The organism is uncultured Oscillibacter sp., assembly GCF_900546705.1.
Classification (GTDB): domain Bacteria; phylum Bacillota; class Clostridia; order Oscillospirales; family Oscillospiraceae; genus Oscillibacter.
The window spans coordinates 1-42,730 of record NZ_URDP01000017.1; the positions used below are offsets into that span (position 1 = coordinate 1).

Annotated in this window: 47 protein-coding genes, 2 tRNA genes and 1 pseudogene; 8 read left to right on the forward strand and 42 right to left on the reverse strand. The window is 62.2% G+C overall.

From position 1 onward, the window contains the following. The 3 genes from QZS13_RS05230 to QZS13_RS05240 all read right to left on the reverse strand — a co-directional run bounded on the left by QZS13_RS05230 (window position 1) and on the right by QZS13_RS05240 (window position 793). Window positions 1–93 (reverse strand) — tRNA-Ser (locus tag QZS13_RS05230). A gap of 21 nt (window positions 94–114) precedes the next feature. Beyond that, window positions 115–202 (reverse strand) — tRNA-Ser (locus QZS13_RS05235). A 138-nt stretch (window positions 203–340) separates the two neighbouring features. Next, window positions 341–793, reverse strand: a complete 453-nt coding sequence (locus QZS13_RS05240; protein WP_295586444.1) for a YjbQ family protein — start codon at window positions 791–793, stop codon at window positions 341–343. Window positions 794–886: 93 nt separating this feature from the next. On the opposite strand from QZS13_RS05240, the gene QZS13_RS05245 reads away from it, so the two are divergent. Next, a complete protein-coding gene (locus QZS13_RS05245) occupies window positions 887–1,192 on the forward strand; it encodes an MGMT family protein (RefSeq protein ID WP_295586446.1) in 306 nt (101 codons plus the stop codon). A gap of 114 nt (window positions 1,193–1,306) precedes the next feature. Here the strand turns inward: QZS13_RS05245 and QZS13_RS05250 are convergent, their stop codons facing one another. The 11 genes from QZS13_RS05250 to QZS13_RS05300 all read right to left on the reverse strand — a co-directional run bounded on the left by QZS13_RS05250 (window position 1,307) and on the right by QZS13_RS05300 (window position 9,878). Beyond that, a complete protein-coding gene (locus QZS13_RS05250; protein WP_295586449.1) occupies window positions 1,307–2,239 on the reverse strand; it encodes a thiamine pyrophosphate-dependent enzyme in 933 nt (310 codons plus the stop codon). 15 nt (window positions 2,240–2,254) lie between these two features. Next, window positions 2,255–3,433, reverse strand: coding sequence for a pyruvate ferredoxin oxidoreductase (gene porA / locus QZS13_RS05255; protein WP_295586451.1), 1,179 nt, complete (start codon window positions 3,431–3,433; stop codon window positions 2,255–2,257). A 13-nt stretch (window positions 3,434–3,446) separates the two neighbouring features. Further along, a complete protein-coding gene (locus QZS13_RS05260; RefSeq protein ID WP_295586454.1) occupies window positions 3,447–3,755 on the reverse strand; it encodes a 4Fe-4S binding protein in 309 nt (102 codons plus the stop codon). Beyond that, window positions 3,752–4,330: a 2-oxoacid:acceptor oxidoreductase family protein gene (locus tag QZS13_RS05265; RefSeq protein WP_295586456.1), complete on the reverse strand. Its 579-nt coding sequence runs from the start codon at window positions 4,328–4,330 to the stop codon at window positions 3,752–3,754. The genes QZS13_RS05260 and QZS13_RS05265 overlap by 4 nt, the downstream gene beginning before the upstream one ends. A 60-nt stretch (window positions 4,331–4,390) precedes the next feature. Continuing rightward, window positions 4,391–4,645, reverse strand: a complete 255-nt coding sequence (locus QZS13_RS10195; RefSeq protein ID WP_307986755.1) for a hypothetical protein — start codon at window positions 4,643–4,645, stop codon at window positions 4,391–4,393. Window positions 4,646–4,688: 43 nt separating this feature from the next. After that, window positions 4,689–5,825 carry a 5-bromo-4-chloroindolyl phosphate hydrolysis family protein gene (locus QZS13_RS05275; RefSeq protein WP_295586462.1) on the reverse strand — a complete coding sequence of 379 codons (1,137 nt, stop codon included), beginning with the start codon at window positions 5,823–5,825 and terminating at the stop codon, window positions 4,689–4,691. A 2-nt stretch (window positions 5,826–5,827) separates the two neighbouring features. Continuing rightward, a complete protein-coding gene (locus QZS13_RS05280; protein ID WP_295586464.1) occupies window positions 5,828–6,037 on the reverse strand; it encodes a DUF896 domain-containing protein in 210 nt (69 codons plus the stop codon). Window positions 6,038–6,047: 10 nt separating this feature from the next. Beyond that, the gene (locus QZS13_RS05285; RefSeq protein WP_295586467.1) at window positions 6,048–6,272 is read right to left on the reverse strand and encodes a DUF4177 domain-containing protein; all 225 of its coding nucleotides are present in this window, start codon (window positions 6,270–6,272) and stop codon (window positions 6,048–6,050) included. Between the two features lie 17 nt (window positions 6,273–6,289). After that, window positions 6,290–7,087, reverse strand: coding sequence for an RNA-binding protein (locus QZS13_RS05290; protein WP_295586469.1), 798 nt, complete (start codon window positions 7,085–7,087; stop codon window positions 6,290–6,292). Further along, complete coding sequence (locus tag QZS13_RS05295; RefSeq protein WP_295586472.1) at window positions 7,080–8,831, reverse strand: ABC transporter ATP-binding protein; 1,752 nt, start codon at window positions 8,829–8,831, stop codon at window positions 7,080–7,082. The genes QZS13_RS05290 and QZS13_RS05295 overlap by 8 nt, the downstream gene beginning before the upstream one ends. 108 nt (window positions 8,832–8,939) lie before the next feature. Continuing rightward, complete coding sequence (locus QZS13_RS05300) at window positions 8,940–9,878, reverse strand: SH3 domain-containing protein (RefSeq protein WP_295586475.1); 939 nt, start codon at window positions 9,876–9,878, stop codon at window positions 8,940–8,942. Between the two features lie 231 nt (window positions 9,879–10,109). Between QZS13_RS05300 and udk the strand changes: the two genes are divergently transcribed. Next, entirely contained in the window at window positions 10,110–10,727 is a 618-nt protein-coding gene (gene udk / locus QZS13_RS05305; RefSeq protein WP_295586477.1) for a uridine kinase, read from the forward strand. Window positions 10,728–10,770: 43 nt separating this feature from the next. Here udk and QZS13_RS05310 read toward each other — a convergent pair whose 3' ends face one another. The 9 genes from QZS13_RS05310 to QZS13_RS05350 all read right to left on the reverse strand — a co-directional run bounded on the left by QZS13_RS05310 (window position 10,771) and on the right by QZS13_RS05350 (window position 17,795). After that, entirely contained in the window at window positions 10,771–11,772 is a 1,002-nt protein-coding gene (locus QZS13_RS05310) for a biotin--[acetyl-CoA-carboxylase] ligase (protein ID WP_295586481.1), read from the reverse strand. 72 nt (window positions 11,773–11,844) lie between these two features. Beyond that, complete coding sequence (srtB, locus tag QZS13_RS05315) at window positions 11,845–12,897, reverse strand: class B sortase (protein WP_295586483.1); 1,053 nt, start codon at window positions 12,895–12,897, stop codon at window positions 11,845–11,847. Window positions 12,898–12,903: 6 nt separating this feature from the next. Continuing rightward, window positions 12,904–13,962: a type IV pilus twitching motility protein PilT gene (locus QZS13_RS05320; RefSeq protein WP_295586486.1), complete on the reverse strand. Its 1,059-nt coding sequence runs from the start codon at window positions 13,960–13,962 to the stop codon at window positions 12,904–12,906. Between the two features lie 18 nt (window positions 13,963–13,980). Further along, window positions 13,981–14,391 (reverse strand): hypothetical protein, encoded by a 411-nt coding sequence (locus QZS13_RS05325; protein WP_295586488.1) that lies wholly within the window; start codon window positions 14,389–14,391, stop codon window positions 13,981–13,983. Continuing rightward, window positions 14,384–14,812, reverse strand: coding sequence for a hypothetical protein (locus QZS13_RS05330; protein WP_295586490.1), 429 nt, complete (start codon window positions 14,810–14,812; stop codon window positions 14,384–14,386). Before QZS13_RS05330 ends, QZS13_RS05325 begins: the two co-directional genes overlap by 8 nt. Continuing rightward, entirely contained in the window at window positions 14,809–15,312 is a 504-nt protein-coding gene (locus tag QZS13_RS05335; RefSeq protein ID WP_295586493.1) for a DUF4860 domain-containing protein, read from the reverse strand. The genes QZS13_RS05330 and QZS13_RS05335 overlap by 4 nt, the downstream gene beginning before the upstream one ends. After that, a complete protein-coding gene (locus QZS13_RS05340) occupies window positions 15,309–15,629 on the reverse strand; it encodes a hypothetical protein (RefSeq protein WP_295586495.1) in 321 nt (106 codons plus the stop codon). The genes QZS13_RS05335 and QZS13_RS05340 overlap by 4 nt, the downstream gene beginning before the upstream one ends. Window positions 15,630–15,633: 4 nt before the next feature. After that, window positions 15,634–16,662: a type II secretion system F family protein gene (locus tag QZS13_RS05345; protein WP_295586498.1), complete on the reverse strand. Its 1,029-nt coding sequence runs from the start codon at window positions 16,660–16,662 to the stop codon at window positions 15,634–15,636. A 107-nt stretch (window positions 16,663–16,769) separates the two neighbouring features. Further along, window positions 16,770–17,795 (reverse strand): transglutaminase family protein, encoded by a 1,026-nt coding sequence (locus tag QZS13_RS05350; protein ID WP_295586500.1) that lies wholly within the window; start codon window positions 17,793–17,795, stop codon window positions 16,770–16,772. 259 nt (window positions 17,796–18,054) lie between these two features. On the opposite strand from QZS13_RS05350, the gene QZS13_RS05355 reads away from it, so the two are divergent. Further along, window positions 18,055–19,227 carry a BTAD domain-containing putative transcriptional regulator gene (locus QZS13_RS05355; RefSeq protein WP_295586503.1) on the forward strand — a complete coding sequence of 391 codons (1,173 nt, stop codon included), beginning with the start codon at window positions 18,055–18,057 and terminating at the stop codon, window positions 19,225–19,227. A gap of 131 nt (window positions 19,228–19,358) precedes the next feature. Here QZS13_RS05355 and QZS13_RS05360 read toward each other — a convergent pair whose 3' ends face one another. From QZS13_RS05360 to QZS13_RS05380, 5 genes are all read right to left on the reverse strand, one after another. Further along, complete coding sequence (locus QZS13_RS05360) at window positions 19,359–19,730, reverse strand: DUF2085 domain-containing protein (RefSeq protein WP_295586506.1); 372 nt, start codon at window positions 19,728–19,730, stop codon at window positions 19,359–19,361. Window position 19,731: 1 nt separating this feature from the next. Further along, window positions 19,732–20,028 (reverse strand): zinc ribbon domain-containing protein, encoded by a 297-nt coding sequence (locus QZS13_RS05365; RefSeq protein WP_295586508.1) that lies wholly within the window; start codon window positions 20,026–20,028, stop codon window positions 19,732–19,734. 162 nt (window positions 20,029–20,190) lie between these two features. After that, the gene (gene gltA, locus QZS13_RS05370; protein WP_295586511.1) at window positions 20,191–21,585 is read right to left on the reverse strand and encodes an NADPH-dependent glutamate synthase; all 1,395 of its coding nucleotides are present in this window, start codon (window positions 21,583–21,585) and stop codon (window positions 20,191–20,193) included. Window positions 21,586–21,587: 2 nt separating this feature from the next. After that, window positions 21,588–22,430 carry a sulfide/dihydroorotate dehydrogenase-like FAD/NAD-binding protein gene (locus QZS13_RS05375; protein WP_295586513.1) on the reverse strand — a complete coding sequence of 281 codons (843 nt, stop codon included), beginning with the start codon at window positions 22,428–22,430 and terminating at the stop codon, window positions 21,588–21,590. Window positions 22,431–22,604: 174 nt separating this feature from the next. Further along, on the reverse strand, window positions 22,605–23,267 hold the full coding sequence (locus QZS13_RS05380) for a Crp/Fnr family transcriptional regulator (RefSeq protein ID WP_295586516.1): 663 nt from the start codon (window positions 23,265–23,267) through the stop codon (window positions 22,605–22,607). A gap of 187 nt (window positions 23,268–23,454) precedes the next feature. Between QZS13_RS05380 and QZS13_RS05385 the strand changes: the two genes are divergently transcribed. After that, the gene (locus tag QZS13_RS05385; protein WP_295586518.1) at window positions 23,455–23,904 is read left to right on the forward strand and encodes a CBS domain-containing protein; all 450 of its coding nucleotides are present in this window, start codon (window positions 23,455–23,457) and stop codon (window positions 23,902–23,904) included. 46 nt (window positions 23,905–23,950) lie between these two features. Here QZS13_RS05385 and QZS13_RS05390 read toward each other — a convergent pair whose 3' ends face one another. Further along, a complete protein-coding gene (locus QZS13_RS05390) occupies window positions 23,951–24,541 on the reverse strand; it encodes a 4'-phosphopantetheinyl transferase superfamily protein (RefSeq protein WP_295586521.1) in 591 nt (196 codons plus the stop codon). A gap of 205 nt (window positions 24,542–24,746) precedes the next feature. Here QZS13_RS05390 and dnaG point away from each other — a divergent pair, with 205 nt between their 5' ends. From dnaG to QZS13_RS05405, 3 genes are all read left to right on the forward strand, one after another. Continuing rightward, on the forward strand, window positions 24,747–26,534 hold the full coding sequence (gene dnaG / locus QZS13_RS05395; RefSeq protein ID WP_295586523.1) for a DNA primase: 1,788 nt from the start codon (window positions 24,747–24,749) through the stop codon (window positions 26,532–26,534). Between the two features lie 232 nt (window positions 26,535–26,766). After that, window positions 26,767–27,972: an RNA polymerase sigma factor RpoD gene (gene rpoD / locus QZS13_RS05400; protein WP_366557940.1), complete on the forward strand. Its 1,206-nt coding sequence runs from the start codon at window positions 26,767–26,769 to the stop codon at window positions 27,970–27,972. A 108-nt stretch (window positions 27,973–28,080) separates the two neighbouring features. Then, a complete protein-coding gene (locus tag QZS13_RS05405; protein ID WP_295586529.1) occupies window positions 28,081–29,358 on the forward strand; it encodes a serine dehydratase subunit alpha family protein in 1,278 nt (425 codons plus the stop codon). Between the two features lie 42 nt (window positions 29,359–29,400). Here the strand turns inward: QZS13_RS05405 and QZS13_RS05410 are convergent, their stop codons facing one another. Next, on the reverse strand, window positions 29,401–30,471 hold the full coding sequence (locus QZS13_RS05410) for a hypothetical protein (RefSeq protein ID WP_295586533.1): 1,071 nt from the start codon (window positions 30,469–30,471) through the stop codon (window positions 29,401–29,403). 190 nt (window positions 30,472–30,661) lie between these two features. Here QZS13_RS05410 and QZS13_RS05415 point away from each other — a divergent pair, with 190 nt between their 5' ends. Beyond that, complete coding sequence (locus QZS13_RS05415) at window positions 30,662–31,780, forward strand: D-alanyl-D-alanine carboxypeptidase family protein (protein WP_295586536.1); 1,119 nt, start codon at window positions 30,662–30,664, stop codon at window positions 31,778–31,780. A gap of 75 nt (window positions 31,781–31,855) precedes the next feature. Here the strand turns inward: QZS13_RS05415 and QZS13_RS05420 are convergent, their stop codons facing one another. The 12 genes and pseudogenes from QZS13_RS05420 to QZS13_RS05475 form a co-directional block, all read right to left on the reverse strand. Next, window positions 31,856–32,677 carry a 4Fe-4S binding protein gene (locus tag QZS13_RS05420; RefSeq protein WP_295586539.1) on the reverse strand — a complete coding sequence of 274 codons (822 nt, stop codon included), beginning with the start codon at window positions 32,675–32,677 and terminating at the stop codon, window positions 31,856–31,858. Between the two features lie 58 nt (window positions 32,678–32,735). Further along, the gene (locus QZS13_RS05425; protein ID WP_295586542.1) at window positions 32,736–32,945 is read right to left on the reverse strand and encodes a hypothetical protein; all 210 of its coding nucleotides are present in this window, start codon (window positions 32,943–32,945) and stop codon (window positions 32,736–32,738) included. A 14-nt stretch (window positions 32,946–32,959) separates the two neighbouring features. Next, window positions 32,960–35,281, reverse strand: a complete 2,322-nt coding sequence (locus tag QZS13_RS05430) for an ATP-dependent Clp protease ATP-binding subunit (protein ID WP_295586545.1) — start codon at window positions 35,279–35,281, stop codon at window positions 32,960–32,962. A gap of 15 nt (window positions 35,282–35,296) precedes the next feature. Beyond that, complete coding sequence (locus QZS13_RS05435; RefSeq protein ID WP_295586548.1) at window positions 35,297–35,995, reverse strand: CvpA family protein; 699 nt, start codon at window positions 35,993–35,995, stop codon at window positions 35,297–35,299. 57 nt (window positions 35,996–36,052) lie between these two features. Continuing rightward, the gene (locus QZS13_RS05440; RefSeq protein WP_295586551.1) at window positions 36,053–37,240 is read right to left on the reverse strand and encodes a DUF5711 family protein; all 1,188 of its coding nucleotides are present in this window, start codon (window positions 37,238–37,240) and stop codon (window positions 36,053–36,055) included. Next, entirely contained in the window at window positions 37,233–37,988 is a 756-nt protein-coding gene (gene truA / locus QZS13_RS05445) for a tRNA pseudouridine(38-40) synthase TruA (RefSeq protein WP_295586554.1), read from the reverse strand. Before truA ends, QZS13_RS05440 begins: the two co-directional genes overlap by 8 nt. A 44-nt stretch (window positions 37,989–38,032) precedes the next feature. After that, window positions 38,033–38,839 (reverse strand): energy-coupling factor transporter transmembrane protein EcfT, encoded by an 807-nt coding sequence (locus QZS13_RS05450; protein WP_295586557.1) that lies wholly within the window; start codon window positions 38,837–38,839, stop codon window positions 38,033–38,035. Continuing rightward, window positions 38,833–39,699: an energy-coupling factor transporter ATPase gene (locus QZS13_RS05455; protein WP_295586559.1), complete on the reverse strand. Its 867-nt coding sequence runs from the start codon at window positions 39,697–39,699 to the stop codon at window positions 38,833–38,835. Before QZS13_RS05455 ends, QZS13_RS05450 begins: the two co-directional genes overlap by 7 nt. A gap of 20 nt (window positions 39,700–39,719) precedes the next feature. After that, a complete protein-coding gene (locus tag QZS13_RS05460; RefSeq protein WP_295586562.1) occupies window positions 39,720–40,571 on the reverse strand; it encodes an energy-coupling factor transporter ATPase in 852 nt (283 codons plus the stop codon). A gap of 6 nt (window positions 40,572–40,577) precedes the next feature. Continuing rightward, window positions 40,578–41,441, reverse strand: a complete 864-nt coding sequence (locus QZS13_RS05465; protein ID WP_295586564.1) for a class I SAM-dependent methyltransferase — start codon at window positions 41,439–41,441, stop codon at window positions 40,578–40,580. 137 nt (window positions 41,442–41,578) lie between these two features. Then, window positions 41,579–42,157 (reverse strand): flavodoxin family protein, encoded by a 579-nt coding sequence (locus QZS13_RS05470; RefSeq protein WP_295586567.1) that lies wholly within the window; start codon window positions 42,155–42,157, stop codon window positions 41,579–41,581. Next, window positions 42,154–42,730, reverse strand: a pseudogene (locus QZS13_RS05475) (2-hydroxyglutaryl-CoA dehydratase); the annotation flags it as partial. The pseudogene QZS13_RS05475 and the gene QZS13_RS05470, both read right to left, overlap by 4 nt.

Consider the following 42,730-nt stretch of genomic DNA (forward strand, 5'->3'; position numbering starts at 1 on the left):
TGGCGCAGAAGGAGGGATTTGAACCCTCGCGCCGGTTTTATCCAGCCTACTCCCTTAGCAGGGGAGCCCCTTCGGCCTCTTGGGTACTTCTGCAACTATAATGATTGAAAGATGTGGCGGAGAGAGTGGGATTCGAACCCACGGACGCTTGCGCGTCGCCGGTTTTCAAGACCGGTTCCTTCAACCGCTCGGACATCTCTCCACGATGAAAGCTGTCCGCTGCCCGAACACTTGTAGTATGATACCATACCATTGGATGGTTGTCAACAGGATTTGAAAATTATCCTGAAAATTTCCAGGGTCTGCCGGAGAGACTCCGGCAGACCTCCGCTCACTCGACTCACTCGCCCATGACCTGGAACACGATGTCCCGCACCCGGTCCCGGGTGTCGCACTCCACCAGCGTCAGGTTCTGCCAGGGGCCCACGGTGATGCGTCCGTTCACGAAGGGAACCGTGATAAACGGGGACAGCAGTGCCGCCTTGATATGGGACGAGCCGTTGTCGTCGTGCCACGTCTCATGGTGCCAGTAGGGCACTACACGGCCCTTTTCGTCCAGGTACGGGGAAAACACGTCCAGCGCCGCCTTCAGGTCATGGTTCACCATGCCCGGCTCAAACTCCAGGGTCGTCAGGCCCGCCACGCCGCCGGTGGTAAAGCCCGTAATGGTGCCCGCGGAGATGCCGTGGGTCCGGCATGCCTCCGTCACCGCGTGCTGGAAGTCCTCCGTCACGTCGATCATGCCCATATGGGCTTTGGTGTGATAGGTCTTGGTTTCCGTATAAACGGCCATCGCAATTCCCTCCCGTTCTTTTTCTGCATTGTACCACAGTCCGTGGCGTGATACAATATTTCGCAGTAAATCGGAAGCAGGGAGGGAACAATTATGGGTGCAGTATTTGCCCGATTCTATGCCATTGTGGGGCAGATCCCGCCGGGGAAGGTATCCACCTACGGACAGGTGGCCCGGTTGGCGGGAATGCCCCGCTGCGCCCGGACAGTGGGCTACGCCATGGCGGGCTGCACGGACCCGTCCGTCCCCTGCCACCGGGTGGTGGACCGCTTGGGCGGGACCAAGACGTGCTTTGATACCTTCGCCCCCGGCACCCAGCGTGCGCTGCTGGAAGCGGAGGGCGTAATATTCCGGCCCGACGGCACCGTGGACCTTGAACAATGCCTGTGGAAGCCCTGAGCGCGTGCCCGGCTGCCGCTGGGCACGCAGCTTTTCCTCTCGGCACACAAAAACCCCGGACGTCCATAAGGACGTCCGGGGTTCTTCTTTCAGATGGTGACCATCCGGGTGAGATTACATCTCGCAGAGCTTGAGGAGCTCCTCCCAGTTGCGGTCCACTTCCTTCTGGACCTCTTCGATCATCCACTCGTTGCCGGGCTTGAACATGTGGGCGAAACGGCCCTGCATCTTCAGGTACTCCTCAACGGGCTTCTTCTCCTTCGGCTTGTAGCTGAGGATGTACTTGCCCTCGATGACCTCATACAGGGGCCACACGCAGGTCTCAACAGCAGCCTTGGTGATCTCCATCATCTTCTCAGAGGGATAGCGCCAGCCGCGGGGGCAGGGAGCCATCACGTTCAGGAAGGCGGCACCGGGGGTGTAGATAGCCTTGTGGGCCTTCTCGGAGATGTCCTTGAAGTTGCCGATGAAGGTGGTCTGGCCAACATAGGGGATACCGTGGGCCACCATGATCTTGGTCAGGTTCTTCTTCTGCTGCATCTTGCCGGGGATCACCTTGCCCTGGGGGGTAGTGGTGGTATCGGCGAAGTGAGGCGTGGAGGAAGAACGCTGGATACCGGTGTTCATGTAAGCCTCGTTATCATAGCAGACATACACCATGTCGTGGCCGCGCTCCATGGCGCCGGACAGGGACTGGAAGCCGATATCATAGGTACCGCCGTCGCCGCCGAAGGCGATGAACTTCCAGGTCTCATCCAGCTTGCCGCGCTTTTTCATGGCCTTATAGGCAGTCTCCACGCCGGAGATGGTGGCGCCGGCGTTCTCGAAGGCGTTGTGGATGAAGCTGTCCTTCCAGGAGGTGTAGGGATACATGAAGGTGGAAACCTCCAGGCAGCTGGTGGCAGAGCACACAACCGCGTGATCCTCAGGGTTCAGGGCGCGCAGCACCGTCCGCACAGCGATGGGAGAGCCGCAGCCCGCGCACATTCTGTGACCGCCTGCAAGACGGTCTTCCTTCATAACGTTTTCTTTCAGATTGTAGCTCATGACTTGACTCCCTCCTTATTCCCGGACGTCCAGGTAGCGATAGGTCTCGCCCACCTCGCCGGTAGCAATGACCTTCTCCAGCTCGGCAACCACGTGCTCGATGCTCTCCACCCGCACGTCGCGGCCGCCCAGGCCGTAGATGTAGTTGATGCCCTTGGGGGCGCTGATGCCGGCAGCATACAGTCCGGCGGCCACTTCGGCGTAGATGGGGCCGCAGTGGGCGTTGAAGCTGTCGTCCTTATCCATGGCGGCGAAGGCCTTCACGTTCTTCAGAGCCTCGGCGATCTCCTCGGCGGGGAAGGGACGGAACGCACGGATCTTGATGAGACCCACCTTCTTGCCCTGGGCACGCATCTCCTGGATGGCTTCCTTGGCGGTACCGGCGGAGGAGCCGATCATGATCAGAGCCATCTCGGCATCGTCCATCATGTACTTTTCGATCAGGCCATAAGTACGGCCGGTCATCTCGCCGAACTCGGCGCCGACCTTCTTGATGACTTCCTTGGCGTCGATCATGGCCTGAGCCTGCTGACGCTTGGCCTCCATGTAGTACACGGGGGTGGCGTAGGCGCCCACGGCCATGGGCTCATCCTTGTTGAGCAGGAAGTGCTGGGGCTTGTACTCGCCCACGAACTCCTTGACCTTCTCCGTCTCCACCAGCTCGATGTTCTCGATGGCGTGAGAGGTGATGAAGCCGTCCTGGCAGATCATGATGGGCAGGCTGACAGCCTCAGCGATGCGCATGGCCTGCAGGTAGTTATCGTAAGCCTCCTGGTTGGTCTCGGCAAACAGCATCAGCCAGCCGGCATCCCGCACGCCCATGGCGTCGGAGTGGTCGTTGTTGATGTTGATGGGGCCGGACAGGGCACGGCAGGAAACCGCCAGGGTGATGGGCAGACGGTCGGAAGCAGCCACATACAGCATCTCGGTCATGTAGCACAGACCGCAGGAAGAAGTGGCGGAAATAGCACGGCAGCCGGCAGCCTCGGCGCCGATGCAGGTGGACATGGCGGAGTGCTCGGACTCCACAGCGATGAACTCGGTGTCCACTTCCCCGTTATCCACGTAGGTGGAGAAATACTGGGGGATTTCGGTGGACGGGGTGATGGGGAATGCGCCCATCACGTCCGGGTTGATCTGCTTCATTGCGTAGGCAATGGCCTCATTGCCGGAAAGTCTTTCTCTGATTCCCATAGTGATCCCCTCCTTATTTCTCGTCCTTGACCATGGTGATGGCGCCGAAGGGGCAGGCGTTTGCGCAGATGCCGCAGCCCTTGCAGAAGAAGTAGTCGAAATCGGCGCGCTTGCCGTCGGCACCCACGGGGATGGACATGTCGGGGCACACGGGAACGCACAGCAGGCACTGCTTGCACTTGTCCCAGTCGATGACGGGCTTCATGGTGCGCCAGTCGCCGGTTTCCACGGTGACAGAGGTGCCGCCTTCAAAAATGTTGCAGCCGGGGGTAATATCCTTCCAAGTGACGTCGGGCGTCATATCCTTAGCCAAATGACTCATCCTACCTGTACCTCCTCCATAGAACGCTTCAGGGCACGCATGTTGCCCTCGATGACCTGGGGCTTGGAGGCGAACTTATGCTTGAAGGAAGCCTCCATATCCTTGACGAATTCCTCGGGCTCCACAACGCCGGAAACTTTCACGATGGCAGCCAGCATGGGGGTGTTGGGGAAGTTGCGGCCCAGCTCCTCCTCGGAGATCTTGCCTGCGTCGATGGTGCACACCTTGCCCTCGTAGCCCTTGAGCATGGGACGCAGCTCGTCGGGGCTCTTGCTGGAGTTGATGACGATGGCGCCTTCCTTTTTCAGACCGGCGGTCACGTCAACGGCGGAGAGCAGCGTCTCGTCCACCACGACCACATAGTCGGGGAAATAAATATTGGAGTGGACAGTGCTGCGCTCAGAGCTGATCCGGTTGTACGCCGTGATGGGCGCGCCCATACGCTCCGGGCCGTACTCCGGGAAACCCTGGACATACTTGCCCGTGTTGAAGGCGGCGTCCGCCAGCAGCAGGGACGCGGTCTTTGCGCCCTGGCCGCCACGGCCGTGCCAGCGGATCTCTACGATGTCTTTCATGTCTGATCCTCCTCGTTCAAATGTTTCACAGTGTTCGAAAATCGGCGAATTAACACCTTTTTAGGGACGCTTGTCAGCATAACCAGTATATCCTTTTCGGACACGCCATGTCAATTGAACTGGGGGCGTTGACGGTGGAGAAATCCCGCTTCCCATTTTGGTGATTTTGTTGGCTTTTGCCGCTGAAATTTCGGCTTCTTCTAAATTTCCGCTGCTTCTTTCAACAAATTTTTCGTTTATGTATTGTGCAGAATTGCTATTTTCTTTTGGGTGTTTTTCCTGTGCGGTCAATTGTGTTTTATGCATTTTTGACAAACGGGACGGCACCGTCCCCGGTACCGCCCCGTCTTTGTCCGATTCATGTTTGTTCCTGCCGGTGCTCCGCCGCCGTCCCCAGGCCGAAGTCCTCCTCCACACTGGCCGTGTCCCGCCGGAGCATGGTCTCCATGACCCGGATGTCGCTGTCCACATCCATGGCGTCCGCCTTGTACAGCTCGTCGAGCTGGTGCTCGAAGCCCCGGACAATGGCGTCCATGGTGGAGGCGATGCGCCCTTTCGCCTGGCGCAGGTTTTCCCCCTCCACCCCGGCGGCCTCAAATTCCGCATAGGAGTCCAGCAATTTCTGGGTGGTGGGCAGGTAGTAGTTGAGGAAGGTGTCGATTCGCCCGGCCTTTTTCGGGTCCTCCTCTACCGCCCGGAAGATGCGGGCGGTGATTTCCTCCAGCCGATCGATTTTGGCCGAGAGCACCGGGTCGGCAATGGCGTCGTTGGCCCGGCGGATATTCCGCAGGATACCGGAGTAGCCCTCCTCCGCCTCCTTGGGCGTCTGGGCAGCCTGGGCAGCCGCCTGCTTTTCCCGCAGCTCGTCCATGGCCTTGTCGCTGCGGAAGAGATACCCCAGCTCCATATTCAGGTAGGCCGTGGGGCCGAAGTAGCCCTGGTCCAGCATCCGCTCCAGATCCCGCTGCACCCGTCCGGCAGGATAGCCCAGGGTGCGGCCCAGCTGGTCCAGGCTCATGGCCTCCCGGTCTCCCACCACCGCCAGGTACTTGGCGTACCGCCGGAGCCGGCGGTCCATGGTGATGCCCGCGCACAGCATGGCCACACCGCCGGCGGACACGGCCAGGGCCTGGAGCAGGTCCTCCAGATACCACGACTCGATGCCGCCCACGAAGATCATCATATCAATGGGGTCCCAGCAGGCCAGAAGCCCCGCCGCAGCCGCCGCAGCGCCGATGATCTTGAGCCACCGGGCGCTGGACCGCTTTTCCGCCGGGGACCGGGTCACACCGGCCGCTTTCCGCGCCTTGGGCGCCGTCTCCTTCTTTTCCGGGATGCTCCCGGACAGGGGCGGCGCCTGGACGCACTGCTTTTTCCCGTCGCTTTTGAAGAGCTTGACCAGCAGCAGCACCAAGGCAATGGGCCAGACACCGACCGCAAACAGCACCACGATCAGCGGCCAGCCCCAGTCAGCCTTTTTCTTCCGGGATGCCACCCTTATTCCCCCTTCTTTTTGAGCTTGTGCTTATTGCCCTGCTGGTCCACGATATAGGTCCGGTCCAGCTGCCCCTTCAGGCTGCCCAGCACCGCGTCCACATACTCCCGGCGCAGCGCGGCCCGCTCCTGCTGCTCCCACTCGGTGAGTCCCTCCGGGCTCTTGGCCTTCCGGGCCAGCTCGTTGATCCGGTCAATCTGCTTTTGATCCATATGCTCCTCCTTATTCCGCGGCCGCTGGCCGTTCAAATACCAAATCCACTGTCTCGATAAATCCCCCGGCCCGCTGGCTTCTGGGGATGCATCCGGCATACCGCCAGCCCTCCGACGCCCTCCGGGCGATGATCTCCCGGTGTCCGTCGGTGGTCAGCCCCACGCCGCCCAAGAAGCTGAAGCCCGAGGCGCAGTCGCAGTCCACCGTCTCAAATTCGTATTCGTACTCCGTCATGGTGTCCGCTCCTTTCCTTACACATACCGCAGCAGCGTCACGGAGATGCGGCCCTTTTTCGTGGTGCCGCCCACCTCCACCAACCGGAATTTTCCAAAGCCCCGGGCGGAGACGGTGTCCCCTGCCGTCAGGAGCTTGTCCGCCTTGGTGCACTCCATCCAGTTCACCTGCACCCGGCCGGAGGCCACTACTTCCGCCGCTTTGCCCCGGGACATCCGCAGCCCTGACGCGATCACCGCGTCCAGCCGCAGGGAGGACACCGTGTCGTGCACCTCCTCCGTGGACGCCTGGGGCACGTGGACACAGCTGCGCTCCACCTCCTCCAATCGCAGGTGGGTCCGGCCGGCGCTCTCCCAGCTTTGCAGCAGGAAGTCCGCCACCGTGTCCAGCACCAGTACGTCCGCGCTCTCGTCCGTCACCAGGATGTCGCCCACCTTTTCCCGGGCAACGCCCATGCCCATGAGGCTGCCCAGAAAGTCCCGGTGGCTCAGGGTTTTTTCCGCCCGGAAGGACGCCCGCAGGCAACGGATGGGACTGACCGTCTCCGCCGTCTCCGCATCCAGCCAGTCCGGCAGAAACAAGATCACCTGCCGCTCCGCGTCCGGATAGCCGCCGGTACACACATAGCTTCCCTCTCCGGCCCCCGCCAGGCGCAGCAGCTCCATCGACCGCAGCCGCTGCTGGGGGGTGAGGAAGTCCGTGGCCGCGGCGCTTCCCCGGCGGCTGCTCTGGGCATAGCGGTCCAGCACCCGGGAAAGGGCCAGCCGCTCCTCCCCGGCCGCCCCCAGCCGGTCCAGCAGTACGCCCTTATCCATGGCGCAGCTCCTGGGTCCGCACCAGGGCGGCGTAGGCCCCGTTTTTGGCCATGAGCTCTTCATGGGTGCCAAGCTCCGCGATGCGGCCCTCCTCCACCACGGCAATGCGGTCGGCGTTGCGGACAGTGGAGAGGCGATGGGCGATGATGATGGTGGTCCGGCCCTGGGAGAGCTTTTCAAAGGTCTCCTGGAGCTTGGCCTCCGTCACGCTGTCCAGCGCGGAGGTAGCCTCGTCCAGAATGAGGATGGGCGGGTCCTTGAGGAAGATCCGGGCAATGGAGATGCGCTGCTTCTGTCCGCCGGAGAGCAGGGCGCCCCGCTCGCCCACGTAGGTGTTGAAGCCGTCGGGCATGGCAATGATGTCATCGTAGATCTCCGCCAGCTTCGCCGCATGGGCCACCTCTTCCTCCGTGGCACCGGGGCGGCCGTAGCGGATGTTCTCCAGAATGCTGGCCGCGAACAGGAATACCTCCTGCTGCACCACGCCCACGTTCTGGCGCAGGGACTCCTGGGTCACGGAGCGCACGTCCTGGCCGTCGATGCGGACGGCGCCGTCGGTCACGTCGTAGAACCGGGGGATCAGCTGGCACAGCGTGGACTTTCCGCCGCCGGAAGGACCCACCACCGCCACCGTCTCACCGGGTCGGATGTGCAGGTCCACGTCGTGGAGCACGTCCAGATCGTCCTGGTAGGCAAAGCTCACGTGGTCCACGTCCACCTGGCCCCGGACGCCGGTGAGCACCTTGGCGTCCGGCGCGTCCTGCATGGCGGGCTCCTCCCGCATCAGCTCGATGAACCGGCCCAGGCCCGCCGTGCCGTTGGCAAAGAGCTCGGCGAAGTTGGAGAGCTTGCGGACGGGGTTGACGAAGGTGGTGATATACAGGCTGAAGGTAATGAGGTCCACCGTGTCCATGCTGCCCTGCATGATGAGCAATCCGCCCACGGCGATGACCGCCACAGACAGCAGCGTCAAAAAGAATTCCATGGTGGCGTTGAACCGGCCCATGGCCTTGTGGAACGCCCGCTTGGACGTCTTGAAGCTGTCGTTGGAGGAGTCGAACTTCTTTAACTCCGCCTCCTCGTTAGCAAAGGCCTTGGCAGTGCGGATGCCGGACAGGCCCGACTCGATGTCGGCGTTGATGACGGCGGTGCGCTGCTTGACGCGGCGGGAGGCCTCGTTCATGGATGCCCGGCACTTCCACACCACGGCGAAAAACACCGGGAGAATCAGGGCGATTACCAGGGCCAGACGCCACTGGATGGTAAACATGATGACAAGAGAGCCCACGATGGTCACACCGGAGATGAAGATGTCCTCCGGCCCGTGGTGGGCCAGCTCCGTGATATCGAAGAGGTCCGCAGTCAGGCGGCTCATCAGCTGGCCGGTGCGGTTGCGGTCATAGTAGTCAAAGCTCAGCTCCTGCATGTGGCGGAACAGGTCCCGGCGGATGTCCGCCTCCACCAGGATACCGAAGGTGTGGCCCCAGTAGCAGATGATATACTGGAACACCGCCCGCAGGGCGAATGCCGCCAGCACCACCGCCATCACCGCGAAGAACGTGCGGTAGGCGCTTTGGGGCAGCAGCTCGTACATGCACCAGCGGGAGACGTAGGGAAACGCCAGGTCGATCAGGGAGATCACCAGCGCGCAGGAAAGATCCATGATGAACAGCTTCCGGTGGGGCCGGAAATAGGTGAGGAAGATCGCCAGGGGCGATTTGCGCTGAAATTCACGAGTGGTCATAGCTGTGCTCCTTGTTTTTTCATACTGATACAGTTTAGTATGATATCACATTTTCCGGCCATACGCAACGAAAGATCCCCGGATGCATAGCACCCGGGGATCTTTTTCTCATTGATTGGCCAGGAACTCACTCTTCATGTAGCCGGTGGTGTCCGCGCCGCCGTTTCCGGCGAAGGTGATCTTGTACCAGCCGCCGCCGGCGCTCTCCACCACCTTCACCTCCGCGCCGTTGGACACGGTGGCCAGGGCCTCATAACTGGTGCCGGGGCCAGAGCGGACAAACACACCGTTGCCGGCATTGACCACCACAGCGGAGCCCGCCTTCAGTCCGGAAGCAGAGGACGTCGTGCCGCTGCCAGGATTGGAGGTCGCCGTGGAGGCGGCGGCACTGACGTTGCACCGGACGATGCAGGTGCCCTTCTTCGTCCCGTCGGTCACCACCACGTTCACCGTTCCGTTGGAGACGGCGGTCACCTTGCCGCTGGAGTCCACGGAGGCGATGCCGCTGTCCTCACTGATCCAGGTGTAGCTGCCGCTGCCGCCGGAGACGGTGATGGTGTGGCTCTCGCCCACGCTCTTGAGGGTGAAGTCCGTGGTGCTCAGCGTCAGTCCGTCAGGCAGCGCCGCGACCTGCTCGTAGGTCATCTCGCCGGTGGTGGGCGTGGTGTCGTCCTCTTCGCCGGTGGACGGGGTGGCATCATCGGTTACGGACGGGTCCTCCGGCATGCCGGTTTCACCCTCCCCGCTCTCCTCGCCGGTACTGTCGTCGGGCGGAACCACTTCCTCCACCTGGCTGCCTGCCAGACTCTCCGCCCGCTTCCGGAACTCGTCGCCGAACAGCAGATACACCAACAGCGCCAGCATGATGATAATCAGCACCACCAGCGTGGGCGTGAGCAGATTGGGCTGGTTCCTGGACGAGGACCGCTTGCCGCCCCGCCGGATCTTGGTTCCGTTGCGGGCGGCTGCCTCTTCCTCGCAGAAAGGACAGGTCTTATATGTATCGGAATATTTTTCCCCGCAGACGGGGCAGCGTTTCATAGCCATAGGGGCACTCCTTCCGAATGTTTCGATGCTTTACATAACATAATATCGGCTTTCCCCTCTGCCGTCAAGTACGACGGGGCGGAATTTTCGCTTTTTCGCCGTTTTCCGTACACCGGAAAAAATCCGTGCGCCGCCCGAGGGGGCCGCTTGCGGTTTCACGCCGCAGGCTGTATAATAAGACGAATTACGCGGTCATTTTGTTGCATGGTGCCGCGGAAGGGAGAAGATTGCATGGATACGATCCTCATCGGCATTGCGGGGGGTACCGGCTCCGGAAAGACCACCCTGACCCGCCACCTGAAAGAGCACTTCGGCGACGCCGTCACCGTCATCGGCCACGACAGCTACTACAAGCGCCAGGTCGGTAAGACCTACGCCGAACGGGCGGCGGTCAACTACGACCACCCCTCTGCCTTCGACACGGAGCTTCTGGTGGAGCACCTTCGGCAGCTCAAGGCCGGCCACAGCGTCCAGTGCCCCGTCTACTCCTATGTGGAGCACAACCGCACCGATGAGACGGTCACCGTGGTACCCAACAAGGTCATCATCGTCGAGGGCATCCTCATCTTCCAGAACCCCACTCTGCGGGACATGTTCGACATCAAAATCTTCGTGGAGACCGATGCGGACGTGCGGATCCTGCGCCGGTGCCTGCGGGACGTGGAGGAGCGGGGCCGCACCCTCCAGTCGGTGGTCACCCAGTACCTGACCACCGTCAAGCCCATGCACGAGCAGTACGTGGAGCCCTCCCGGAAGTACGCGGACATCGTGGTACTGGAGGGCGGCCACAACCTGGTGGCCCTGGAGATGATCATGCAGCGCATCCAAAACCACATCGACCAGCAATGACCCGCACAAAAGCAGGCGGCGCCTTTCGGTGCCGCCTGCTTCCTTATTCCACGTAGCCGCTCATGCCCCGGACGGAGACCTCGCCGGAGCGGATGACCTGCTCGGCCCCGCTCTCCAGCCGCACCACCAGGCCGAACTGGTCGTCCACGTCCAGCGCCAGGGCCCGGGTACGGCCCTGGGGACCGATGAGCTGCACCTGCCGGCCCAGGTTCACGCACCGGCTGCGGTAATCGGCAAGATACGCCGCCGTGTCCCCTGCCGCCAGAGCTCCGTAGAGCCGGTCCAGGGCCCGGATCTCCGCCGCCGCCAGATCGCAGCGGCCCACCGGGCGCCCCAGCTCCTGGGTCAGGGAGGTGGCGATCTCACGGACCTGGGGGGAGAAGTCCTCCGGCATCTGGCTCACATTGACGCCAATGCCCACCACCAGGTATTGAAGATGCCCGCTCTCCGCCTCCAATGACAGCTCCGTCAAAATACCGCTGAGCTTCTTGCCGTTCAAAATGGGGTCGTTGGGCCACTTGAGTCCCGGCCGCACGCCGCATACCTCTTCCACCGCCTGGCACACCGCCACCCCCGCCATCGCCGTGACGGACATCAGCCGCTCCGGCGGAAGCTCCGGCCGCAGCAGGGCCGTGAGATAAATGCCCTTTCCCTTCGGGGAGAGGAACGCCCGGTCCATGCGCCCCCGGCCCGCTGTCTGGCCGTCCGCCACCACCACGGTGCCGTCGGGGGCACCGGAGGCGGCCAGAGTCTTGGCATAATTGTTGGTGGAGTCCACCTCCTCCAGGCACACCAGGTTCCGCCCCACCCGGGCCACGCTGCCCAGGCGGCTGCGGATCTCTGGCTCCGTCAGCACGTCCGGCGCGGCGGCAAGCCGGTAGCCAAGACCCGTCCGGGCCTCAATATCGTATCCTGCCCGCCGCAGGGCGTCCACCGCCTTCCACACGGCGGTGCGGCTCAGTCCCAGCTGCCGGCTGAGCTCCTCCCCGGACAAAAAGGTACCGCCGCTGCGGCGCAGGGCCTCCAAAACCGTCTCCCGGCTCATAGTCTCCTCCTTTTGATCTTCCGAATAAGAACGGGCGCCCCGGATCATCCGGAGCGCCCGCGCGCTTTTGGGTCACTGCGCAGGCGGCGTCTGGCCGTCCCCGTCCGCTTGGGATGCATCGCCGCCGGTGACGCTGCCCAGGGCAATGTCCAGCAGGGACGAGGCATCCGTCTCCTGGTCCTCTCCGGATGCGGAAGGCTCCTGCGTCTGATCCGGTACCGTCTCCGGTGTCTGGGAACCGGCCTCCTCCGGTGCGGACTCCGGTGCGTCCGTCTGCGGCGTCTGCTCCGGCTGCGCCGGCTCCTGTTCCACCGCGTCCGACGGGGCCTCACCCCGCAGCACCGCCTGCACCACCCAGCGGGTGGCGTGGCCGTTGCCGGTGCAGGTGGACAGGGTCAAAATCCGGTCGTAGGTATTGGGCACCACGCCGGTATCGATGACGGACTGATCCAGACAGTAGTCGATGAAGTCCTGCCGGGCCTGGGTATCCGGAAACTGAAGGCGGTACGTCTGGCCCTGGGTGCTGACCTCATAGGCCGCGAAGATCTCATACTGGTGGCTCCCGGCGTCGTTGGTGATGTAGACACAGGGGTGGGAGGTCCAGTAGCTGAGGCTCTTGTAGTACTTGAGGGAGGCAAACATGGAGCCGTTGTTCATCCGGTGGCCGTAGATAATGGTATTGAAGTTGTCAAGATCCGGGCTGTTGGCGCTCTCCATGAAAATGGCCCCCACCACGCTGGTCCACTTCTTCCAGGTGTGGTTGAGGTAGTAGTCGTTGTCGTCCCCCTGCACCAGCGGGTAGGAGAGGACGGTGTTGGGAATGAGAATCCAGCCCAGCACGTCGTCGTTGACTTCCCGCAGTGCGGTAAAGTCCATGTTCCGCAGGGCGTCGGCGTAGGGGTCCACATAGACGGGCTTTTCCTCCGCCTCCGTTTCCTCCTCCGGCGCCTCGGGCTCCGGCTCGGGAAGTTCGCTCAGGTCCGGCAGCTCCACCAGCGCCTCCGCCTCCTCGTACATCTCCTCGCCCCGGCGGTACTCCAGCTGCTGGCGCACCAGCAGCACCACGCTGACCACCAGCACCGCCGCCAGCAGCAGGGAAATCCCCAGCCTCACACGCTTTTTCATAGGCGCTTATCCCATGCGGCGGAGCATCTGCTCAGGGTTGTCGGCATAGTCCAGAGCCGTCTGACGGGTGATGAACTCCTTCCGGTACAGCTCCAGAATGGACTGATCCATGGTGCACATGCCCTCTGATGCCCCGGCAGAGATGACGTTATCGATCTGATGGCTCTTGCAGTCCCGGATCATACTGCGGATGGCGGGCGTCATGTGCATGATCTCGAAGGCTGGGATCATGCCCCCCCGCATATCCGGCAGCAGCCGCTGGGAAACCACCGTGTGCAGCACCATGCTCAGCTGCACACGGATCTGGGACTGCTGGGTGCTGGGGAAGGAGTCAATGATGCGGTCGATGGTGTTCACCGCCCCGTTGGTATGCAGCGTGGCAATGAGCAGATGGCCCGTCTCCGCCGCCGTCATGGCGGTGCGGATGGTCTCGTGGTCCCGCATCTCCCCCAGCAAAATCACGTCCGGCGCCTGGCGCAGGCACGCGCGCAGGGCGGAGAGATAGTCGGTGGTGTCGATGGCGATTTCCCGCTGGCTGACGATGCTCTTCTGGTCCCGGTGCAGGTACTCGATGGGGTCCTCCAGCGTGATGATGTGGCCCTCCCGGGTGCGGTTGATCCGGTCAATGATGCACGCCTGGGTGGTGGACTTTCCGCTGCCGGCGGTGCCGGTGACCAGCACCATGCCGTGGGCCACGTCCGCCAGCTCCATGACGGACTCGGGGATGTGCAGCGTCTGATAATCCGGGATCTCAAAGGCCACCACCCGCACCACGGCGGCCAGGGAACCCCGCTGCTGGTAGGCGTTGACCCGGAACCGGGCCAGGCCCGACACCGCAAAGGAGAAGTCGTCGTCCCCGGTCTGGCGGTAGTGCTCCATGGACCGGTCCGCCATGTCGTAGAGCCCGGCGATCAGCCGCTCCGTCTCGCCGGGAAACACCTTCTCCCCGCTGATGGGGATAATGCGCCCGTCCCGCTTTTCGCTGACAGGGCCGCCGGCCACGATAAAGAGGTCCGACGCCCGGTCCTGTACCGCCTGTTCCAAATAATCCAGTAACTCACGCATGGATATCGCTCCTTTGTCTCAATTGGTGGGGACGCTGCCGTCCCACAGATCCAGGCTCTCATCCGCCTCCCACTGGGCGGTGGACACCGCCTGCCAGCGCAGCACCGTCCAGGTGCCGCCGCGCTCTTCCACCTGTACCTCCAGGGCCTGGGTATCAGAGATGGGGCAGGTGTAGGCGTACACGCCCTCCGCCTCCGTCACACCCTCCGGCATTTGGCCGCTGCGCAGCCGGGCGAGGATCTCCTCGGCCCGGCAGTCCGCCTGGTAGTAGCCCGCCACGGCCTGGGCCGAGGCGTCCGACAGCCGCCCGTCCGCCTGCACGGTGGCAAGGCCCAGCAGGGCAAACACCGTCAGGCACAGTACGGCGAAGATCACCAAAAGCGAGCTGCCGCCCACCGCCGGCGGGGAAAACCGCTCCTTGTCATGCATGTCCCGTCACCTCCTGCCAGGCCACGGGAATGGAGAAGAGCATCTCTCCAGACGCCGTGTACACCGCCGCCTGGGCACATCCCAGCAGCGGCTGGTCACTTTCCGCCGGTGTCACCAGCACATGGTAGGCCGCCCGGGACTGCTCCTGACAGGGCTGCCAGTCCCCGTCGTAGGAAATGCCCCACACGGCGCCGTTCCAGTCTCCGCCGTACTGCCCCGCCGCTTCGGCAAAGTCGCCGCCGCAGCCCTTGAGCACCTCGGCGGCGTTCTGTGCCGCCGCCACCGCCCGGTCCTGATCGGCGTAGTGCCGGGACGCCCGGTCGGAAAAGGCGAACACCTGCACGCACAGTGCCGCTGCCAGGGCGAACACCAGCACCATCACCAGCTGCTCCATCAGCACCAGGGGCGCTCTGCTTCTCATGGCGCCGCCCCCTCTCCGCTGCGGAGGGTCCAGTTCAGGTCGGTGATCTCCCCGTCCGTGCCGGTGAGGGAGGCGCCGATGCCCCCGTCCGTCTCAAAAAAGCGGACGCCGCCGGCAGGGACCACCGCCTCTCCGGCATCCTTGTCCAGCTGTGCGCCCTCTTCGGCGAACAGCTCCCGCACATATCCGTCGTACCAGTAGACCCGGGTCGTGTAGGCGGCGCCGTCAATCTGCTCGGTGAGGAAGAGGGTATCCTCTCCGTCGCCGCCGTCAAAGGCACCCACCCGCACGCCCCCCGCTGTGTCCGCCTGGCGGATGCGGGTGGTCAGGTACTGGGCGGCAGTGCGCCAGCCGCAGGACGCGTCGTCCCGCTGCGTCAGGGCACGGTATCGCTCCGCCCCTGTCAGCAGCACGGACAGCACGCACACGGCGAACACGCCGAATACCAGCAGCACCGCCAGCCCTTCCATATGATGTTTCAATGGCTTGTTGTTGATCATTTCTCGTTTTCCAGCACCGTGATGTCCGGCATCAGATTGGAGGCAAACACCCGGTAGTCCACCGTGTAACGTTTGTCATCCACCTGCACGCCGTAGTGCTCCTCCAGATATGCAAGGTCCGGCGGGTAGATCCCCTCCGCAGCGTAGCAGGCCGCCGACGCCTGGCGCAGCGATTGCTCCAGCCGATCCCGGCCCTCCGCCTGACGGCCGCTTTCCAGATGGTTCAATGCCGTGAAAAATACCAGCATGCCGGCGGCGAGCACCACCGGTGCCAGCAGCCCGGCCACCATGGCGGGCCAGCGTCTCGTCCGTCTCATACGCTCACCCGATGGCCGTCATGATGTTCATAAGAGGCAGCATCACCGAAAGCAGAATAACCCCCACCAGCAGCGATGTCACCAGTACCAGCGACGGCTCCACCTGGCCCACCCGGGCCTCCAGGGCGTACTCGCTCTCCTCGCCCAGACGGCGGGCCACCTCTTCCATGACTGCGTCGCCGGTGCCGCTGCGCTGACCCAGTGCCACCAGGCGGCAGCTGGCCGCCGGCAGCACGCCGGATGCTCTCAGCGCCTCGGACAGCTCCTCGCCCCGCTCCAGCCGGTCCAGGCAGTCCCAGCACCGGGCCTGGGCGGCGGGGATATCCGATTGGAGCTGGCCGGCCAGGTTCAGTGCCTCCTCCAGGGGAAGGCCGCTGCCAAGGCCCATGGCCAGTGCCTGAGCAAACTGGGCCGTGTGCATCATCCGGGAGAGGCCCTTGTCCCCCCGTGCGCGCCGCCACAGTCCCATGACGCCCTGCCGGACGGCAGGCACCGCCGCAAAGGCCCCCAGAAATACCGCGATCACACCCAGCAGCACACACAGCACCGGCAGTGCCCCGTCCAGAGCCCGGCCCAGGGACAAAAGCCCGCCGGCCACGCCGGTGAGCTGCCCGCCCAGCGAGGCATACACCTCATTGAATACCGGCAGCACCTTGGCAAGCAGAATCACGATGACCGCCAGCATCAGCACCAGCATCACTGACGGATACAAAAGGGCGCTGCGCAGCCGCCGGTCCATCCGGCTGCGGCCATCGTAGTACACGGACAGCGACCGCAGTGCCTCCTCCGTCCGGCCGGACCGCTCCCCCATCTCCAGAAGTCCGGAGACGTAGGCGGGAAAGCGGCCGGAAGAACCCAGAGCCGCGGCCAGGGACGCCCCGTCATCCACCTGACGGGCCATCTCCTCCAGCCAGGCGCGGTCGCCTCCGGCGGCCTCCTGGGCCAGCAGCGCCAGGCCGTCCCCCGCCCGCACGCCCGCGTGGAGCAGCAGGGAAAGCTCCATGCACAGGCCGGAAATCTGTTCGTTTGTCAATGTTTCACACTTCATGGCAGATCCTCAATATCCAAAAAATGGGCTTGCAGATAAACCGCAAGCCCATTTTAAACCAATCCCGTCCGTTCGTAAAGACAAAATCCGTTTTAATAGAAGTATTTGGCCGTATAGTTCTTGCCGTCGCCGATGTACTGCATAATGGCCGCGCTCTGGCGTCCGCTGGATGCGAAAGTGGGGTCCATCCGCTGCCAGGAGGTGCCGTCAAAATAAATGGCACCGTTGATCCATCCTGTCTCGTCGGACCAGACGCTGATCCAGGCGTGGTAGGCGCTGCCGGCGTAGCCCACCACCAGCTTGCAGGGGACGCCCTGGCTGCGGAGCATGCCGGTCATCAAGGAGGCGTAGTCAAAGCAGATGCCTTTCCTGCTGGCCAGAACAGAATCCAGCACCGGCAGGTAGCCGCTTTGCACCGTGGCCGCCAGCTGCTTGTCGTAGGTCAGGTTTTTGACCACGTAGTCGTACACCGCCTGCACCTTCTGCAGCGGGTCCGTCATCCCGGCGGTGAGCTCCTTGGCCTTGGCTACCGTTTTGGGGGCGTTTTCATAGTCCACGTACTGGTTGGGCCGCAGGAACGGGGCAAATTCATCCGTCATAGACGCGGTAAAACTTGCAGAGAGCACCGTGGCGTACTTGGAGCCGGAGGTGTTCTCATAGACGATCACCTGGTAGCTGCCGTTTCCGTCGGACAGGGGGAAAGTCTCCCAGGTGCCGGCATCAATATTATAGGTATAGGTGGTGGTGGGGCCCTTCACCTGGGCCTTGAGGCGCTTGGCCGTGGAGGCCGTATACTTGACCATCACATAGCCGTCTTTCGTGTTGGAGTAGTCAATGACCGCCTTGCTGTTTTCCTTGGCGGCGGTACCGGATGCCTCGGGCACCAGCATGGTATCCAGTGCGGGAGCCCCGGCCAGGGCCACCGCCTCGTCGGCCAGTTCCACCTCTTCCAGAGGCGTCACATCCACGTAGGCCTCCTCCGGCGCCACTTCCTCGGTCTGGACCTCCTCCAGCTCGGTGCCCTGGGAATCCTCCTGGGGCTCCGTCGTCCCGCTCTGGCCGCAGCCGCTGAGCAGGCACGCCGCCAGCAACAGCGGCAGCATATGCTTCAAAATCATCCGCAAATCGGATCTTCCTTTCTTCATGCACTCGCGGGAATATACTTCCGCAGTTTCAGTATAGCAGGTTTTCCGTAATTTTGGAAGTATTTTTTTGTAAAACGCTTTCTTTTTGTATAAAATTATGTATCTATCCACTTTTGCTTGCAATGTTTTGGCAAGTGTGCTATGTTGTACATATATAGTGGCTATTTTCTGCGCAGGAAGGACAAAGGAAGGGGGGTGCTGTCAAATGTCGGAAAATGTCCTTGAAGTACGGATGTTTGGCAATTTTTCTGTCCGCAAGGGAGAACAAGAAATCAACGACAGCGACAATCGCTCCCGGAAAGTATGGCTGCTGCTGGCCTACATGATCTACTGCCGGAGCCGCTCCATCACCCAGGACGAGCTGGTGGGCCTCTTGTGGAGTGACGGCGAGAGCAGCTCCAATCCCCTCAATGCCCTCAAGACCATGTTTCATCGGGTGCGAACCTCCCTCAACCAACTGGATGGTGCCGCCGGGCACACGCTGATTATCCGCCGGGAGGGAAACTACGCCTGGAATCCGGACGTGCCCTTTTTCTTCGACGTTGACGAGTTCGAGCGGCTGTGCCGGGCCGGTGCCGTGGCAGAGGACGAAAAACAGCGCCTGACAGCCTACCAGCAGGCACTGGCTCTCTACAACGGAGACTTTCTGCAAAAGCTCTCCGGTGAGGCATGGGTCATCCCCATTTCCGCCTATTTCCACAATCTCTATATCCACACCCTGCTGGAGACGCTGGCGCTTCTGGAAGCCCGGGAGCAGATGGAGCCCGCCGTGGAACTGTGCCGCAGCGCCGTCGTCATTGAACCCTATAACGAGCTGATCTACCAGCACCTGATGCGGGATCTGCTGGCCCTGGGAGAGCAGCGGGAAGCCATCTCCATTTACGAGGAGATGAGTCAGCTGCTGTTCGACAACTTCGGCATCATGCCCGCCGACGAATCCCGGGCACTGTACCGGGAGGCCGTCCGCACCGTCAATGACCGGGCCGTTTCCATGGGCACACTGCGGGAACAGCTGCGGGAGCCCGACGGAGCCAGCGGCGCCCTCTTCTGCGACTACGACTTTTTCAAGGTCATCTACCACGCTGAGGCCCGGGCCGTGGCCCGCAGCGGAGACGCGGTGCACATCTGCCTGCTCTCCGTCACCGACGATGCCGGCGAAGAGCTGGCAAAGCGCAGCCTGGACCGGTGCATGGAAAACCTTCAGGAGCTCATCCGCAGCAGCCTCCGTCGGGGGGACATCGCCGCCCGGTGCAGCGTGTCCCAGTACATCCTGATGCTGCCGCAGGCCAACTACGAAAACAGCTGCAAAGTCTGCGAGCGCATCGTTCGGGCTTTCTTCCGCCAGTATCCCCACTCCCCCGCCAAGCTCCACTACACCGTGCAGCCGCTGGAACCAAATGTATAATAAAAACCCCCGGCCAGGCCGGGGGTTTTTTATTATAGGTCCGCAAAGCTTTTTACTGCCAGTCTTCCCGTTGTACAAGGCAGGTCCGCCTGCCGCAAATGCTCTCGCCGCCAACACGGGGCGAACACAATTCAAGCCCCGGCCCTCCACGCCAGGCCCAGATCCCGTCCCTGTCGGAACACCCAGGCCGTGGACAGGAAGAACAAGGCCGTCAGGCCGTAGCCAAACAGGATTCCCGTCCAGAGGCGCCGGAGGTTGCGGCTTTCATAGGTAGTGCAAAGCTGCACCAGCCCGTCTGCAATCAGCGGCACCAACATGCTGCCCGCCAGCGCCGCAGACGGATGCCACAGCCACCAGCTGCCCACTGCCGTCAAAATCCCCACCAGCTCGCCGGTACAGCGGGCGCACAACGGCAACTGTTTTCCGTGCAGGAAAAACGACCGCTCCGGCCTGCAGTGGCAGCCGAAGATGATCGGCAGCCATTTGTATGCCCAGTCCCGCACCTCAGCTGATCACCGCCGAGCTGATGCCGATAGCAAAAGCCAGCACATAGAACAAAACATACAACCCCACGGATACCAGCGCGCCGATGCCCGCCGCCTTGGCCGTCCGGGGTTTGGTGTCCTTCCACACCAGGAACAAAATAAGCCCCGCCAGAGGGATGCAGCAGCCCAGAAGTCCCCACAAAAAACCGCCCTCATCCGGCGGGGCCGTGGGCTCCGTTCTCTGCTGTGCGCCGCACTTGGGACAAGTGAGTGCATACTCATTGATCTCCGCTCCGCAGTTTCTGCAATAGGCCATCGCTCTCAGCCTCCCTTTTCTTGTTTCTATGTAATCCGGTCCACCGTCAATCTTGCAGGTTTGCCAATCCAATTGCCGAACATCCGTCCGGCCACTGATTTCCGGTGAACAAACGGCCCCCGGCGGGATTGCGCCGGGGGCCGTTGATACGATCCTGTTTGCTTATTCCTTCTTGCTCAGCGCCTCGTCAATGGCACGGGCAGCCGTCTTGCCGGCGCCCATGGCCAGGATGACAGTAGCAGCGCCGGTGACGGCGTCGCCGCCGGCATACACGTGGTCCTTGGAGGTCAGGCCATCCTCGTTGACCACGATGCCGCCCTTCTTGTTGATCTCCAGGCCGCGGGTGGTGGACTTGATCAGGGGGTTGGGGCTGGTGCCCAGGGCCATGATGACGCAGTCCACATCCAGATCAAACTCGCTGCCGGGAATCTCGATGGGCCGCCGACGGCCGGAGGCGTCGGGCTCGCCCAGCTCCATTCTGATGCAACGGATCTTGTTGACGTTGTCGTCCTCGTCGGCGAAGATCTCCACGGGGTTGTTGAGGGTCTTGAAGATGATGCCCTCTTCCTCCGCGTGCTCCACTTCCTCGCGGCGGGCGGGAAGCTCCTCCATGCCGCGGCGGTAAACAATGTAGACCTCCGCGCCCAGACGCTTGGCGCAGCGGGCCGCATCCATGGCCACGTTGCCGCCGCCCACGACAGCCACCTTCTTGGGATGGATGATGGGGGTATCGGAGTCGGGCTTATAGGCCTTCATCAGGTTGATTCGGGTGAGGAACTCGTTGGCGGAAAGCACGCCCTTGTAGTTGACGCCGGGGATGTTCATGAACATGGGAAGGCCCGCACCGGAGCCGATAAACACCGCCTCGAAGCCCATCTCGTCCATCAGCTCATCCACCGTGATGGTGCGGCCCACCACCGTGTCGGTCATGATCTTCACGCCGAAGTACTCCAGACGGGACACTTCCTTCTGCACGATGGCCTTGGGCAGACGGAACTCGGGAATGCCGTACACCAGCACGCCGCCGGCCAGGTGCAGCGCCTCGAACACGGTGACGTCGTATCCCTTACGGGCCAGGTCGCCGGCGCAGGTCAGACCCGCAGGGCCGGAGCCAACCACCGCCACGCGGTGGCCGTTCTTCTCGGGCAGAGCGGGCGCGCCGCCCTGGTGACCGTGGGCGTTGTGATAGTCCGCCACAAACCGCTCCAGACGGCCGATGCCCACCGGCTCGCCCTTGATGCCCCGGACGCACTGGCCCTCGCACTGGTTCTCCTGGGGGCAGACGCGGCCGCAGATGGCAGGAAGGCTGTTGGTGGAGGTGATGATGCCGTAGGCCTCATCGAACTTCCCCTCGGCCACCTTGGAGATGAACTGGGGGATATGTACATTCACCGGGCAGCCGCCCACGCACTTGGGATTCTTGCAGTTGAGGCAGCGCTTGGCCTCGTCAATAGCCATCTCCGCGGTGTAGCCCAGCGCCACCTCGTCAAAGTTCTTGTTGCGGACATTGGGCTCCTGAGAGGGCATGGGATTTTTCACTAAAGACATATTGGCCATGATTACTGGGCCTCCTTCTTGAACAGGTTGCAGGTCTCCTCGTGCTTGTGCATCTCGAACTCGTGATACATCTGGTTGCGCTTGACCGCCAGATCCCAGTCCACCTTGTGGCCGTCAAAGTCAGGGCCGTCCACGCAGGCGAACTTCATCTCGCCGCCCACACTCAGACGGCAGCCGCCGCACATGCCGGTGCCGTCGATCATGATGGGGCTCATGGACACAGTGGTGGGAATGCCGTAGGGCTCGGTGGTCTTGGAGACAAACTTCATCATGACCATGGGGCCGATGGCGAACACCTCATCATACTGGTTGCCCGCCTCAATCAGCTCCTTGAGGGCGTCGGTAACCAGGCCCTTCTGGCCGTAGGAACCGTCGTCGGTGCACACCTTCAGCACGCTGCTGGCAGCGCGGAACTGATCTTCCAGGATCACCAGATCCTTGTTCTTGAAGCCGATGACCGCGTGGACCTCGGCGCCGGAGTCGTGGAACTTCTTGAGCACGGGATAGGCAATAGCACAGCCCACGCCGCCGCCGACCACGCACACCTTCTTCTTGCCCTCGGTCTCGGTGGCCTTGCCCAGGGGGCCCACAAAGTCCTGCAGGCAGTCGCCCTCGTTGAGGTGGCTGAGCTTTTCCGTGGTGGCACCCACGGTCTGGACAATAATGGTCACCGTGCCCTTTTCGGGATTGTAATCATTGATGGTAATGGGAATCCGCTCGCCGTTTTCGTCCACCCGCAGAATAATGAACTGGCCGGGCTGCGCCTTCTTGGCAATCAGAGGGGCCTCGATCTCATACCGGGTAACAGTGGGGCGGAGTGCCTCTTTTCTCACGATACGATACATATTGTTCCTTCTTTCCCTTATGTCTGAATTTTAGACGCCGGCATGTGCCGGGTCTTCGATGCGACACATTGTTTACATTTTAACATATGCGTCTGAGCCAGTCAACGAGTTTTCACGGTTATTTTGCCAAAATTTTAACGTTCTTTTTGGGGATTTTCGCCTAGTCGCCATGTCTCACGTACACAAGGTCACTTTTCGTCCTTCCGTCTGGATGACACCCTCCGTGCGCAGCCGCTTGAGCTCCCGCATCATGGCGCTGCGGTCCGTGGCGATGTAGTCCGCCAGGACGCTCAGGGAAAACGGCAGAGTAAATGTGGGGCCGCCCGCCTTTTCCGACAGCTGCCGGAAGTAGCAAAGGAGCTTTTCCCGGATGGAACGCCGGGACAGCACATCCACCCGCTCGCTCAGCCGCTGGGCCTTGTCTGCGATCAGCCGCAGCATATTCTGCACCAGCAGGCTGTGATGGGTGCAGGCCCGCTCGCAGCGCTTGAGGATGTGGAAATAGTCGATGAAAATCACATCGCAGTCCGTCCGGCAGACCACCTCCAGACTGTCTCCCCCGGTGGCGGAAAAGGCCAGGTTCTTCCCGAACACGCCGCCGGGACCCAGCTCCTCCAGAACGGTGGCCACACCGTCCTCGTCAATGCGGATCAGCGACGCCTGGCCCCGCTCCACAATGCCCACCGTGGTGCCGCCGGGCGCTGAGAAATCGTACATCAGCTCATCGGCCCGGAAGGAACGCTGCACTGCCTGAAAGCAGTCCATCATCCGCCGGTACTGGTCATAGGTAATGTCCTGAAACAGAGGGCTTTGTTCCATCTCTTTTTGTGTCAGCACGTATACCGCCCCTTTTGTTGCAAATATCACTGTTGGATATCATAGCAGTCCCACACCGGGTTGTAAAGCCTCCCGGCGGCAAATTTCATAAATTATTAACCATTTTCAGGGCAGTTCCCTGTATACTGTTACTAGAGCCTGAGGGCTGAATACGGGCGGCTCCCGCCCTGAGAAAAGAGGCATCGCAGTGAACATAGCGTATTTTCTGATCCCCAAGAACAGTGTCGCCTATCTGTACGATGACTTCACCTTCCGCCAGGGACTGGAAAAGATGCGGTACCACGGCTATACAGCCATCCCTGTGATCTCCCGGGACGGCCGGTATGTGGGCACCGCCAGCGAAGGCGATTTCCTCTGGCGTCTTCTCTCGGAAGACGCGGAACGTCCCCGCCCCTGTTCCATGCGGGATATGGAGCAGCTTCGGGTAGGGGACATCCTGCAAAGCAACAACTATCCTCCCGTCCGCATCACCGTAAGCATGGAGCAGCTGCTGCACAGTGCCATGAACCAGAACTTCATTCCCGTGGTGGACGACTACGACTCGTTCATCGGCATTGTAACACGCAAGGACATCATCCGCTATTTCGCAGGGGAGTCCCGCCAGGAAACGCCAAACCTTCTTCGCAAGATCGTATAAACAACCCGGAGCCGGCAGGAATTCTGCCGGCTTTTCTTTTTATCATTTAATTAAATGTATCCGTCAGGCGCAGACAGGTTATGCAGAGCCTGCCCGGCTCCGTATAGCTGGCGCAGGCCCGGTACCCCGGAAAGACCGCCGCCTGCCACAGCCGCTCACCCGGCGCCAGCGGCGTCTCCGCCCCCAGCGGCACGGCGGCGGCCAGCCGCTTGGCCCGAGCCTCCCGCCGGACCCAGCTCTCCAAAAATGACTCCTGATTGCTGCAGCCCAGCCGGGCAAGCAATCGGGGATGGACCCGACGCGCCCGTTCAATATCCACGCCGATCTCCTCCCCTGACAATCCCACCAGCACACCGCCGTCGGTGTGGCTGATGCTGAAATGCACGGAGGGCAGCCCCGGAAAGAAGGGCTTCCCCTCTCCCCGCCGCTCCATGGGCGGCAGTGCATCCATGGAACTGTACTGTTCTTGCAGTGCCCTGCGTAGAATCCAATAGGCGGCCAGCGCCTGCGTTTCCTGCTTTGTTCCCGCCAGACGCTCCAGCCGGGCCCGCCGCTGGGGCGGCAGGTTTTCCCGCATTCGCTGCCGCTGCTCCTGCGTCGGCGCCGCGTCGATCCGCGCTGCCCACAGCTGCACCATGCACATCCCTCCCTTTTTTGCCATTTTACCCGGGCAGGAAACGCTCTGTAAACCCATCCGCGAAAAAAAAGAAAAATTTTTTCAAAAAAAAGAGGAAATTCAGGCAGCAGAGGGTATATAATAAGTGTTCCGCCAAAATCATGGCGTCATTTTCCGTATGATTTCCCAAAACCGTGGCAAAACTGACCGAAAGGAGGAGCTTTCCGTGGCGTTTCCCCAGAATTTTCTGGACGAGCTCATTGCCCGCAGCGACATCGTGGACGTGGTGGGCAGCTACGTGCAGCTGACGCGGAAGGGCTCCAACCTCTTTGGCCTTTGCCCGTTCCACAGCGAAAAGACCGGCTCCTTTTCCGTCTCTCCGGATAAGCAGATCTACTACTGCTTCGGCTGCAAGCGGGGCGGCGGCGTAATCAACTTCATCATGGAGGAGGAGAACCTCACCTTCCCCGACGCTGTGCGGTTTCTGGCCAAGCGCGCCGGCCTGGAGGTTCCGGAGGAGGATGGTGACCGGGAGGCAGGCCGCCGCCGGCAGCGGCTGCTGGACCTGAACCGGGAGGCCGCCCGTTTCTATTACCAGACTCTCCAGGGTCCTCAGGGCGCGGCCGTCCGGGACTACCTTCAAAAGCGGCGCATCACCCGCCCCACGGCGGTGAAGTTCGGCATGGGCGCCTCTCCGGACGCGTGGGACGCGCTGCTGCTGGCTATGACCAAAAAGGGCTACACCAAGTCCGAGCTGCTGGAGGCAGGACTGGTGGTGCAGAACAAAAACGGCGGACTCTACGACAAGTTCCGCAATCGGCTCATGCTCCCCGTCATCGACACCCGGGGGGACGTAGTGGCCTTCGGCAGCCGGGTGCTGGACAAGTCCGAGCCCAAGTATATGAACTCCTCGGAGACGCCGGTATACAGCAAGCGCCGGGTGCTCTACGGACTGAACCTGGCAAAAAAAACCAAGCGTCCCAATATTATTCTCTGCGAGGGCAACCTGGACATCGTCACGCTGCACCAGGCGGGCTTCGACAACGCCGTGGCCTCCATGGGCACGGCGCTCACCGTGGAACAGACCCGTCTTCTCTCCCGGTTCACCAAGGAGCTGGTGCTCTGCTACGACAACGACAACGCCGGCAAGATCGCCACGGAGCGTGCCTTGCAGATTCTCAACAACTCTGAGTTCACCGTCCGGGTGCTTCAGCTGCCCCGCCGTCTGGTGGACGGGGAATACGTCAAGCAGGACGCGGACGACTTCATCAAGTTCCAGGGTGCCGACGCCTTTGAGCGCCTGCTCTCCGGCAGCGAAAACGGCACGGAGTTCCGCATGGCCCAGATTGCCGGGAAGTATGACCTGGGAGACGACCAGTCCCGGGTGGCCTACTGCGAGGAGGTCAGCCGCCTGCTGGCAACGCTCACCAACCCCGTGGAGCGGGAGATTTACACCGTCCGGGCGGCGGAGAGCGCCAAGATCACGCCGGAGGCCATGAAGCTGGAGGTCCAGCACGCCCTCCGGCGGCGGCAGTCCCAGGAAAACCGGGCGGCACTGCGCAAGGAACTCAATCCCGCTGCCCAGCTCCAGCCCAAGGAGCGGGCCTTCCACTATGAAAACATGCGCTCGGCCCGGGCCGAGGAGGGAATCCTCCGGCTTTTGATTCTGGACCCGGCGCTCTTCGGCGATCAGCCGCCCCTCAAACAGCGGGAATTCTCCTCGCCGCTGCTGGGCAAGGCGTTTTCCCTCCTGTGGCAGGCCCGGGAGGATGGCCGTCCCGTCTCCGTGGCGGCCCTGGCCGGTCAGCTGGATCAGGAGGAAATGAATCACATCACTGCCGTCTGTCAGCAGCCCCAGTCCGTGTCCAACGCCCGGCAGGCTCTGGCAGATTACATAAACGTCGTCAAGACGGAAGCAGAAAAACGGGCCGGCGGCGGGGTCGCAGATCCCCTGCTGGCAGCCACAGAAAAATACAAGAACAAAAAGGGTACTGGAGGAAAGCAGCATGGCTAAGGATTTGGAGAGTATGACCCCCGCGGAGCTCAAAGCACAAGCGGACGCGATTTTGGCGGCTGCCGCGGCGGAGGAGGCTCCGGCTGCGAAGCCCGCCAGAAAGTCCGCCAAGAAAAAGCAGCAGGAGGCCCAGGAGCCTCCCCGCGTTCTGACGGACGAAGAGGCAAAAAAGGCCGGCATTGTCCGGCTGGACGATAAGCAGGTGGCAGCCCTGCCCGCCGCTGGCTGGCTCATGGGCAACGAAAAGCTGCGGGAGCTGCTGGCAAAGGGCAAGAAGAAGGGCAAGCTGGACTCCTCGGAGCTGATGGAGGCCGTGGATGACCTCAATCTGGAGAGCGATCAGATGGATCAGCTCTATGACTCCCTGGAGGCACTGAACATCGACATCAGCACCGACGAGGATCTTCTGCCGGATCTCCCCGACGACGAGCCCGCCGCCGAGGAGATTGCCGATGTGGAGGAAGAGGAGCTGGTAGACCCCAACACGCTGGTCAACAACTTCTCCATTGACGACCCCGTCCGCATGTACCTCAAGGAGATTGGTAAGGTGCCCCTGCTCTCTCCCGACGAGGAAATCAACCTGGCCCAGGCCATGTCCGCCGGCAACGAGGCCTCCCGCCGTCTGGAGGAGGTAGACGAGCAGCGCAAGGCCGGCGAGCCCGTCACCGCCACCATCGATGACATCGTGGCATGGAACAAGGACTATAAGCGGGGCGAGGCCGCCAAGCAGAAGCTGGCCGAGGCCAATTTGCGTCTGGTGGTGTCCATCGCCAAGCGGTATGTGGGCCGCGGCATGCTGTTCCTGGACCTGATCCAGGAGGGCAACCTGGGATTGATCAAGGCTGTGGAGAAGTTCGACTACACCAAGGGCTACAAGTTCTCCACCTATGCCACCTGGTGGATCCGTCAGGCCATCACCCGGGCCATTGCCGACCAGGCCCGTACCATCCGCATCCCCGTCCACATGGTGGAGACCATCAACAAGGTCATCCGGGTCAGCCGTCAGCTCCTCCAGGAGCTGGGCCACGATCCCACCCCCAACGAGATCTCCGCCGAGATGGGCATGCCCGTGGAGAAGGTCCGGGAGATTTTGAAGATTGCCCAGGAGCCCGTCTCCCTGGAGACCCCCATCGGTGAGGAGGAGGACAGCCATCTGGGCGACTTCATTCCCGACGAGGGTGCCAGCGAGCCCAGTGAGGCCGCATCCTTTACGCTGCTCAAGGAGCAGCTGATGGATGTGCTCTCCACCCTGACCCCCAGAGAGGAGAAGGTCCTCAAGCTGCGCTTCGGCATCGAAGACGGCCGCACCCGCACATTGGAGGAAGTGGGCAAGGAATTCAACGTCACCCGCGAGCGTATCCGCCAGATTGAAGCCAAGGCCCTGCGCAAGCTGCGCCATCCCAGCCGCAGCAAGAAGCTCAAGGACTTTTTGAACTGAAAGCCAGCCGCCTTTTCCGGCCTTTCCGCGCCGTCAGGCCCTCGGGTCTGGCGGCGCGTACTTTTTACTTAGGATTGAGTCCGCCATATGGCGGCAAGGAGGTATGCAATGCTGACCAAAGAAGAACTGCTGACGCTGCTGCACCAGGAGGTAGTCCCTGCCCTGGGCTGTACGGAGCCCGTGTGTGTGGCCCTGGCCGCCGCCGACGCCGCGGCCGCCGTGGGCGGCCGGGTTCGTTCCGTTTCCGTGGAGGTAAACCCCGGCATCTATAAAAACGGCATGAGCGTAGGCATCCCCGGCTTTCCCCGGGTGGGGCTCAAATACGCCGCCGCCCTGGGCGCGCTGCTGCAAAATCCCGGCAAGAAGCTCCAGCTGCTGGAGGACCTGACAGACTCCATTACCCAGCAGGCCATTTCCCTGGTGGAAGCCGGGGCCGTGTCCGTCTCCATCCGCCGGGAGGAGGCCCATCTCTACGCCCACGCGGTGGTCACCACCGACGCCGGCTGCGGCACCAGCGATATCCGGGGCACCCACTCCAACATCATCCGCACCTGCCGCAACGGGGAGACGATCAAGGAAATCCCATACAGCGACGCAGGGGACGACACCCTCCACGCCCACTTGAAGAACATGACGGTCTCCGGGCTGCGGGCCCTGGTGGACCAGTGCTCCGCAGAGGAGCTGGCCTTTATGCTGGAGGGCGCCGATATGAACGAGCAGCTGGCGGACTATGGCCTCAGCCATTCCATGGGCATCGGCCTTGCATCCGCATTGCAGAAGGCGGACGTGCTGGGCGATGGCCTTGCCGCCCGGGCCATGCTGCGGGTAGCCAGCAGCGCGGAGGGCCGCATGAGCGGCTGCCCCTACGCGGTCATGAGCAGTGCCGGCAGCGGAAACCACGGCATCACCGCCATCATTCCCGTAGTGGAGACGGCCCGCCATCTGGGCTCCTCCACGGAACAGCTGGAGCGGGCACTGGCCCTGAGCCACATCCTCAACGTATACATCAAGCTCTTCACCGGCAAGCTCTCCGCCACCTGCGGCTGCGGCGTCTCCGCGGCCACCGCGGCCGCTGTTGCCATGGTGTACCTCATGGGCGGCAGCGACACCCAGATGGGCTACGCCGTCACCAACATGAGCGGCAATCTCACCGGTATGATCTGCGACGGCGGCAAGATCGGCTGCGCCCTGAAGCTGGCCACCGCCACCAACGCCGCCATCCTATGCGCCCACCTGGCCATGTCGGACGTGGTGCTGGACGCCTCGGACGGCATCTGCGGCAAAACGCCGGAGGAGTCCATCCGCAACATGGGACGGGTCAGCACGCCCGGCATGGTGCCCACCGACGGGACGATTCTGGAGATCATGATGGAAAAGGACATCTGATTCTAAACAGAAAAAGAGCGGAGCTTTCAGCTCCGCTCTTTTTTATTTTTCCAGCCAGCTCAAAAGCCGGCCGGCCTCCAATGCCGCCTGAGCCCGTACGCCGTCAAAATCCACATAGGGGTTGTAGACCGCCTCCAGGGCGTCGTGGGATGCCTTGGCCGCCCGCAGCGCGGCCACTCCCTCGTCCCGCAGCAGTGATGTCAGCCGTACCTGCAGTCTCTGACGTCCTTTCTCCGCAGGCTCGGCCAGCGCGTCCAGGCGGATACGCCGGAAGGGCTTTCCCGGGTACTCCATGCCCGGCCGGGTGGTGACAAACGCCAGCCCAAGTCCGGGAATGAGCAGATGTTCCAGCCGCTCTGGATCCTCCGGAGCCACGCAGGAGATGGTGTCCCAGCCCTTTTCCGCCGCCATGTCCCGCAGCAGCGCCAGGCCGTCTCCCGCCAGCTCCCAGCTGTCCGCCAGGGCATAGACCTTGGGGCACAGCACATCCACGCTGTCAAAACGCCAGATGTACCCCTTGTGTGTGATGCTTCCCAGAAAGCGCAGGGCGGTCTCCCCCGCCTCATTGCCCCGGGCGTGGATTTCCCGGGCGCCGATCCGCTCCAGACGCGCCATGGCGTGACGGCGGTCAAAGGCCGCTGCGGCGCAGGCCACACTCTCCTGCTCCACCAGCCGGGCAGCCTTCAAATACCGGTAGGCCCGCTCATAGGACCGCTTGTAGGCATAAGTATGGGCCTTGACCTGCTCGGCATCCAGCTTTGCCGCGGTCAGATCATAAAAGCGGCCCAGGTCCACGTACCGCCCCACCGCCGCCGGGAACCGGGGCTCCACCACATGAGGGCTGGTACCGTCCACTACGGCGCAGCGCAATGCCGGAATCACCACACCGTCCAGGGAGTCCGGGTCGCCGGAGCACCACAGGTACTCCACCGGTGTGCCGGACTCCTCCATGGTCTTCCCGATCTGCCGCATGAACGTATTTTTTCCTACGCCCGGCCCGCCCTTGAGCACCATTACATCGTAGCTGCGCGTCTCGTCCGTCACCTGGGAAAAAAGGTTCTGAAAGCCGGAGCCGCTGTTGGCGCCTACAAAGAAGTTCGTAACTTGTGCCATAAACTCTCCTCCAAGTTCCATTCTCACCCCAGATTATGCCGCGAGGCACCGCTTTGACATCAAATCCCCCCGCTTCTTCCCCACCCGAAATCTCCATATATTTTTTCTGCCATTTTCTCGATCCACTGGTGCATTCTGCCGAATATTCTGTTATAATATAAAAAATCTCAGATCAGACAGGAGTCGTCCTATGGAAGGCAGCTACACCTCCGCATTCACCGAAGAAGAACGCGCCGCCCGCAGAGCCCAGCGTGCAGCCGCGCGAAAGAAAAAGCAGCAAGAGCGCAGGCGGCGCCAGCTGCTGCTGATGACCCCGTTTTTCCTGCTGGGAGGACTGTTTGTGGTCCTGCTGACGGCCATGGCCACCGGCCAGCCGACCCAAGAAGAAGCATCTGAACAGGCCCCGGTCCCTGTGGCCACCCAGATTGCGGAAGAGCCGCCGTCAGAGCCCGAGCCCTACTCCGTGGCCGAGACGGCCCAGACCGTTCAGCTGGGCGAGGCGCTGCCCAGTGCCTATGCCATCGTGGTGGATCTGGATCAGGACGCCATCCTGGCGGAAAAGGACGCCCACGCCTCCATCAGCCCCGCCTCCATGACCAAGATCCTGACGCTGCTGGTGGCGGCGGAGCATGTGACAAACCTGGACGACACCTTCACCATGACCATTGACATCACGGACTACTGCTATGTCAACGGCTGCAGCGTGGTGGGCCTTGGCGTGGGCGAAACCGTCACCGTGCGGGAGCTGCTCTACGGCACCATTCTCCCCTCCGGCGCCGACGCGGCGCTGGGCCTTGCCACCTATGTGGCAGGCTCCCAGGAGGCATTTGTGGAGCTGATGAATGAAAAGCTGGAGGAGCTGGGGCTCAGTGAAACCGCCCACTTCACCAACTGCGTGGGACTGTACGATCCGGAGCACTTCTGCACCGTATACGATATGGCAATGATCCTCAAAGCCGCCATGGACAACGAGCTGTGCCGTCAGGTGCTGGACGCCCGCACCTATGAGACTGCCCCCACGGCAGAGCACCCGGACGGGCAGGTTCTCTCCAACTGGTTTTTGCGCCGCATTGAGGACAAGGACACCGGCGGCCTGGACGTGATCGCCGCCAAAACCGGCTATGTGTCCCAGTCCGGCAACTGTGCCGCCAGCTGCGCCCAGGCAGCCGACGGCAGCCGCTATATCTGCGTTACCGGCAACGCATACAGCTCCTGGAGAGCCATCTACGACCACGCGGAGCTCTACAAGACCTACTGTGCCATCCCGGAGGAGGACTCCGGGGACACCGCCGCTCCCTCTTCCACCTGAAAAAACGGAGGCATCCACAGGATGCCTCCGTTTTTTACTGTCTGCGCTTCAAGTCTGCCGCAAGCCTGATTGCTTTTATAAAAACACCTCGTTGCGCTTGGGCTCCGTGAAATTCTGCTCCAGCATGGCCACATGGCTCAAAAAGGCCGGATCATCGAAGTATTTGGCGTGACGGGTGCACTTGCGCACGCAGGCCTGGCACTTGATACAGGTACCGGGCACCAGCGCCGGATTTTCCGGGTCAATGGCCCCCATGGGGCAAAAGCGGGCACAGGCGCCGCAATTGGTGCACTTGCCCACATCCGTCTGGGGCTTGGCCTTGAGGAACTTGGCCGGCTGGCCGTCCGTCCCCTTGGGCACATAGTAGGGCGCGTCGGCGTCGCCGGGCACGGCAATGGGCGCGGGAAGGGCCGTCATGCCTTTCACCTTCTCGGCCACGGCGCCGGCAAAAGCGGTCATCTCCCGCCGGTCGTCCCAGTCCGGCCGTCCCTCGCCCAGGGCGTCCGTAAAGGCGTGGCGGCCCACAAAGGCACCTGCGGCCACGGTGTGGAACCCGTCTTTCTCCAAAACGGCGCACAGCTCCGCAAGGGAATTGTCGTAGCTGCGGTTGCCGAACAGCACTACCGGCACGGCCAGGGCGCCGCTTCCGTGGAGGCGGGACTGGAAATCCGGCAGGATCTTGTTGGGCAGCTTTCCGGCGTAAGTGGGAGAGCCCACCACCACCAGATCCGCCGGTCCAAAAGTATACTCCTTCGCCCGCTCCGCCGGACGGGTGAAGCCCACCCGCTCCAGCGGCAGCGCCAGCTTCTCTGCCAGCGCCTCCGCAATGGTGTTCACCGCCTTGTCCGTGGTTCCCGTGGCACTGTAATATACGGCCCAGATTTTCCGAATCTCCATGTGCTTTCCTCCTTTTACGGCAACAGGCATCCCGTGGGGGATGCCTGCTGTTCTTTTCTCACAGAGAAAAATCCGATTCTTTCAGCTTTTCCGTGTCCAGCGACACCGGTCGGGGCGGAACCCGCTTGAGGGGATCATATTTAAAGGAGCGGCAGTGATCCTCCATGGGTACGATGCCCCGCTTGACGCAGGCCACTTCCCGCTCATTGATCTGCTGTCCCCGCTGGCAGTACGCACAGTGGGGCTCTATGTTCTTGCGAAACAGCATGGCCCCATCCCTCCTTACAGTGTGTCGATCCGGACCCGGTCGTTCTCCACCGTGGCACGCACCTGGGTGAAGGGCGTCTCGTAGCTGTCGATGATCTTGGTGGCCAGGGGGTCCTCCACCTCTTTCTGGATGGTGCGCCGCAGATTGCGGGCGCCGTAGGTCAGAGAGTAGGACTTGTGGGTCAGCCAGGCGACCAGGGCATCGTCGTAGGTGAAGGTGATGCCCTTTTCCTTCAGGGATGCCACCAGCTCATCCAGCATGATGCGGGCAATGCTCTGGAAATTCTCCTCGCTCAGACGGTTGAAGGTGATAACCGCGTCCACCCGGTTGATGAACTCCGGCCGCAGGAATTGCTGGAGCGCCTTCATGGCCCGCTCGTGATCCTGCTGGCTGACGGAGCGGTCAAAGCCCACGGTGCCCTCCTTGCTGGCGCTGCCGGCGTTGGAAGTCATGACGATGATGGTGTTTTCAAAGTTGACCTTCCGGCCGTGGGCGTCGGTGATCTCGCCGTCGTCCAGAATCTGGAGCAGTACATTGAGCACGTCAGGGTGCGCCTTTTCAATCTCGTCGAACAGGATCACGGCGTAGGGCTTGCGGCGGATCTTCTCCGTCAGCTGACCGGCCTCGTCATAGCCCACATAGCCCGGAGGAGATCCCACAATCCGGGAGACCGAGTGCTTTTCCATAAACTCGGACATATCCAGCCGGATCAGAGAGTCCGGCGTGTTAAAGAGGTCGCTTGCCAGCTGCTTGACCAGCTCCGTTTTGCCCACGCCGGTGGAGCCCACGAAGATAAAGCTCACCGGCTTATGCTTGGGGGAGATGCCCACCCGGTTGCGCCGCACCGCTGCCGCCACGGCCTCAATGGCCTCGTCCTGGCCGACAATGTGACTTTTGAGCCGCTGCTCCAGCTGGCTCAGCCGCTGGAACTCTTGCTCCCGAATCCGGGAGGCGGGAATCTTGGTCCACAGTTCGATGACGTGGGCCAGGTTCTCCATGGTCAGCTGGGGATCGCCCTTTTCGCACAGGGCCGTCAGCTCCGTTTTGAGCTGCATCTCCTTGCTCTTGAGGAAGGCCATGCGCTCATAGTCCGGCTCGCCGCCGTTTTCCTGGCTCTCCTCCAGCATGGTACGCTCTTTTTCGTAGTCGTCCAGCTCCCGCTGGATCTGCATCCGCCGGGAGATGTCCGGGTCCTTCAGATTCAGGTCGGAACAGGCCTCGTCGATGAGGTCGATGGCCTTGTCCGGCAGGAAGCGGTCGGTGATGTACCGCTCACTGAGCAGCACCGCCTGACGCAAAATTCCGTCGGAGATCTTGACGCCGTGGTACTTTTCATAGTTGGGTGCCAGGCCCTTGAGGATCTCCACCGAGTCCTCAATGGAGGGCTCGTTCACCGTCACCGGCTGGAACCGCCGCTCCAGGGCGGAGTCCTTTTCAATGGACTTGCGGTACTCGTTGAACGTGGTGGCACCGATCACCTGAATCTCACCCCGGGAAAGAGCGGGCTTCAAGATATTGGCCGCGTTCATGCTGCCCTCGGCGTCGCCGGCGCCCACGATGTTGTGCACCTCGTCAATCATCAAAATGATATTGCCCAGGCGCTTGACCTCATCGATGAGGCCCTTCATCCGGGACTCGAACTGGCCCCGGAACTGGGTGCCCGCCACCAGTGCGGTCAGGTCCAGCAGATAGACCTCCTTGTCCCGCAGCTTGAAGGGCACATTGCCGTCGGCGATCCGCTGGGCCAGACCCTCGGCGATGGCAGTCTTGCCTACGCCGGGCTCGCCGATCAGGCAGGGATTGTTCTTCTGACGGCGGTTGAGGATCTGCACCACCCGCTCGATCTCCTGGGCACGGCCGATCACCGGGTCCAGCTTGCCGTCCTTGGCCTTCTGGGTCAGGGAGATGCAGTAGCTCTCCAGGTACTTGCGCTTGCTGTTCTTGGTCTCTTTCCGGCTCTCCTTCTCCCGTCCGGAGCGGGGCGCGGACTCCTCCCCGCCGTCCCGGGCGGCGTCGCTGCCGGAAAACAGGCGGTTCAAAAACGGGAATGTAGCGGTCTTGCCGTCCTCTTCCTCCCCGGCGTCATCCTCGTCGCCGCCGGGCAGGTCCTCAATGTTCTCCACCCCGTTCATGGCCTGGAGCATCTCGCTGTTAAGGGTATCCAGGTCCTCATCGGAGATGCCCATGCGCTTCATCATGTCGTCCACCTGGGGCAGTCCCAGATCCTTGGCGCACTTGAGGCACAGTCCCTCGTTGACGGTCTTGTCACCCTCCATTTTGGAAATGAACACCACGGCCACATTTTTCTTACATCTTGAGCAAAGTGTAGGCTGCATCATATACCTCCAGCGTTATTGCAAAAGCGACAGCACACCAAGGGGCGTGTGCGTCGTAAAGAATTGAAACAGTACGGTCTGGGCCGCCGGGCCGCTCTCAAAGGAAACACCCAGCCGGCGGAGCACCCACACTGCAAGGAACAGCACCAGCGCGCCCTCCGCCAATCCGATGACGGCGCCGCCCAAGGCGTTGAGTCCGTGGAGTCCCGGCAGCTTGAGCACCAGATCCATGGCACGGGTGGCAACCTTCAGGGCAATCACCAGCGCCACAAAGGAAACGCAGAACAAAATTCCGTACAGGAAGGTCTGGGTCAGGCTCTCGGCCACGGCGGTAGCCACAGACACACCGGTGTCGTGCACCGTGTCCCGGATGTCCTGCACCAGGCCGTCCCGGACATCGTCGTCCAGCCCGATCAGCGAGAGCAGGTCCAAAAGCCCGCCGTCCGACTCATCCACATCCGCCTCCGGCATCTCCACCGCCTGCTCGGCCATGGCGCTTTCCACTTTCTGCTCCATGTGACCGGCCAGCAGCGGCGTCACCACCTTCGTCAGCGGCGGCGTCAGCGCGGCGGCAATAATGCCGGCGCCGGCCAGGGCCACCACAATGGTCAAAAGCCCGGCCAGGGCCCGGAACAGCCCCCGCTTGGCACCGCCCGCCACAAAGGCGATCAGCACCAGCGCCGCAACGATGTCTATTATAACATTTGTTGTCATTCTTGCCTACCTTTCCTCCTGTAAACGTTTTGTTAACTCCCGAAAAATGCTTTCCTGTTAAGGAAGAAACACCCGCGCCGACCCGGAGCCGATCAGCAGCGCAGAGCCATCCTGGCGCACCAGCGCCTCTCTGGCATACTCCGTTCCCTCCAATGTTGCATATGCCTGGAGGTCCGGATTATAGACCACCAGCGAATCGGTATACAGCACGGCAATATACCGCCCTGCCGCCGACACGCTGAGTACTTCCTTGTTCACATCCAAAGACGCCGTCTCCGTGCCGTCCTCGTCCACCGTCACCAGCCGGCCCACGCTGCCGGACTGGTACCGGTTCAAAAGCAGCACCGCATACCCGTCTCCCTGGCAGTCAAATTCCCGCAGATACTCGCTGCCGTAGGTATACTCCCCTTCCGTCTTGCCGGAAGGATCTGCCAGCGTCAGCTTGCTGTCCGCCACTGTCACCAGGCTGCTGCCCATCTGGCCGATGTACATGACCAGACCGTCGCTGATGCTGTAATCCGCCGCGGGCTCCGTCTCCTTGAGGTCATAGAGCACCACGTTGCTGATGAACGTGCCGCTCTCCTGGCCCAGCGTCACAGCTGCCAAACGCTTGCAGTCGTCCGTCACGTAGGCATCCGTGACGAAGCGGCGGGAGGAGTTGAAGTCAAAAACCTTTTCCAGGGCCGTGTTGTACACGGATACGCAGCCCTTGTAGTTCTTCTTTTCCGCCGTCACCGCAAGCCAGCCCTTTTCGTTGAGGGTAGCCGCGATATACGGCTCATCCTCATCGGCCTCCAGCTTGCCCACCAGGCCCTTTTCATCCAGCACATAGAGCACTCTGCCGCCCACGCCGTAGGCCGCAGCCCGGCCGCCGCCGGTCACCAGTGCCGGTGCATCCATCTGCACCGTCTCGGACCACAGCTCCGTCCCGTCGCCGCTCAGCAGCCGCAGGGAGGTGTCCGACAGTACCACCAGCGTATCCCCCAGCACCGCAAACCGGTTCTGAGCGGACGAGTCATAGCGGTAGCCGCCCTCCTGGTCCTTCGTCTGGTCTGTGACGCCGTAATTGAGGTAGCGGCGCAGCACGTCAAAGCCGGTGCCGTCCCGATAGGCGGCCACCAATACCACCGCAAGCACCACTGCCAACACCAGGAAAAACAGCCCGAACCGCCGCAGCTTTCCCCGCTTTGCCGGCTGCTCCTCCCCGTCATCGTCGTTCCAGATGTCTTTCGTCGTATCAGCCATTGAGTCGCTCATCCTCATACCAAAGTCTCGTCAGGTACAGTCCGCCCGGCGGCACCGTGGGCCCGGCGGCGGTGCGGTCCCCCCGTTCCAGAATACCGGGGATGTCCTCCGGGGCAAATTTCCCCTCCGCCGCATAGAGCACGGTACCGGTGATGGCCCGCACCATGTTGTACAAAAACCCGTTGGCACACACCTTCAGCTCCAAAAGGTCTCCGCTGCGCTTGACATTGCAGTAGTAGATGGTGCGGACCGTGGAGCGGGTCTCCGTGCCCACGGAGCGCACGGCACGGAAATCATGGGTCCCCACGAACATGCCCGCCGCCCGGCCGAGAAACTCCTCATCCAGATGCTTGGGATAAAAATAGGCCCGGTTGACGTAGAACGGATTTTTGAACCGGGAGTTATAGATGCGGTAGGTATATTCCTTCCGCAGGCACGAACCGATGGCGTTGAAATCCTCCGCCACCTCGTAGGCCTCCTTGACCGCGATGTCCTCCGGCGTATGGGTGTTGACGGCAAAGGGCAGCCGGTCCACCGGAATCCGGGACTCCGTGCGGAAATTGGCAATGTAGTGCTCGGCATGGACGCCTGCGTCCGTGCGGCCGCAGCCGGTCAGGTGCACCGGCGCGCCGGTGATCTTCTCCAGAGCGTTTTGCAGCGTCTCACAGACGGTGACGGCGTTTTTCTGCACCTGCCAGCCGTGGTAGGCCGTGCCGTTATACATGAGTTTGAGGGCAATGTTTCGCATGAAAGGCTCCCTTTCCCGTCACGGCGCTTCCGCCGTCCGTTATTTCAAAGGCCGAACTGCCGCAGCACGAGGACCGCAGCCAGCACCGCCGCGCCCAGAATGAGCGCCAGGTAATCCCTCCGCTCATAGCGCAGCACGTGCAGCTTGGTGCGTCCTTCGCCGCCGTGATAGCAGCGGCACTCCATGGCCGTGGCCAGCTCATCCGCCCGCCGGAACGCGCTGATGAACAGCGGCACCAGAATGGGGATGAGGGATTTGGCCTTGTGGACCAGGCCGCCGCTCTCAAAATCCGCGCCTCGGGCCCGCTGGGCGGACATGATCTTGTCCGTTTCCTCAATCAGGGTGGGAATAAACCGCAGGGCAATGGACATCACCATGGCCAGCTCATGGACCGGCACATGGAATCGCTTGAGTCCCCCCAGCAGCTGCTCCAGACCGTCGGTCAGGCTGATGGGGCTGGTGGTGTAGGTCATCAGGAACGTGCCCATAATGAGCAGCATGATGCGGATCACCATGAATACCGCGTTGCGCAGCCCCGTCTCGGAGATGCGCACTACCCCCCACTCCACCAGGTAATGCTCGCCCGGCGTGAACAGAAGGTTCAAAATACCCGTAAAAATGATGATGAACAGCACGGGCTTGAGGCCCCGCACCAGCGACCGTAGTCCCACCCGGGAGATGCGGACGCAGACGGCCAGCACCGCCGCCATCAGTCCGTAGGCCACAATGCCCTTGGCGCAAAACAGCGCCGCGATGTACAGCACCACCAGCAGGATCTTCGTACGCGGGTCCAGCCGGTGCGCCACCGTATCGCCGGGGAAATACTGCCCCAGCGTAATATCCTTCAGCATACGCCACCGCCTTTCCGCACAGCCAGCAGCGCCTGTTCCAGCTCCTCCACCGTGTATACCGCCGGGTCAATAGGCAGGCCCCGGCGCCGGAGCGCCATGGCTACCCGGGTGATCTCCGGCACGTCCAGTCCGGCGGAGAGCAGTTCCTCGCCCCTGGCAAATACCTCCCGGGGCGTACCGCTCATGAGCACATGGGCGCTTTTGAGCACCACGATGCGGTCCACGTTCCGGGCGATCTCATCCATGCTGTGACTGACCAGAACCACCGTGGTATGCTTGTTGCGGTGGTAGTCCCGGATGTTGGCCATGAGGTTTTCCCGGCCCGCCGGGTCCAGTCCGGCCGTAGGCTCGTCCAGCACCAGCACCTTGGGCTCCATGGCCATGACGCCGGCCAGAGCCACCCGGCGCTTCTGCCCGCCGGAGAGCTCGAAAGGAGACTTTTCCAGCTGATCGTCCCGGATGCCCACCAGCTTCGCGCTCTCCCGCACGCAGCGGTCCAGCTCCGCCCCGGTCTTGCCCATGTTGGCCGGGCCGAAGGCGATGTCCTTGTACACCGTCTCTTCAAAGAGCTGGTACTCCGGGTACTGGAACACCAGTCCCACCTGGAACCGCACGTCCCGGATCTTCTTGGGCTCTGCCCAGATATCCCGCCCATTCAGCAGGATCTGACCGGAGGTGGGACGCAGCAGTCCGTTGAGATGCTGGATGAGTGTGGACTTTCCGGAGCCGGTGTGGCCGATGATGCCCAGAAACTCCCCGTCCATCACGTCGAAGGACACGTCCTCCACGGCGCTGCGGCAAAAGGGCGTGCCGATCCCATAAGTATGGGTCAAATGCTTGATGCTAAGAATCGGTTCCAATCCTCGTCCGTCCCTTTCCGTCATGGTTTTTTCATCGCCGCGAAAATAGCGTCGGCGCACGATTCCACCGTCAGCGCGTCCAGGGGAACGTCTACCCCGTCCCGGCGCAGCCGGTCTAAAAGGTCCACCGTGTCCGGGACCGTCAGTCCCATGGAGCGCAGGGGCTCCACCTGGGTAAATACCTCCCGGGGCGTACCGTCCATGGCCACCTTCCCGTCGTCCATAACCACTACCCGGTCAGCCTCCTCGGCCTCGTCCATGTGGTGGGTGATGAGCACCACGGTGATGCCCTTTTCCCGGTTGAGGCGGTGGACGGTCTCCAGCACCTCCCGCCGGCCCACCGGGTCCAGCATGGCCGTGGCCTCGTCCAGCACGATGCACGCCGGCTCCATGGCCAGCACACCGGCGATGGCGATGCGCTGCTTTTGTCCGCCGGAGAGCAGGTGCGGGGCATGGCGCACAAACTCGCTCATGCCCACTGCCGCCAGGGCGTCGTCCACCCTGCGGCGGATCTCCTCCGTGGGAACGCCCAGGTTCTCCGGGGCAAAAGCCACGTCCTCTTCCACCACATTGGCCACGATCTGGTTGTCCGGGTTCTGGAACACCATGCCCACCCGCTGGCGGATGGCCAGAAGCTTTTCCTCGTCCCGGGTGTCCATTCCCTCCACCAGCACCCGGCCGCCGCAGGGCAGCAGCACGCCGTTGAGGGTCTTGGCCAAGGTGGATTTCCCGGAGCCGTTGTGCCCCAGCACCACCACAAATGTGCCTCTTTCAATGGACACTGTCACGCCGTCCAGCGCCAGGGCAGGTGTCTCCCCCTCCCCTGCCGGATAGGCATACTGTACGTTTTCCGTCTGGATCATCGTCTCCATCTTGTCTCACTCCGAACACCAGCGGCCCGTGGCACCGCAGGGCAGCGCCAGGCCCGTCTCCGTCACGGGAAGGCCCAGCTCGTCCCAGGTGCACTTGCCGCCGTATTTCTCCGCCACCAGCGTGTGCAGGAGATACCCCAGTACGGAGGGCGCCAGGCCCGTGGTGTAGGAGTTGATCAGCACGAACAGGGGCTTATCCGACAGCACTCCCGTGCACAGCTTCACAAAGGGGTAGAGGTTCTCCTCCAGCTTCCACACCTCGCCGCCGGGGCCCCGGCCGTAGCTGGGCGGGTCCATGATGATGGCGTCGTAGGTCTTGCCGCGGCGGATCTCCCGCTCCACGAATTTGGCGCAGTCATCCACAATCCACCGGATGGGTGCGTCGGTAAGTCCGGAGAGCCGGGCATTGTCCTTGGCCCAGGCAACCATCCCCTTGGCCGCGTCCACATGGCACACACTGGCGCCCGCTTTGGCGCAAGCCACTGTGGCGCCGCCGGTATAGGCAAACAGGTTCAGCACCCGGATGGGCCGGCCGGCAGAGCGGATCTTGTCCATGACAAAGTCCCAGTTGGCCGCCTGCTCGGGGAACAGGCCCGTGTGCTTGAAGTTCATAGGCTTGACCTGGAACGTCAGCTCTCCGTAACGGATTTTCCAGCTCTCCGGCAGGGACTTTTTCTCCCAGTGGCCGCCGCCGGTCTGGCTGCGCAGATACCGGGCGTTTGCCCGCTTCCAGGCGGGATTGCGCCGGGGCGTCTCCCAGATGGCCTGGGGGTCGGGGCGCACCAGATACTGCTTGTCCCACCGCTCCAGCTTTTCTCCGCCGCCGCAGTCCAGAAGCTCATAGTCCTGCCACTTGTCCGCGATCCACATACGCTGTTCCTCCGTGTACATAGTAAATCATGTTATTATACCCCTTGCCCAGGCCGTTCGTCAATTCTTTTCCGTCCGGAACGCCTGTGGTGAAACGGAAAAAGTCCCGGCGCCCAACGGCGCCGGGACCATAATCATCACTGCCCCAGAAGGGCTCGGGCAAAGGCGCGGACACGCGCCTCCTTTTCCCCGTCCATAAACACGGTGTCGTAGCCCAGATGCCGCTCGGCATGGCTGCCCAGATACCGCATCCGGGAGTGGCGGCAGTATCGCTGCATTCCTGCCTCAAACAGGTCGCACCCGTTTTCCGGGCGGTAACCGCAGGTCATCAGCAGCGCCATGCCCTTTCCCTCCCACAGGGCGGGTCCCCGCTTTGCTCCGTAATACTTGTTCATGCCGTACACCAGCCGGTCCAGCAGCGCTTTCATGGGCGCCGTGCAGTACCAGGCGTAAATGGGCGTAGCCAGCACCAGTATGTCCGCTGCCAGCACCCGGTCAAAAATTGCCTGGACATCGTCCTGCCTGGAGCAGCCGAATTTCGTCCAGTCCCGCTGGCAGCACCGGCAGGCAATGCACGGTTCAATCCGCTGGTCGTACAGCCACACCGTTTCCACCGCCGTTCCGCCCGCCTCCAGTTCCTGGCAAAACGGGTCCAGCAGTGCGGCGGTATTGCCGTGCTTCCGGGGGCTGCCCATCAAAACCAGCGCCCGGCTCACCGGACCGCAGCCTCGGGCGCCGGGGCCTCCTCCTGCGCAGGCGCATGGGAGGTATCCGCAGCGGCAGTCCGCTCCGCCAGCCGCTCCCGGGCCACCGCCAGCATGAGCTTGATGCGGTTTTCCTGGTTGACGCGGGTGGCACTGGGATCGTAGTCAATGGGGGTGATGTTGGCCTGTGGGTAGAGCTCCCGGATCTTGTTGATCATGCCCTTGCCGCAGATGTGGTTGGGAAGGCAGCCGAAGGGCTGGGCGCAGACGATATTCTCGTAGCCCGCCCGGATCAGCTCCACCATCTCGGCGGTGAGGAGCCAGCCCTCGCCCATCTTGTCGCCGGTACTGATGAGGCCGTCCGTCAGCTTCACCAGCTCCCGGAAGGGCAGCGGCGCATGGTATCCGTTGTCCTTGAGCACCTTGATCATCACGGACTCCATGCCCTCGATGTACTTGAGGATCAGATCGGAGACGTGCTTTTCCAGGAAGGTCCCTCCGTACAGCCGGGCCGTCTCGGAGGGGTTGTAGGCACAGTACTGCACAAAGCCCATGAGGCCCGGCAGGTTCACCTCGCAGTCCTGG

Bases quoted from the DNA above. Each gene is read 5' to 3' on its own strand.
- QZS13_RS05240 (WP_295586444.1), bottom strand. From the start codon at position 793: ATGGCCGTTTATACGGAAACCAAGACCTATCACACCAAAGCCCATATG.
- QZS13_RS05245 (WP_295586446.1), top strand. From the start codon at position 887: ATGGGTGCAGTATTTGCCCGATTCTATGCCATTGTGGGGCAGATCCCG.
- QZS13_RS05250 (WP_295586449.1), bottom strand. From the start codon at position 2,239: ATGAGCTACAATCTGAAAGAAAACGTTATGAAGGAAGACCGTCTTGCA.
- porA (WP_295586451.1), bottom strand. From the start codon at position 3,433: ATGGGAATCAGAGAAAGACTTTCCGGCAATGAGGCCATTGCCTACGCA.
- QZS13_RS05260 (WP_295586454.1), bottom strand. From the start codon at position 3,755: ATGAGTCATTTGGCTAAGGATATGACGCCCGACGTCACTTGGAAGGAT.
- QZS13_RS05265 (WP_295586456.1), bottom strand. From the start codon at position 4,330: ATGAAAGACATCGTAGAGATCCGCTGGCACGGCCGTGGCGGCCAGGGC.
- QZS13_RS05280 (WP_295586464.1), bottom strand. From the start codon at position 6,037: ATGGATCAAAAGCAGATTGACCGGATCAACGAGCTGGCCCGGAAGGCC.
- QZS13_RS05285 (WP_295586467.1), bottom strand. From the start codon at position 6,272: ATGACGGAGTACGAATACGAATTTGAGACGGTGGACTGCGACTGCGCC.
- QZS13_RS05290 (WP_295586469.1), bottom strand. From the start codon at position 7,087: ATGGATAAGGGCGTACTGCTGGACCGGCTGGGGGCGGCCGGGGAGGAG.
- QZS13_RS05295 (WP_295586472.1), bottom strand. From the start codon at position 8,831: ATGACCACTCGTGAATTTCAGCGCAAATCGCCCCTGGCGATCTTCCTC.
- QZS13_RS05300 (WP_295586475.1), bottom strand. From the start codon at position 9,878: ATGGCTATGAAACGCTGCCCCGTCTGCGGGGAAAAATATTCCGATACA.
- udk (WP_295586477.1), top strand. From the start codon at position 10,110: ATGGATACGATCCTCATCGGCATTGCGGGGGGTACCGGCTCCGGAAAG.
- QZS13_RS05310 (WP_295586481.1), bottom strand. From the start codon at position 11,772: ATGAGCCGGGAGACGGTTTTGGAGGCCCTGCGCCGCAGCGGCGGTACC.
- srtB (WP_295586483.1), bottom strand. From the start codon at position 12,897: ATGAAAAAGCGTGTGAGGCTGGGGATTTCCCTGCTGCTGGCGGCGGTG.
- QZS13_RS05320 (WP_295586486.1), bottom strand. From the start codon at position 13,962: ATGCGTGAGTTACTGGATTATTTGGAACAGGCGGTACAGGACCGGGCG.
- QZS13_RS05325 (WP_295586488.1), bottom strand. From the start codon at position 14,391: ATGCATGACAAGGAGCGGTTTTCCCCGCCGGCGGTGGGCGGCAGCTCG.
- QZS13_RS05330 (WP_295586490.1), bottom strand. From the start codon at position 14,812: ATGAGAAGCAGAGCGCCCCTGGTGCTGATGGAGCAGCTGGTGATGGTG.
- QZS13_RS05335 (WP_295586493.1), bottom strand. From the start codon at position 15,312: ATGATCAACAACAAGCCATTGAAACATCATATGGAAGGGCTGGCGGTG.
- QZS13_RS05340 (WP_295586495.1), bottom strand. From the start codon at position 15,629: ATGAGACGGACGAGACGCTGGCCCGCCATGGTGGCCGGGCTGCTGGCA.
- QZS13_RS05350 (WP_295586500.1), bottom strand. From the start codon at position 17,795: ATGATTTTGAAGCATATGCTGCCGCTGTTGCTGGCGGCGTGCCTGCTC.
- QZS13_RS05355 (WP_295586503.1), top strand. From the start codon at position 18,055: ATGTTTGGCAATTTTTCTGTCCGCAAGGGAGAACAAGAAATCAACGAC.
- QZS13_RS05365 (WP_295586508.1), bottom strand. From the start codon at position 20,028: ATGGCCTATTGCAGAAACTGCGGAGCGGAGATCAATGAGTATGCACTC.
- gltA (WP_295586511.1), bottom strand. From the start codon at position 21,585: ATGGCCAATATGTCTTTAGTGAAAAATCCCATGCCCTCTCAGGAGCCC.
- QZS13_RS05375 (WP_295586513.1), bottom strand. From the start codon at position 22,430: ATGTATCGTATCGTGAGAAAAGAGGCACTCCGCCCCACTGTTACCCGG.
- QZS13_RS05390 (WP_295586521.1), bottom strand. From the start codon at position 24,541: ATGGTGCAGCTGTGGGCAGCGCGGATCGACGCGGCGCCGACGCAGGAG.
- rpoD (WP_366557940.1), top strand. From the start codon at position 26,767: ATGGGCAACGAAAAGCTGCGGGAGCTGCTGGCAAAGGGCAAGAAGAAG.
- QZS13_RS05405 (WP_295586529.1), top strand. From the start codon at position 28,081: ATGCTGACCAAAGAAGAACTGCTGACGCTGCTGCACCAGGAGGTAGTC.
- QZS13_RS05410 (WP_295586533.1), bottom strand. From the start codon at position 30,471: ATGGCACAAGTTACGAACTTCTTTGTAGGCGCCAACAGCGGCTCCGGC.
- QZS13_RS05415 (WP_295586536.1), top strand. From the start codon at position 30,662: ATGGAAGGCAGCTACACCTCCGCATTCACCGAAGAAGAACGCGCCGCC.
- QZS13_RS05420 (WP_295586539.1), bottom strand. From the start codon at position 32,677: ATGGAGATTCGGAAAATCTGGGCCGTATATTACAGTGCCACGGGAACC.
- QZS13_RS05425 (WP_295586542.1), bottom strand. From the start codon at position 32,945: ATGCTGTTTCGCAAGAACATAGAGCCCCACTGTGCGTACTGCCAGCGG.
- QZS13_RS05430 (WP_295586545.1), bottom strand. From the start codon at position 35,281: ATGCAGCCTACACTTTGCTCAAGATGTAAGAAAAATGTGGCCGTGGTG.
- QZS13_RS05435 (WP_295586548.1), bottom strand. From the start codon at position 35,995: ATGACAACAAATGTTATAATAGACATCGTTGCGGCGCTGGTGCTGATC.
- QZS13_RS05440 (WP_295586551.1), bottom strand. From the start codon at position 37,240: ATGGCTGATACGACGAAAGACATCTGGAACGACGATGACGGGGAGGAG.
- truA (WP_295586554.1), bottom strand. From the start codon at position 37,988: ATGCGAAACATTGCCCTCAAACTCATGTATAACGGCACGGCCTACCAC.
- QZS13_RS05450 (WP_295586557.1), bottom strand. From the start codon at position 38,839: ATGCTGAAGGATATTACGCTGGGGCAGTATTTCCCCGGCGATACGGTG.
- QZS13_RS05460 (WP_295586562.1), bottom strand. From the start codon at position 40,571: ATGGAGACGATGATCCAGACGGAAAACGTACAGTATGCCTATCCGGCA.
- QZS13_RS05465 (WP_295586564.1), bottom strand. From the start codon at position 41,441: ATGTGGATCGCGGACAAGTGGCAGGACTATGAGCTTCTGGACTGCGGC.